Source organism: Gemmatimonadaceae bacterium (assembly GCA_036003045.1).
In the GTDB taxonomy this organism is placed as follows: Bacteria; Gemmatimonadota; Gemmatimonadetes; order Gemmatimonadales; family Gemmatimonadaceae; genus JAQBQB01.
This window is the reverse complement of sequence record DASYSS010000032.1, coordinates 1-57,671: the sequence shown is the minus strand read 5'-3', so window position 1 is coordinate 57,671 and position 57,671 is coordinate 1. Positions and strand designations below refer to the sequence as shown.

At 65.2% G+C, this 57,671-nt stretch carries 41 protein-coding genes (1 of these 41 running past the window's edge); 24 read left to right on the top strand and 17 right to left on the bottom strand.

Annotated features, from left to right (window positions below; genetic code table 11):
• Both VGQ44_07350 and VGQ44_07345 read left to right on the top strand, forming a co-directional pair.
• A protein-coding gene (locus tag VGQ44_07350) for a CHAT domain-containing tetratricopeptide repeat protein (GenBank protein HEV8446618.1) crosses the window boundary here: on the top strand, window positions 1-473 show its 3' end. It extends 2,578 nt beyond the left edge of the window; only the last 473 of its 3,051 coding nucleotides appear in the window; its start codon lies beyond the left edge, outside the window; its stop codon occupies window positions 471-473.
• Window positions 470-5,878: a CHAT domain-containing protein gene (locus tag VGQ44_07345; protein HEV8446617.1), complete on the top strand. Its 5,409-nt coding sequence runs from the start codon at window positions 470-472 to the stop codon at window positions 5,876-5,878. Before VGQ44_07350 ends, VGQ44_07345 begins: the two co-directional genes overlap by 4 nt.
• A 287-nt stretch (window positions 5,879-6,165) precedes the next feature.
• Here VGQ44_07345 and VGQ44_07340 read toward each other — a convergent pair whose 3' ends face one another.
• On the bottom strand, window positions 6,166-6,585 hold the full coding sequence (locus tag VGQ44_07340; GenBank protein HEV8446616.1) for a hypothetical protein: 420 nt from the start codon (window positions 6,583-6,585) through the stop codon (window positions 6,166-6,168).
• Window positions 6,586-6,869: 284 nt separating this feature from the next.
• On the opposite strand from VGQ44_07340, the gene VGQ44_07335 reads away from it, so the two are divergent.
• The 3 genes from VGQ44_07335 (at window position 6,870) to VGQ44_07325 (ending at window position 11,398) form a co-directional block, all read left to right on the top strand.
• A complete protein-coding gene (locus tag VGQ44_07335; protein ID HEV8446615.1) occupies window positions 6,870-8,048 on the top strand; it encodes a succinylglutamate desuccinylase/aspartoacylase family protein in 1,179 nt (392 codons plus the stop codon).
• Window positions 8,049-8,514: 466 nt separating this feature from the next.
• Window positions 8,515-8,763 carry a helix-turn-helix transcriptional regulator gene (locus VGQ44_07330; GenBank protein HEV8446614.1) on the top strand — a complete coding sequence of 83 codons (249 nt, stop codon included), beginning with the start codon at window positions 8,515-8,517 and terminating at the stop codon, window positions 8,761-8,763.
• Window positions 8,756-11,398: an ADOP family duplicated permease gene (locus VGQ44_07325; protein ID HEV8446613.1), complete on the top strand. Its 2,643-nt coding sequence runs from the start codon at window positions 8,756-8,758 to the stop codon at window positions 11,396-11,398. Before VGQ44_07330 ends, VGQ44_07325 begins: the two co-directional genes overlap by 8 nt.
• Before the next feature lie 117 nt (window positions 11,399-11,515).
• Here VGQ44_07325 and VGQ44_07320 read toward each other — a convergent pair whose 3' ends face one another.
• The 4 genes from VGQ44_07320 to VGQ44_07305 form a co-directional block, all read right to left on the bottom strand.
• Window positions 11,516-14,299, bottom strand: coding sequence for a UPF0182 family protein (locus VGQ44_07320; GenBank protein HEV8446612.1), 2,784 nt, complete (start codon window positions 14,297-14,299; stop codon window positions 11,516-11,518).
• 331 nt (window positions 14,300-14,630) lie between these two features.
• Complete coding sequence (locus tag VGQ44_07315; GenBank protein ID HEV8446611.1) at window positions 14,631-15,647, bottom strand: LLM class flavin-dependent oxidoreductase; 1,017 nt, start codon at window positions 15,645-15,647, stop codon at window positions 14,631-14,633.
• 474 nt (window positions 15,648-16,121) lie between these two features.
• Window positions 16,122-17,813: a Na+/H+ antiporter gene (locus VGQ44_07310; GenBank protein ID HEV8446610.1), complete on the bottom strand. Its 1,692-nt coding sequence runs from the start codon at window positions 17,811-17,813 to the stop codon at window positions 16,122-16,124.
• Between the two features lie 76 nt (window positions 17,814-17,889).
• Window positions 17,890-20,295 (bottom strand): protein kinase, encoded by a 2,406-nt coding sequence (locus tag VGQ44_07305; GenBank protein HEV8446609.1) that lies wholly within the window; start codon window positions 20,293-20,295, stop codon window positions 17,890-17,892.
• Between the two features lie 211 nt (window positions 20,296-20,506).
• Here VGQ44_07305 and VGQ44_07300 point away from each other — a divergent pair, with 211 nt between their 5' ends.
• Complete coding sequence (locus VGQ44_07300) at window positions 20,507-21,193, top strand: lipid-binding SYLF domain-containing protein (protein ID HEV8446608.1); 687 nt, start codon at window positions 20,507-20,509, stop codon at window positions 21,191-21,193.
• A 258-nt stretch (window positions 21,194-21,451) separates the two neighbouring features.
• Here the strand turns inward: VGQ44_07300 and VGQ44_07295 are convergent, their stop codons facing one another.
• Entirely contained in the window at window positions 21,452-22,333 is an 882-nt protein-coding gene (locus VGQ44_07295; GenBank protein ID HEV8446607.1) for a transposase, read from the bottom strand.
• A gap of 251 nt (window positions 22,334-22,584) precedes the next feature.
• On the opposite strand from VGQ44_07295, the gene VGQ44_07290 reads away from it, so the two are divergent.
• Window positions 22,585-22,878: a hypothetical protein gene (locus VGQ44_07290; protein HEV8446606.1), complete on the top strand. Its 294-nt coding sequence runs from the start codon at window positions 22,585-22,587 to the stop codon at window positions 22,876-22,878.
• Here the strand turns inward: VGQ44_07290 and VGQ44_07285 are convergent.
• Window positions 22,875-24,137: an SGNH/GDSL hydrolase family protein gene (locus VGQ44_07285; GenBank protein ID HEV8446605.1), complete on the bottom strand. Its 1,263-nt coding sequence runs from the start codon at window positions 24,135-24,137 to the stop codon at window positions 22,875-22,877. The two genes, VGQ44_07290 and VGQ44_07285, sit on opposite strands and share 4 nt — an antisense overlap.
• Before the next feature lie 80 nt (window positions 24,138-24,217).
• Here VGQ44_07285 and VGQ44_07280 point away from each other — a divergent pair, with 80 nt between their 5' ends.
• Complete coding sequence (locus VGQ44_07280; protein ID HEV8446604.1) at window positions 24,218-24,400, top strand: hypothetical protein; 183 nt, start codon at window positions 24,218-24,220, stop codon at window positions 24,398-24,400.
• A 353-nt stretch (window positions 24,401-24,753) separates the two neighbouring features.
• A complete protein-coding gene (locus tag VGQ44_07275; protein ID HEV8446603.1) occupies window positions 24,754-27,219 on the top strand; it encodes an ABC transporter permease in 2,466 nt (821 codons plus the stop codon).
• Here VGQ44_07275 and VGQ44_07270 read toward each other — a convergent pair.
• On the bottom strand, window positions 27,216-28,487 hold the full coding sequence (locus VGQ44_07270) for a DUF4105 domain-containing protein (protein ID HEV8446602.1): 1,272 nt from the start codon (window positions 28,485-28,487) through the stop codon (window positions 27,216-27,218). The genes VGQ44_07275 and VGQ44_07270 overlap by 4 nt on opposite strands.
• A 148-nt stretch (window positions 28,488-28,635) precedes the next feature.
• Between VGQ44_07270 and VGQ44_07265 the strand changes: the two genes are divergently transcribed.
• Entirely contained in the window at window positions 28,636-29,490 is an 855-nt protein-coding gene (locus tag VGQ44_07265) for a GNAT family N-acetyltransferase (protein HEV8446601.1), read from the top strand.
• A gap of 148 nt (window positions 29,491-29,638) precedes the next feature.
• On the opposite strand, the gene VGQ44_07260 is transcribed toward VGQ44_07265, so the two are convergent.
• Together VGQ44_07260 and VGQ44_07255 are read right to left on the bottom strand one after the other, a co-directional pair.
• Window positions 29,639-30,673, bottom strand: a complete 1,035-nt coding sequence (locus VGQ44_07260) for a sigma factor-like helix-turn-helix DNA-binding protein (GenBank protein ID HEV8446600.1) — start codon at window positions 30,671-30,673, stop codon at window positions 29,639-29,641.
• A gap of 46 nt (window positions 30,674-30,719) precedes the next feature.
• Window positions 30,720-31,178 carry an Hsp20/alpha crystallin family protein gene (locus tag VGQ44_07255; protein ID HEV8446599.1) on the bottom strand — a complete coding sequence of 153 codons (459 nt, stop codon included), beginning with the start codon at window positions 31,176-31,178 and terminating at the stop codon, window positions 30,720-30,722.
• Between the two features lie 29 nt (window positions 31,179-31,207).
• Between VGQ44_07255 and VGQ44_07250 the strand changes: the two genes are divergently transcribed.
• A complete protein-coding gene (locus VGQ44_07250) occupies window positions 31,208-32,581 on the top strand; it encodes a sensor histidine kinase (protein ID HEV8446598.1) in 1,374 nt (457 codons plus the stop codon).
• Between the two features lie 62 nt (window positions 32,582-32,643).
• Here the strand turns inward: VGQ44_07250 and VGQ44_07245 are convergent, their stop codons facing one another.
• A complete protein-coding gene (locus VGQ44_07245) occupies window positions 32,644-35,367 on the bottom strand; it encodes a protein kinase (GenBank protein ID HEV8446597.1) in 2,724 nt (907 codons plus the stop codon).
• Between the two features lie 129 nt (window positions 35,368-35,496).
• Between VGQ44_07245 and VGQ44_07240 the strand changes: the two genes are divergently transcribed.
• Window positions 35,497-38,157 (top strand): hypothetical protein, encoded by a 2,661-nt coding sequence (locus tag VGQ44_07240; GenBank protein ID HEV8446596.1) that lies wholly within the window; start codon window positions 35,497-35,499, stop codon window positions 38,155-38,157.
• 272 nt (window positions 38,158-38,429) lie between these two features.
• Here the strand turns inward: VGQ44_07240 and VGQ44_07235 are convergent, their stop codons facing one another.
• Window positions 38,430-40,967, bottom strand: coding sequence for a zinc-dependent metalloprotease (locus tag VGQ44_07235; protein ID HEV8446595.1), 2,538 nt, complete (start codon window positions 40,965-40,967; stop codon window positions 38,430-38,432).
• Between the two features lie 145 nt (window positions 40,968-41,112).
• Between VGQ44_07235 and VGQ44_07230 the strand changes: the two genes are divergently transcribed.
• From VGQ44_07230 to VGQ44_07205, 6 genes are all read left to right on the top strand, one after another.
• Window positions 41,113-41,670, top strand: coding sequence for a hypothetical protein (locus VGQ44_07230; protein HEV8446594.1), 558 nt, complete (start codon window positions 41,113-41,115; stop codon window positions 41,668-41,670).
• Between the two features lie 96 nt (window positions 41,671-41,766).
• Window positions 41,767-42,978, top strand: a complete 1,212-nt coding sequence (locus VGQ44_07225; GenBank protein HEV8446593.1) for a DUF2911 domain-containing protein — start codon at window positions 41,767-41,769, stop codon at window positions 42,976-42,978.
• A 63-nt stretch (window positions 42,979-43,041) separates the two neighbouring features.
• The gene (gene thrA, locus VGQ44_07220) at window positions 43,042-45,513 is read left to right on the top strand and encodes a bifunctional aspartate kinase/homoserine dehydrogenase I (protein HEV8446592.1); all 2,472 of its coding nucleotides are present in this window, start codon (window positions 43,042-43,044) and stop codon (window positions 45,511-45,513) included.
• 146 nt (window positions 45,514-45,659) lie between these two features.
• A complete protein-coding gene (locus VGQ44_07215; GenBank protein ID HEV8446591.1) occupies window positions 45,660-46,058 on the top strand; it encodes a hypothetical protein in 399 nt (132 codons plus the stop codon).
• 49 nt (window positions 46,059-46,107) lie between these two features.
• Window positions 46,108-47,787, top strand: a complete 1,680-nt coding sequence (locus VGQ44_07210) for an acyl-CoA dehydrogenase family protein (protein HEV8446590.1) — start codon at window positions 46,108-46,110, stop codon at window positions 47,785-47,787.
• A gap of 177 nt (window positions 47,788-47,964) precedes the next feature.
• Window positions 47,965-49,269, top strand: a complete 1,305-nt coding sequence (locus tag VGQ44_07205; GenBank protein HEV8446589.1) for an ATP-binding protein — start codon at window positions 47,965-47,967, stop codon at window positions 49,267-49,269.
• Here VGQ44_07205 and VGQ44_07200 read toward each other — a convergent pair whose 3' ends face one another.
• Window positions 49,270-50,826, bottom strand: a complete 1,557-nt coding sequence (locus VGQ44_07200; protein ID HEV8446588.1) for an FAD-dependent monooxygenase — start codon at window positions 50,824-50,826, stop codon at window positions 49,270-49,272. It abuts the gene before it with no gap.
• Window positions 50,827-50,981: 155 nt separating this feature from the next.
• Window positions 50,982-51,401: a hypothetical protein gene (locus VGQ44_07195; GenBank protein ID HEV8446587.1), complete on the bottom strand. Its 420-nt coding sequence runs from the start codon at window positions 51,399-51,401 to the stop codon at window positions 50,982-50,984.
• Window positions 51,402-51,531: 130 nt separating this feature from the next.
• Between VGQ44_07195 and VGQ44_07190 the strand changes: the two genes are divergently transcribed.
• From VGQ44_07190 to VGQ44_07170, 5 genes are all read left to right on the top strand, one after another.
• Entirely contained in the window at window positions 51,532-51,858 is a 327-nt protein-coding gene (locus tag VGQ44_07190) for a metalloregulator ArsR/SmtB family transcription factor (protein ID HEV8446586.1), read from the top strand.
• Window positions 51,855-52,325: an SRPBCC domain-containing protein gene (locus VGQ44_07185; GenBank protein ID HEV8446585.1), complete on the top strand. Its 471-nt coding sequence runs from the start codon at window positions 51,855-51,857 to the stop codon at window positions 52,323-52,325. Before VGQ44_07190 ends, VGQ44_07185 begins: the two co-directional genes overlap by 4 nt.
• A gap of 124 nt (window positions 52,326-52,449) precedes the next feature.
• On the top strand, window positions 52,450-53,154 hold the full coding sequence (locus tag VGQ44_07180) for a hypothetical protein (protein ID HEV8446584.1): 705 nt from the start codon (window positions 52,450-52,452) through the stop codon (window positions 53,152-53,154).
• 230 nt (window positions 53,155-53,384) lie between these two features.
• Complete coding sequence (locus VGQ44_07175; GenBank protein HEV8446583.1) at window positions 53,385-53,825, top strand: hypothetical protein; 441 nt, start codon at window positions 53,385-53,387, stop codon at window positions 53,823-53,825.
• A gap of 90 nt (window positions 53,826-53,915) precedes the next feature.
• Window positions 53,916-54,275 carry a hypothetical protein gene (locus VGQ44_07170; GenBank protein HEV8446582.1) on the top strand — a complete coding sequence of 120 codons (360 nt, stop codon included), beginning with the start codon at window positions 53,916-53,918 and terminating at the stop codon, window positions 54,273-54,275.
• A 42-nt stretch (window positions 54,276-54,317) separates the two neighbouring features.
• Here VGQ44_07170 and VGQ44_07165 read toward each other — a convergent pair whose 3' ends face one another.
• Window positions 54,318-55,040: a hypothetical protein gene (locus tag VGQ44_07165; protein ID HEV8446581.1), complete on the bottom strand. Its 723-nt coding sequence runs from the start codon at window positions 55,038-55,040 to the stop codon at window positions 54,318-54,320.
• Between the two features lie 66 nt (window positions 55,041-55,106).
• Here VGQ44_07165 and VGQ44_07160 point away from each other — a divergent pair, with 66 nt between their 5' ends.
• On the top strand, window positions 55,107-55,277 hold the full coding sequence (locus tag VGQ44_07160) for a hypothetical protein (GenBank protein ID HEV8446580.1): 171 nt from the start codon (window positions 55,107-55,109) through the stop codon (window positions 55,275-55,277).
• 22 nt (window positions 55,278-55,299) lie between these two features.
• Here the strand turns inward: VGQ44_07160 and VGQ44_07155 are convergent, their stop codons facing one another.
• Together VGQ44_07155 and VGQ44_07150 are read right to left on the bottom strand one after the other, a co-directional pair.
• Window positions 55,300-55,887, bottom strand: coding sequence for a DNA-3-methyladenine glycosylase I (locus VGQ44_07155; GenBank protein ID HEV8446579.1), 588 nt, complete (start codon window positions 55,885-55,887; stop codon window positions 55,300-55,302).
• A partial coding sequence (locus VGQ44_07150) for an FtsX-like permease family protein (GenBank protein ID HEV8446578.1) occupies window positions 55,884-57,671 on the bottom strand: 1,788 nt, incomplete at its 5' end. The genes VGQ44_07150 and VGQ44_07155, both read right to left, overlap by 4 nt.

Here is a 57,671-nt window from a genome sequence, read left to right as displayed (position 1 = left end):
GCGGGGTGATCACCGACTCCGTGCCCATCATCCATTTCGCCACGCACGGCTACGCCTACAGCTCCGACGCGCACGAGCGCGACAGCTTCATTGCCTTGTCACCGCGGGCCGCGGATGATGGTTTGCTCACGATCACCAAGATCCTCGATTCGTTGCCCCGGCTCCACGCCGACCTCGTCGTGCTCAGCGCGTGCCAAACGGGCCTCGGGAATTTGGCGCAGGCTGAGGGGACGATCGGACTTCAACGCGCATTCATCGCGCGAGGCGCGCAAAGCGTGCTGGTCAGCCTTTGGAATGTCTCGGACGACGCGACCGCGCTGCTCATGCGACAGTTCTATTCACATTGGCTCGACGATCGTGACTCTCCCTCTAAATCGGAGGCGCTCCGCCGGGCGCAGAGCGATGTGCGGCAAAAGAAACAGTTCGAGCAACCACGCTACTGGGCGGCGTTTCAGCTCGTAGGAGCACGATGAGAACGCCGTCGATGGTTCGGGCTCGTTTCGCGGGCGCAGCTCTCTCGCTCGTTTGCATCTGCGTGCTCGCCGTTTCCAGCGGCGCCGCGGCGCAGCGGCCGAGTGGCGCTCGTTCGCCCACGCTCGCGCAAGTACTGCGGCTCGACACGCTTCGTCGGGCATCGGTCGACGCGATGATGGCCGGCAAGTTGGACACGGCCGTTTCTCTCGCCGACGCCGCCGTCAACTTCGCGCTTTCCATCGGCGACCGATCCGTAGCGCAGCTCCGCGCCTACACCGGCCGTGTTGAGTTTCAATTGGCGCGGCGGCTCGGCGCTGCAGGTGACCTTGGGAATGCCGGTGCGCATGCCTTGCGCGCTGCGGAGCTGGGCCTCGCTGGTGGCGACTCGGTACTGGGAACCTGGCCGGCCGCAGATACAGGATTCGTCTATTTTCGAAAGTTCGCCGCTCAGCTGGCGAGCCGCGGACGGCGTGACTCCGCGGTCGCCGCGCTCGACGAGGCGCTGAAGATGGCCCACGCGGCCGAACGTGCCCGCTCGCGCGTCGCATTCTGGAGTATGACCGCGCCTGCCACATTCGCGCGAGCAAAGCTGCGCGCCGTGGACGGCGATTGGAGCCTAGCGCTGGCCGACTACCGGTCGATGTGGGCGTCGCGCGATTCGCTCGATCCCCGCTTGCGCGCCTATGCAGCCATAGGCATCGGCGCGGGGCACTTCGCCTTGGGACGAGCCGACTCTGCGCTTTTTTATTGGTCGCATCCGGGCCGATCAGACGTCTACTACAGTGGCCTTTCCTGCGCGGCCGATGCACAGCGCGCGCGCGACGCGGTGTATCTGGCCGCTCTCGAGGTGCGAACACCTGACACCACGGTGATGCGGCTGATCGACGGCGCGGCGAGTGAGGTTGCCGACTCGGGCCGGGGTCCGCCCGCCGACCAAGTCGACCAGATCCCCCCTTTCCCGGCTCTGCTCACAGTTCGCGAACTCGGTGACGAAACCACGCGCGCGTATCTGCGAGCCATGCCGGTCCTCGGGCGTGAACGGGCGGTCGGCGCGGCGATGATCGCCAAAGAAGCGACGGTGAGGCACGCGACGCTCGACTCGCTGAACGCGGCCGGCGGCCGCCGGCTAGGCCACCCGTACGTTGATATTCGCGTATATCCTCGCCCCTGTAGCGACCGCATTATCGGCGCGGAAGAGTTGTCCGGGGCCTCGTCTGAGATCATCGATCGGATTCAGTCGCGAGGCCAAACGGCGCTCGCGTATCGGCGCGTCCGCGACAGCCTCGCCGTATTCTTGATTTCGCGCTCGGGCGACCTGCTCGAGGAAACCGTTGGCTTTTCAGCGCCGCCGTCCGCTCCGTCGTCTCAGCCTGACTCGCTCCGTCGCCGGTTCATTCCGGCGACGATCGCGCCGTTCGTTCCGGACACCGGCACCATCATCATCGTGCGCGACACGGCCCTCGTCGGCGTTCCGTTTGATCGGATGTTGCCGAACGTCCACATCGTCCTCGCGGACTTGCTCGCGGACTATGCCGTCGCGCTTGGACCATCGGTGGCGAAGCCCACGGCGGCGATTGCAGCGGCCACGTCCCGTGCCCAGCCTTCGCGAGCAACTCCCCAAGCGGCGCCGGTTGCCGCATGCCGCCTGCCGGCGACACCCGTCGTTGACGACGTAACGCCGCTCCGGCGCGCTATCACGCCATCGGATTCGCTTCGCGCATATAGCACGACAGCCTATCGGTTGTTTTCTGATCTCTTGCGAATGACCGACAGTTTGTCGCAACACGTTCGCGATAGCGTACTGCGGCGACTGATTGCGCCGACACGAGATTCGGCGTTTGCCGCCCAGGAGTTCGCCGCGGCCGCCGCGCTGAAGGCGAGTGATACCCTCGCGGCCGCGCGGCTGCTCCTCGGATTGGGCCTTGCGCGGGCCGAGCGCGCCAACGATTGGCGTGAGAAGCAGGCGGACACGTGGCGTGCCGGTGCAGCCCGGGCCTTGGCCACATCTGCCGATCTTAGCGCGCGCAGCAGCGCGCGCAGTACCGAATACAGGGCGCTCGAGGCGTTGGCAGAGGTCACATCGGATGACGACTCGGTGCTCGCCAACGCACGCCAGCGTTCGCGGCTTGCGAAGCAGCTGGGCGATCGAGCGGCCGAAGCGCGTGCTCTCGTGGCGCTCGGCAAGCTGCTACCAAGCAATGCCGCTGAGCGGCACAGCGCCTACACACGGGCCTCGCGCCTGGCGTTCGATGAGCCGGACTACGCGGAGGCCTTGGCATCGCTGCCTCCGAACCTGGCTTCGCAACTCGAAACGCTGATTCCTTGGGACGACGCACTCGACGCCAGCTTCTCTAGCCTGTTCGGCGTCCCATCCAGCGTCCCAAATCTTCATCGCATGGCCCTCCGTCTGGCCGCGAGCGGGGACACGTCGAACGCTGCGCGGCTGCTCGACGCCGTCGCCGCCATCTTCCAGGCGCGCATCACGAAGTTCACCGTCGACTCCGCGATGCTCGACTCCGCGCGGCAGACGTTGCGCGCCGCGCATACTCTCCGCCTGCACGCGAACGACGGCGCGGGCCTGGCGCGAACATTGATGCGAATGGCCGCCGTCGAAGGAGCGGTGGCGACGGACTCTGTCAAGCTCGCAAGTGTAGTTCGACTCGTCGATTCGGCTGCCGCGGTCGCGGCGCGCGGAAATGCGATTGGCGTCGCCGCGCGCGCGAGACGGACGCGCGCACTCCTAGCGCCCCCTCGAGATAAGAACGGGGCGCCGCTGATCGGCGCGTTGCTGCCGCTTTCAACCCAGGCGATTCGTGGCGGCGATACAGCTCTGGCCGCCGAGATCCTGACGCAGATCGCCTCGCTCCACGCTTCCAACGACCGCCTGGACTCGGCCGTCGTCGTGCTCCGAAGCGCCACCGCGCTGGCGCGGCAGAAGGGCGACGCACGCTTGGCCGGCAATCTCGAGGAACAGCTGTCGTTCCTGTGGCGCGCAGTCGGGCGGCCCGACTCCGCGGTGACGTCGCTACAGGCGAGCGTCGGCCACGCCGCCGCAGTGGGGGAGGAGTCCACGGCGATGGCCCGCGAACTCGAGCTGGCCGATGCCCTGTCGGCGGCCGGTCAGCCCTCTGTCGCGCGCACGCTACTTCGATCCGTCCTCGACCGAAGCATGCAGATCCCGCCGCACGACAAGTCCGAGGCAGACACCCGCATGTCTCTCGTCGGGCGGTTGTATGCTCAGCTGGGTCGCGACGACTCGGCGGCGGCAATGTTTTCTCGCGCAGTGTCCACGTCGGCGCCGCGAGAGCATCTCACGTCGTGGGCCACGATATTGCTCCGCTCGGGCTGCCTCGATTCGGCGAACACCGTGGTGCAGGCCGCCTTCTCGGCCGCTCAGGGACCGATCCCTGATCGCATTGCGGTCGCCCGCATGCTCGAGGTGGTTGCTGATCTCGAGTTGCGAGCCCGCTCGCGCATCGACAGCGCGATTCAATACCGCGGATGGGCGAGCGCGATTTGGCAGCGCGCGCACGTCGACACCGCCGCCGCACGTGACTACACGCAGATCAGCCGATTGTACGATCAGATTCAACGCTCGGATTCCGCGGCGTTTTTCGCGGACCTTGCCCGCAGAAGCGGCGGCCAGATCATCGCGGGCGCATCGTCGAGCGTGACAGTCCAACGCTCACGCGCCGATTCGATTCAAGCAGCGCACGACCGCGGCGATCCCATGGAGGAGGCTCGGCTACTGGTCGCCGATGCCGACCGCCAGCGTGCTACGAGTGTGGATCAGGCCTCGGACGAGTATCAGCGCGCAACGCACGTTCTGGCGGCGCTCATGCGGGGTAGCCCCTCCGAATCCAATCGCATTGCTCTGGCTTCACGTCTCGAGCAGGTGTACGAGCACTGGTCGCTTGCGCTCCTCACCGAGGCGCCGCGCCTCGGGATGCGGCCGAGCATGCTGATCGCGCTGGCGCTCGCGGATCGCGGTCGCGGACAGGTGCTCCAGGATATCCGTCAGACCACTCAGGCCGACAATGATTCCCTCATTCAGCGATTCGCCTCGTTGAATGGAGTGCGCCGTGACTCGATGATACAGATCTCATCGGTGATGCCGGATACGAACGTCGACGACGCGGGGCTTGCCGTCGAGGGTGAGAGGCTGCTCGGGGCCGGCGGATTGGAAGCGCAGGTGCTGTCGTACTTGCTCGCCGACGATACCTTGGTCGTCTGGCTGAAGTCCTATCGCAACGGGGCGTATGAGATTGCCGCGGCGCCGCCGCGCAGAGTCCGTCGTGACTCGATAGCCGGTCTCGTACGCGCGGTGCGCGACCAGCTCGGTGTCGATGGGATTCTCACGCGAGCTGGGACGCGCCCCGAGACGAAAGAAAGAGCCCGAGGACTCGTCGCTGGTTTGGTCGGCGATTCCGTGAAGCTTCGCGCGGCGCTTGGCGCGTTGAGCAATGTGCTCCTGCCAGCGGAGATCGCGCGCGTGTTGTCGCCGACAGGCGAGCTCGTGGTCATCCCCCACGGAATCCTTGGGGTAGTTCCCTTCGCGGCGCTGACCGTGCCGCGCGACACGCAGCCGCTCGGCGCTCGTTTTGCGATTCGGTACGGGCCATCTCTTGCGGCGGTAGCGGAGATCGAATTTGCGAATACAGGAGCCATGATTTCGCCGCGCCGGTGGCGACAGCCGGCTCTTAGCCTGCTCGACGGGCGCGGCACGCCGTATCGCGACAGCCTCGCCTGGCGCCGTTCGGCGTTGGTCCTCGGCGCACCAACACTTCCGAAAGCGCTCGACGGCTTCTCGCTAGGCCCACTGGATAGCGCGGAGTCCGAGGCACGCACGATTGCCGGGTTGTTCGGCGTCCAGCCCCTCGTGGGACGGCAGGCTTCCGAACAAGAGCTCCGCGCGCGCATGAGTACCGCGACCGTCATACATCTCGCGACTCACGGCGTCGCATTCGCGAATCCATCGGACTCACGGAAATCGTTTGTCGCGCTCGCGGCGTCACGGAACGCGGGATCCGCGGGAGACGGCGTGTTGACCGTGTCCGAGCTGGTCGACGAACGCGCGATCCATACCGAGGCGGATCTGGTCGTGCTGAGCGCGTGTCAAACGGGTTTTGGCGACTTCAACGCCGCGGAGGGCGTCCTCGGATTGCAACGTGCATTTCTCGCCAAAGGTGCTCTCAGCGTGATCGGCAGCCTGTGGAGCGTCGATGACGAGGCGACAAATGCGCTCATGACTGCGTTTTATCGCCACTGGCTCTCCGACACGGACAAGCCCTCAAAGGCCCTGGCCCTACAACGCGCGCAGCAGGCCGTCCGAACGGATAAGCTGCACAAAGCCTGGTCGAATCCGCGGTATTGGGCGGCGTTCCAGCTCGTTGGTGCCGATTGAAGAGCCTTAACGGTGCGGCATGTCGACGAGCAATCGGTTTCCGTCGTGCTTCAACCAGCGAATTGACCACAAAGAGAGCGAATGGGGGCCGTCCCGCCACGATTGGAGAACCTGAGTCAAGGTCTCCATACGGCGAGGTAGTCGAACGTCCTAGAACCGGGGAGCATCCGCGAATCGGTTCTGTCTGGCGTCACCACATGAAGCTCGGAACTGAAGTCGCGCGTCAACGAGTAGGAGAGCAACCGCCCGTCGGGCGGTGGCCGAACCTCCGGCCTCGCGTTGAGAGGCTATCGGGAATATTCGCCGTAGTACCCGAACAACACGGGCTTCACGATCGTGTCGTTGACCACTGAAGCCTGATAAACGTCGCCAACGATATTGTCGTTGAACGTGATCGAGCCGCCGCTGAAAACCCAGGTGCCCGAGTACGTCAGCGACGTATCGATGGTCCTCATGGGAGTGACTACGCGAGCGGCGATGACGTCCAGGTACGAACCAGAGTCGCTTCCGGAGATGGTGAGGATGGCGCCGAGGATCGTCGTGGGATAGCCGTTGGGCGATTGAGGAAGCGCGTACGGCAGCGCCGCGTGGTTGATGGCGCGGAGCGTCCAAGTCCCGCCGAGCGATGCGCCGGATGGAACTACGTTGCCTCCATCGCAGGCAACGGCCGCGATGAGCAGCGCACAAGCAAGCGGCGGGACCCTCAACGGCCCTCCGAGTCTGGAGTCGGCCGGACGGCGTCGCCCGCTCATGAAAACATCGTAATGTAAAATTACATCCGATGTCCACCCCAGTGAGGGGCGGGGGCTTCAGGGTCGCTTACTCTTTGGTGAGCCGTTGGAGCGTGGACCCGTGCCACACGCCGCCTGAATTCCAGCCGGATGTCGGACAGTTCCGTCCGCACGACGGCGGTCAACCTACGGCCAATAGCTGCCCGTCAATGCAGCGCCTACGCTTTCCTGACTCATGCAAAGCGTAAGGAGCTTTCACCATGCGGTCCGAGCACAAAGAAGGCATCGATCGACGCGACTTCATGATGGCAGCCATCGGCCTGGTTGGCACGTCGGCTGTTCTTGCGGGCACGGCCGGCGCTGCGAGAGCTCAGGGCACCAAAAAGTCACAAACGACGGTCTACACCGGCGATGTGATCCACGGGAAGAAAGTCATCAGTGCTCTTGACGTGAATGATCTGGAACGTGGCAAGACGCACGCGTTCTATTTCGAAGGTGTGCAAATGCCCACGGGGCACCACTGGTACGTGTCGGTGATGGTCGCCGTGGGGACGAAGCCGGGCAAACGCATCGCTCTGACCGGCGGTGTGCACGGCGATGAGATCAGTCCGGTGCACACCATACAAACCGTCATGGGCCGGCTCGATCCGGCTCAGATGTCGGGCACGGTGCTGGCGGTCCCTGACGTATCCCGTCCGGCCCTGGAAGGCATGGCGCGCAGGTGGCCGAATTCAGGACGAGGAATCGACCTCGTCGACATCAATCGCGAATGGCCCGGAAACGAGAATGGCGCCAGTGCCGCCAGCCGGCATGCTGGGATCCTGTTCAACCGACTCTTCAAACCGAACGCCGATTACGCCCTCGATTTTCATACGGGGACGACAGGTATGGATGTGACGGCGTTCAATCTTGCCCGAATGGAGTTGCCCGAGGTGCGGGCGATGGCGGAACTCTTTCCGATCGACCAGATCTTCGACAATGCCGCCTATCCCACTTTGCTCGCAAACGCATTCATCGATGCGGGCATTCCCGCACTCACGCCCGAGATTGGCGCTTCACGCATCCTGGACCTCAACATGATTCCCTTGTTCGTGGAAGGCACGATGAATGTGCTCAAGCACCACGGGATCATCTCCGGTCAGATGGGTCGCACCGGGCGGAATACGGACATCTTCATTGGCAACAGCGGGCACACGATCCTGACGACTCATGGCGGATTCGTCGAGCTTCTGGTCAAGCTGAATGACAAGGTCAAAGTCGGGCAGAAGGTCGCCATCCAGCGCAATGCGTTTGGCGAAATAGTGGCGGAATACACGAGCGGGGTGGCCGGCGAGGTCATGGCTCGTCGCTCGGACGCAGTCGCCGAGCCCGGCATTCCGTTGGTCGCCATCTTGTACAACGACCCGGCTCACGAGCTCCCGGTGGACTACTCCGAGTGAGTCCTCCAAACGACGCCAAGACACACAGGGCGGACAGAGACACCGCCGGCTGTTTGGAGTGCGTGGATCACGGCCACTCTGGGGTCTGTCTTGGCGAGTTGCGTACGGCTGTGCGCTCGAAGTCGGAAAACTGAACGCCTGATGTCAGACAACAGGTTCGGCGTGACGCGGTAGAGTGTCGAGTTGAAATGGAGAGTCGCCGCTCAACGCCGAAACCGATGTCAGTCGTCTGATGTCCGTTCCTGTCGTCGCGCGCTAAGCCGTACTCGATCCGGCAATCGAACTCAGGGTGGCCGGCACTCCGCCACTGTCGCGGGCTCGAACCGCCGGTCAATGTACCGAGGCGCCTTCTCGAAGCCAAACGGCGTGTGGTCTTCGGTCATCGAAGTCGGGCTCAGCGTCACCGCCCTATTGACATTCTAGAGGTCAACGCCGAGCTTCGACCTATTGAGTGTCTAGAGGAAAAATGGCCGAACAAAGGGCGGAGCTGCTTCAGGGAACGCTGGACCTGATCGTGTTGAAGCTGTTGCTCGCCAGCCCGGCGAACGGCTGGGATCTCACGCAATCCATTCAGGTTGTGTCGAAGGGGGCGCTCGACGTGAACTACGGGTCGCTCTACCCGGCGCTCCGTCGATTGGAAGCAAAGGGCCGGATCAGAGGTCGCTGGGGCGCGTCGGAGAACAACCGTCGAGCGCGGAGTGACGCCGATGTTTGACTCGATCCGCATCCGCATTCGTGCGTTTCTCAATCGCCGCGTTGCGGACGCCGAGCTGGACGAAGAGCTGCGCTACCATCTCGAGCGCGAGGCCGAGCGGAACGTCGCCAAGGGAATGTCACCCGATGCCGCTCGCTTCGCCGCTCGGCGCGCATTCGGCAACCCGACCGTCGCCGCCGAGCGTGCACGCGACACAATGCGCTTTCGGCCGATCGAGGAGCTCAGACAGGACGTCGGCTACGCGATGCGCGCGTTCCGACGCGCGCCGACGTTCGTCGCCACCGTGGTCGTGACGATCGGGCTTGGGCTCGGCTTGACGACCGCTGCCTTTACCCTGTTCGACGCCTACGTACTCCGTCCCGTCGCGGTACGCGACCCGTCGGCGCTCTATACCGTGGCCGCGCACGGCGGGAACGCGGTGGACTACTTCTTCACCTGGGCGCAAGCCAACGCGATCCGTGACCACCGCGAGGCCGTCGAAGACGCACTCGCATATGACATCTACATTACGCGTTTCCGCGGTACGCCTGTCTTCGGGCAACTCGTTACCGGCAACTATTTCTCGATGCTCGGCGTACCACCGGCCATCGGTCGGACGCTGATCCCGAACGACTCCCGAGCGCCGGGGACGGAAGCGGTCGTCGTGCTCTCGCACGAAATGTGGACGTCGCGGTTCGGGGGCGACTCGTCGATCGTCGGTTCGACGATCGCGCTGAACGGTGTGCGACTCCGCGTGGTCGGAGTCATGACCAAGGGATTCGGCGGCATCGAGAGCGTCCCGTTCGACTTCTGGGCGCCGATCACGATGGGCAGCGTGCTCGATCCGGCGCGCAACTACTTCGATCCGGCGGCGAAACCCAACAACCGGCGCGGAGTGCGGCTGATCGTCCGGCTGCGTCAACGCGTGAGCGTCGAGCAAGCGGCGGCGGCGCTTGCGCCTGCCATCCGGGATTTCACGAAGAGTCGTGGGCCGGATTGGGTGAACGCGACCGCGAACCTCGAGTCGCATAACGGTTCGATTCCGCTCAACGCCGAGACGCTGGCAGTCGTCATTCCGATGGCCATCGCGTTCGGGCTGGTACTGCTCATTGCGTGCGCGAACGTGGCGAACCTCATGCTCGCGCGCGGGATGGCGCGCCAACGCGAGGTCGGAGTCCGGCTGGCGCTTGGCGCGTCACGCGCGAGGCTGATCCGGCAATTGTTGACCGAGAGTCTGCTCCTCTCGGTTCCCGCCGGCGCACTGAGCTTCGTCGTCTCCCGTGCGACGATCGCGCTCGGCATCACGGCGATGTACGCTTCGACGCCGAGTGGCTATGCGGCGTACCTGCGGCCGGTCGCCCTGACACCCGACGGGAGGCTGCTCGCGTTCGTCGCCCTGGCCGCGGTCGCCGCGGCGATTGCCTTCGGCCTGGCACCTGCGCTGCAATCGACGCGGCCGGGAATCGTTCACGCGACCCGGGGAGACTTTGATTCCAACCTTCGCCCTTCGAAGCTGCGCAACGGACTTGTCGTGGCGCAAATTGGAATGAGCGCCCTACTGCTCGTCACGGCAGGTGTGCTGCTGCGCGCCGCGCGCAACACGGACGCGATCTCGCCCGGCATGCGAACGTCAGGCGTCGTCCAGGTGCTTCCGACCGAGGCTTCCCGAGCCCGGGCGCTCGACGTACTCCGTCGCGAACCCGGTATCGGGCCAATCGCGTCGTCGTCCCGCAACCCGCTCGACGGCATTCTGCGGAATGTGGTTCTCCAAACCTCGAGCGATTCGCTGCGCCGCGCGAAATACAACGTCGTCTCGGCGGAGTATTTCAACGTTCTCGGGATCCGAGTACTGGCTGGCCGAGCCTTCACCTCGGACGAAGCGGCCGGCCGGCAGGACGTCGTGATGGTGAGTCAAGCAGCCGCCGGCCAGTTCTGGCCGAACGCCGACCCCATTGGCCAACGGCTGCGGTGGGCTCTCCCCGTCTCCCGGGGTGATTCAGCCGGCCCGGTGTTTCATGAAGGGACGGTCGTCGGCGTCGTGTCGAACGTGAGTCCCGGTTGGATCGGCATGTCGCGTGAATGGCCGCTTCTCTATTTGCCGCAGCCGCTCGACGCAGTAGAAGGGGTCATCCTGGCGCGCGTTCCGGACGCCGGCCAGGCGGCGCTCGCGAAGCTGGAAAGCGATTTGACGCGCGGCGACTCGGCGGCGATTCAGGACATGCACTCGATGACGGCATCGCTCGAAGTGCAGCGGTATCCGTTTCACGCTGCGTACTGGCTGGCGTCGGCCCTCGGACTGATCGCGCTGTTGTTGACGATCACAGGCGTGTACGGCGTCGTGGCGTACGTCGTCGCACAGCGCACGCGAGAGTTCGGCATCCGACTCGCTCTCGGCGCTACGGCCGGCGACGTCGTGGGGCTCGCCCTTCGGCAGTTGATGCGACTCGCGTTCGTCGCGATTGCGGCCGGGGCGCTGAGCGCCCTCGCGATGTCGCGCTACATGGCGTCGCAGTTCACGTTCGTCGACGCGTACAGTGTGACGGGATACGCGACCGGAATCGGCACGGTGCTGCTGGCGTGCGCAATGGCGGCGTACATCCCGTCTCGGCGAGCGGCGACCGTCAACCCCGTCGAGGCGCTTCGAGCGGACTCGTGACCGCCGAACGGCGAGAACTGACGAACGCCGAAACTGCCGAACGACGAAACTGACGAACTCCGAAAATGAAGGCGCTCGCCGTCCGCAGTACCGCGGCGGCATCACCTCGCGGGACTCTTAGGGTTTCTTGACGCCCGCCTGCTTGAGCACCGCTCCCAACTGATCGATCTCCCGCCCGTACGTCGCCCAATCGCCGGCGCGCTGTGCCGCGATGGCGCGATCGTAGTGCTGCTGCGCTTGCCGCAGCATGTCGGCGGTGAGGGCGGTCGAACCCGCCGCGGCCGTGGCCGCGGCGCTTGAATCGCCGGCGAGCGTCGCCGAGGGACGCGCCGGGGCCCCCGCGCCGAACAACAGCGCGAGCCCCTCCTCCAGCGTTTCGCCCATCGCCACACGATTCTCATGGGCGACCACCACCCGCTTGAGCTCCGGAATCGAGCCGCCCTCGGCGCGGAGATACAGCGGCTGCACGTAGATGAGCGAACCTCGAATGGGAATCACCAGCAGCTCGCCGCGAATGACCTGCGAGCCCTTCTGGTCCCACAGCGTGAGCTGCTGCGAGATGCTGGTCTCCTGATTGATTCGGTTGACGATCTGCGTCGGGCCGTACACGAGATTCTGTTTCGGAAACTGGTAGACGACGAGTTTGCCGTAATTCGCGCCGTCCATGCGCGCCGCCATCCATGCCGCGAGGTTGTCCTTTCCCTGCGGCGTGAACGGCGTCATGTAGATGAATTCCGGATTCGTTTCGCCGGGCAGTCGCAGAATGATGTGCCGCAGGAACGGGGTCGTGTTCGCCGCGCTTCCCCCCCTGTCGCCGCCGGGATATTGCCACTGATCTTCGCGATGGTAGAACGCGTCCGGTTCCACCATGTGATACCTCGCGTACAGCGTGGTCTGCAGGCGGAAGAGATCGCCCGGATAGCGAAGGTGGGCGCGAAGGTCGGCCGGCATCGCGTCGATCGGCTTGAAGATCGCGCCGAAGATCGAGGCATAGGTTCGAACGACGGGGTCGCCGGCATCCGCGAGGTAGGCGTCGACCGTTCCATCGTACGCGTCGATCACGACCTTCACGCTGTTGCGCAGGTAATTGACGCCGTTCTCAGCCGGCTGCGAGTACGGCCAGCTGTCGCTCGAGGTGTACGCGTCGAGAATCCACTTCAGGGTTCCCGAATCGCTGACCACGAGATACGGCTCGGCGTCGAAGTCGAGGAACGGCAAGGCGGTCTTGGCGCGCTGGACGATGTTGCGGCGGTACAGGACGCGCGCGTCGGCCGAGAGGTACGACGAAAGCAACACGTCCATCGACCCGAACTGCCACGCGAACAGCGCTCGTCGCAGGAGCGAGCCGACGCGAACGCCGCCGCGACCCGTGTAGTTCGTGTAGACGTTCTTGTCGCCGGCGGGGTAGTCGAATTCCTTTTGCCCCGTCCCGACGAAGACGTAGCTGTTGGTGAGCTGGCCGTAATAGATCTGCGGACGCGTGACCTTGACGGAGACGGTCGACACGGGCGGCAGATCCTTGATGAACAGCACCGGCAGGCCCTCGGCGGTGACCTGGTTCACCGGCGCCATGGCGATGCCCATGCCATGCGTGAAGGTCAGACGGTCGTTGATGAAATTGCGCGTCGGCAGCGACGCCGTGTTGAGCTCGCGCGCCGAGATGTGGACTTGGCGATAGCGGCCGTCGATCATGTACCGATCGTCGCTCACGGACGCGAAGTCATAGTACGTTCGAATCTCTTGGAGCTGGCCGAATGTCTGCTTCAGGAGGTCGCGCTCCCACAGGCGCACGTTGTCGATCGTTGCCGCGTTGGCGCGCACGTCGGCCATGGTGAGTTGGATGTCGCCCTCGAGATCACGCGTGACCACACTGTCGAGCCGCCAGGCGCGGCGTGTCGCCGCGATGTGCCGCTGGAGATATGGGCGCTCGCGCGACAACTCGTTCGGTGCGACGGCGAAGCGTTGAGTCGCCGCGGGAATGAGGCCGCGTGAAACGACGCCCACGACGGCGTACCCGACGATGCCGAGGAAGCCGAACCAGAGAAGCTTGTCGCGAACCACCCCGTACACCACGAGGCCCGCGGCAAGAAGGGCGGCAACGGCCGAGACGCGAATGCCCGGGAGCAGCACGTGGGTGTCGGCGTAGCTCGCGCCGGCGAACGGGCCGGTGGTCGAGGCGAGGATGCCTGCCGAATCGACGACCCAGAGCTGGGCCGCAAAAACGACGAACAGCAGGGCAATCAGCGCACCCACGTGACGCGACGCGACCTGATCGATCGAGGGGCGCCCCGTCGCACCGCGAAAGGACAGCGCGCCCTCGGACAAATACATCAATGAGACTCCGACGATGGCGAGCACGGTGAGCGCCGCGACCGCCGCGAGCACGCCGGCAAGCGCGGGCAGCTGAAACAGGTAGAAGCCGATGTCGCGCCCGAACACCGGGTCGGCCTCGCCGACGGTCGCGGCGTGCATTGCCGTGAGGACCGTCATCCACTGTCCCGCCGCGACGAGTCCAACGACGAACGCGACGACGCCGGCAATGCCGGTGAGCAATTTGGGGAGGAGCCTCGAGAGTTCGACTTGGAGTCCGGCCGGCCTCACGAGTTCCGCCATGCCAACCCATCCGCGTCGCGCCCATGAAAGGTTCGCGTAGAGGAACGCGAATGCGGCGAGCGATCCGACGACGAATAACACCGCGTGCGCCACGAACGACGTCAGGAACACCGACTCGAAATGCACCTCGCGAAACCACAGCCAGTCAGTTGCGACGCCGGCCAGCCATGGGGCGATCAGGACGTCGAACAGGACCGCGGCAACGAGGCCAAGCAGAGCCCAGCGCAGTCTTCTCGAGGGCGGTCGTGCGCGAAAGCCTAGCGCGAGTGGTGGCTCGGGGTGTGTCATGAGCGTTCAACATGGCATGGTCGGGCGTTGCCCACCATCGGCGACCCGCGGTCGGCTTGCGATCGTGGCGGCGGGGATGGCGGCTGGATCACGGCCACTCTGAGGTCTGTTTTCGCGGGCGGGGTACGGCTGTGCGCTCGAATTCGGAAGACAGAACGCCTGATGTCAGACCACAGGTTAGGCGCGACGAGGTGGAGTCTCGATCAAGACCGAGCGTCGCCGCTCAACGCCGAAACTGACGTCAGTTCTCTGATGTCCGTTCCCGTCGTCGAGCGCAAAGCCGTACTCGACTTGCCGATCGAACTCAGAGTGGCCGAGAAACCGCCGTCAGTTATCGCCAGCCCAGCGCCGGTGCGACGTGCGTGAGGATCGACTCGATCACGTGCGCGTTGTATTCGACGCCGAGTGTGTTGGGCACCGTCAGCAGCAGCGTGTCCGCTTCGGCGATCGCTTCGTCGCCTCTCAACTCGTCGATCAACACATCCGGCTCAGCGGCATACGTCCGACCGAACACGGCCCGGAAGTTGTCGATGACTCCGATCTGATCGCTGCCCCGATCGCCGCCGAAGTAGGCGCGGTCGCGATCGTCCATCAACGCGAAGATGGATCGAGACACCGAGACGCGCGGCTCTCGTGTATGCCCGGCCTCGGTCCACGCTTGCCGGAAGAGACGAATCTGGCGGGCCTGCTGGACATGAAAGGGCTCGCCCGATTCGTCCGCCTTGAGCGTCGAGCTCTGCATGTTCATGCCTTTCTGCGCGGCCCAGATCGCGGTCGCGTTGGACGCGGAGCCCCACCAAATGCGATCGCGCAGGCCCGCGGAATGCGGCTCCAGTCGTAGCAGGCCGGGCGGGTTCGGAAACATCGGCCTTGGATTCGGTTTGGCGAACCCTTCTCCTGTCAGCAGCCCGAGAAAAACCTCGGCGTTATGACGGCCCAGGTCTGCGTCGGTTCCGCCCTCCGGCGGCGCGTAGCCGAAGTGACGCCAACCTTCAATGACCTGCTCAGGAGAGCCGCGGCTGATCCCGAGCTGGAGCCGGCCGTTGCTGATCAAGTCGGCCGCGCCGGCATCCTCGATCATATAGAAGGGATTCTCGTACCGCATGTCGATGACGGCCGTTCCGATCTCGATACGGCTTGTCCTGGCGCCGACGGCCGCGAGGAGGGGGAAGGGGGACGCAAGCTGCTGCGCGAAGTGGTGGACGCGAAAGTATGCGCCGTTCGCACCAAGCTCCTCTGCCGCCACGGCGAGCTCGATCGACTGCTGGAGAACGTCGCGCGCGGATCGCGTGGCCGAATGCCGCGATGAGTTCCAGTGGCCGAAGGATAGGAAGCCGATCTTCTTCATGGATGGAAATGTGCTCGCCCCGCAAAGCGCCATGTACTCTCGCGGTATGCATCTGCAACGAAAGAGAACGGTGATCGCGAGTTAGAGCCGCTGCCGCCGATCATTAGGTCTGAGACTTAGGACGACGTTCACAACCAGTACGCTCGGCAAACATCTACGGCGGGTAACGCGGTGCTGCGTCTCTTCCCCCCTCGGATCAGTCAAACCCAGACCCAATCAGCCTCTACGGCGGACGAGCGCGCGGAGCGAGTCATTGGATTGGCGACCCGCGTGTTCGGCGATGGTTCGCGTGCGACCGCGTGGCTCGCGAAGCCGAACCGGTTCCTCGACGGAGAATCACCGCTAGCGGTTGCGCGCGCGAGTGCCGATGGATGCGCGCAAGTCTGCGGAGCGCTCGATAAGATCGCGTCCCACTCAGCCAACTAGCACATCGTCGCCGCACGAGAACAGGAACACCTCGGGCCCAGAACCGATTCACTCCGCAAAGGTGTCGCCGGTCTCTCCCACCGGCTCCGCCGCGTCGAGCAGCATCGACTCGAAATCCAGGTCGCGCTGAATGCGGCGCATCACCTCGTCGTCGATCGATCCGTCGTCGCGCAGGTCGAGCACCGCCCGAAGCTCCGCCTCAATCATCACTCGCCGCAGCCGGCGATACTCGCGCGCCCGCTCGTCGTCGACGAGTCGGTCCACGCCGGAGGTCGCTCCTACGACGTGTTCGTGCCGAAGCCAGGGCGCTTCGCTCTGACTTTCACTGTTCTCCCGCGAAGCCCAGCGTCGCGCGCGCTGGAGGTGGCGGCGGCGAAGATATCGTGACACCTCTGGACGAACCGCCGCATCGTCGCCGGCTGACACGGACTGGAGCGCGTTCAACCCCGCCTCGGCGGCCGCGAGCCGTGCGTGCGCCTCCTCGGCAACCTCGCTACGTCCGCGACGCAGGCGCAGCAGTCGCGCGATCCACGGAAGCGTGGGTCCCTGCAGCACGAGCGACGCGAAGATGACCACGAAGGTGATGAAGATGATTCGCTCGCGGCCCGGAAATGCGGCGCCGGCGGCTGTCCGGAGCGGCAGCGCCAGCGCGATGACGAGCGAGTCGCCGCCTCGCAGGCCTGCCCAAGCGACGAAGGCGACACTGCGCGCTGCCGGGGCGGCTACTCGTTTCTTCACGAACGCCCGCCCGATCGCTCGTAGCCAGTACGCGCTGATCGGCATCCAAACCAAGCGCGTGACGACGACGACCAACGTCACGACAATCGCCTCACCCAGTATCGTCAGGAAGGGCGCGCCGCGCAGCGATCGGCTCACGTCCTTCAGCTCCAGCCCGACGAGGATGAACAACAGGCCTTCCAGCAGAAACGTCACCACGTTCCACATCGCGACCGATTGAACCCGCGTCTGCGGTCGTACGACGCGCGGAAAGACGCGTGCCACGTACAAACCGGTCGCCACGACCGCCAACACACCCGACGCGCCGACGCGTTCCGCGGCGAGATACGACGCGAATGGCGTGAGCAGCGAGATGGTCAACTCTACCGCCGTCGCCTCGCTCGCCACGCGATGGACTTGCAGCACCACGAACCCGACGCCGAGACCGATCGCGACGCCGGCTGTCGACGTAAACAGGAACGTCATCGTCGCCGGGGCAAAGGCGAAGGCGCCGCTCACTGCCGCCGCGACGGCGATGCGGTACGCCACCAACGCCGTGACGTCGTTGAACAACCCTTCGCCCTCGAGCAGGTTCTGAACGGCGGTCGGCAGGCGTAGCGAGCGCAACATCGCGAGCACCGCCACGGGGTCCGGCGGAGCGACGATTGCGCCGAGGGCGAATGCGCTCGCCCACGTGAATGCCGCATCCATGGCGTGAATCGCCGCCGCGACCGCGGCAGCCGAAACCAGCACGAGAAGTACGGCGAGTCTCGCGATCGGTCCAGCCTGATTTCGGACGTCGCGTAGCGGATAGGTCAACGCGCCCCAGTAGAGCAGCGGAGGCACGAACACGAGGAAAAGCGTTTCGGGCGCGAGCTCGACCGTCGGGAGCCCGGGTGTGAGCGCCAGCAGCGCACCGCCGACGACAAGCGCCGACGGATACGGAACTCGCCACCGGTCCGCGAAGAATCGAAGGGCGGTCGCGGCAGCTAGCAGCGCGAGTACCAGCTCGAGAGCGGCCATGCCGGCAAAAATGCGCCCGTAGGCCGTGGCTGACGACCCCTATCCCAGCGGAGACCAGCCGATAGGTGCCTAGCGGTCAGCGCGGCGCAGCGACGGGCCTCGCGAATTTCGCCGGGTCGAGATTGTAGCGCTTCCACACGGCGAGCGCGCGCGGCCCGGTCGGGAACGAGTACGCGCAGTTCCACGTGTACGTCGGCAAGAGCTCGCCGTCTCCCGCGGCGGCCCGCTCCATCGCCGCGACTGCGTTCGCGCTGTCGCCCAGTCCGGCGTACGCCATCACGAGGCCCGTGTTGCGCAACCAGGTATTGGTCGGCGTCGCCTCGAGTCGCTGGGTGATCGCTTTCGCTTCTGCCGTGTGACCGGCGAGTGCGAGGGCGCGCGCGGCGACGCCGAGCCGCCCCGCGCTATTGGAGAGTGACAACATGCGGTGCGCGTAGAACGTCGCGGAGTCCTTCTCTTCGACGGCCACAAACGTACTCGTGAGGACGGACAGCGTCGTGATGTTCGACGGATCGAGCCGCAACGCGCGACGTTGCTCTTCGAGTCCGCCGTCGATGTCGCCGTTCCATGCCTGCGCCCATCCGAGGTAAACTCTGGCGATCGCGTAGAGAGGATCCCGCGCGACCGCGGCCTGCAGCGCGGGCAACGCTTCGCGCGTGCGTCCCTGATTCACCAGCATGTACCCCAACCGGTAGCGCGAGTCGGCGTTGCCCGGGTCGAGCTGGATCGCGCGATTCAGCTCCGCCTCGCCTCCCTTCCAATCGAAGGTCTCGGCGAGAGCGTACCCCAATGCGCGGTGGCCATCCGCGAGATTCGGAGCCAGACGCACGGCGCGCTCCGCGGCGGCGCGCGCTCGGGGGAGGGCGTCGCCAGCGCGCACGGCGATGTAGGAAGATGAGACGGCGAGTGCCTCCGACAACGTGGCCCACGCTCGGGCGAAATTGCTGTCTCTCGTCGTCGCCTGTTCGAGCGCGCTGATCGCGTCGGCGAGCCCCGGACCGCGCTGCCGGTAGAGATACATCCCTTTGAGATAGAGGTCGTACGCCGCGGCGTCGTCGGTCCCGCGTGCCGCGTTGCTCCCCGCGTTCCGGAGGGTGACGTCGAGTTGGCCGGCAATGGCGTGCGCTATCTCGTCTTGCACCGCGAATACGTCCTTTGCGGCGCGCTCGTAACTCTGGTGCCAGATCACCAGCCCGTCGCTCGCGTTCGACAACTCGGCGACGACCTGTATCTGGTCGCCGACGCGGCGCACCGTTCCGTCGAGCACCGCTTCGACGCTCAGCGATTGTCCGATCTCCTGCGCGCTCGAGCGGCCACCGGCGAATCGTGCCGCGGAGCTGCGCCCGGCGAGCCGTAGATTAGGAATTTCTGATAGCGTATTCGTCACCTCGGTCGCGATCCCTTCGCCGAGGTAGTTGGTCGACGTGTCACCCGCGACCGACGAGAACGGAATCACGGCGAGCGTTCTCACGGTGACGGCGGCTGCTCCGTGTCTCGCTCGGGCGAAGGCGTATGCGCCCGCGGCGACGAGGACGATGCCGGTGGACGCGATCGTCAGCGCGCGGCGCATCGAGCGTCGAGAGTTGGAAGCACGTTGAATCGCGACGACGGGCGGGTTGCTCGTCGCCTGATCCAGCGACGCAAGCAGCTCGGCCGCCGTCGCGGGGCGTCGGGCGGGCTCTTTTTCGAGACAGCGCGCGACGACCTCGCTCAAGACCGGGGAGATGTCGGCGCGAACCGACCCGAGCGGTTCCGGAATCTCGGCCATTTGCGCCGCGACGAGCGAATGCACCGATGTCTTTCCCGCGAACGGATGCCGGCCGGCGAGCAGCTCCCATGCGAGCAATCCCCACGCATAGATATCGGCCCGCTGGTCGACGTTCGGATCACCCGCGGCTTGTTCGGGGGACATGTAGGCCGGCGTCCCGAGTGAGCTGCCGACCAGAGTGATCGACGGCGAGCTCGAGGTCTCCTGCGTTCGCGATGCGGCGACTGCTTTGGCGATTCCGAAGTCGGTGACGACGGCGGTGCCGCCGGAGAGAAGGATGTTCTCTGGCTTGATGTCGCGATGGACGACCCCTTCGGTGTGCGCGAAGGCGAGCGCGCGCGCGATGTCTCGCAAGATGTGCATCGTCTCGCCCAAGGAGAGCGGCGTGCCGGTCGCCAGACGCGCGCGGAGCGATTCGCCCCGCACGAAGGGCATCGTATAGTAGGGCACCCCGTTCGCGTCGCCGGCGCTCAAGACAGGAACGATGTTCGCTTGTTGGAGCCGCGCCGCTACCTGGACCTCGCGCGCAAAGCGACCGGCGCTGATTCCCTCGACGAGTTCCGTGGCGAGCGTCTTGATGACGACTTGTCTACCGAGCGACGTCTCGGTGGCCAGGAAAACGTGCGACATCCCGCCGCCGCCAAGCTCCCGCTCGATCGCGTACGCCGTGCCGAGCGCGCGTTGGAGGTCGTCGCGCAGGCGGGGTGGGGTCATGTCAACGCGGCGACGTCGCCGGGGTGAGGATCGACTAAGGTACGGCGCGTGGTGCCTCACCGTAATGGGTTCGACTGCTCCGCAGGGACGACCATCGGCCCAACCGCTGCCTGCGGAACACGTCGCGAACCGCGGGAGTACGACACTGTATCACCCCCCTTCGGCGGAGGAACGGTTGTTGCGCCAGGGGGAGCACCCAAGGAGGGCTCAGATGAGGAAATACTCAAACGCGTTGGCGCTGTGCGCGGCGGTGGCCATGGTTGGAACCGCGCGGGCGGAAACTCCGCGCGGTAAGGCGAAAGGGCCGGGCGCCAAGCTGGCGGACGCGACTGCGGTATATCGTGAGCTGACCACGACGGCCGACAAGGCGGTTCCCAAGGAGTTGCTGGCTCGCGCAAAGTGCATCGCGGTTCTGCCCGGTGTGATCAAGGCGGCCGTGGGCTTCGGGGCGCGCCACGGGAGCGGCGTGATTTCCTGTCGAACGGAAAGCGGGTGGAGCACCCCAGCGTTCATCAGCATCAGCGGCGGAAGTTGGGGCCTGCAACTCGGCGCCGAGTCGTCGGACATCGCGTTGTTCTTCATGAACGACCGTGGGGCGCATTCGCTCGTCGATGGGTCGCGCGTGACCCTGGGCGGTCAGGCCAGCGTCGCAGCGGGCCCCTTCGGGCGCAGCGCCGAAGCCGCCACCAACCTCGACCTGAAAGCCGAGATCTACTCCTACGCCAAGTCGAAAGGCCTGTTCGCTGGAGTCTCGCTCGAGGGCGCGGAGCTGAAGCCGGACGAGGACGACAACCGGGACTATTACGGCAGCGGCGCGACCACTACGCAATTGCTGTTCGGCGGACCCCCGGCGAACGTGCCCGCGGAAGCGCGGACCTTTCAGCAGGCGCTCCCTTGAGTCACGACGTACTGCGAAACTACTTCAACGCAGCTATAAAGCGTTGGCTGTCAAGTGGGCGTAGCCCAGCTCCCGCGTTCACAGACAGCACATGAGCGCGGCGGCGGAGCACGGAGGTTCGTCCAAGATCCTTCATGGTGCCGTGATGAAACCGATTCGCGACCGATCGTGGGGCGAGGCAGCGGCGCTACCTCACGCAGCTATGCGAGTTGCTTCGGTGGATTGAAGACTCATGATCTCCTATGCGAGTTGGGGGGCTCAATCAGATGATGGCCGTCTGGGCGGCATGCGTTGAGCGGAGCTCTCCCCGAGTCGGTGTCTCAATCCAGGTACGCTGCGTGCGCAACAGTGCATGGATGACGCGCGCGAGCTTCCGCGCCGTGGCGACGCGCGCGACGGGCCAGCCCACGCGCGCCTTCTGCATCGTGTAATATTGCGAGAGTGCGCTGGCGGGCGCGGTCTGGACGTGCGAGACGACCGCCCGCACGAGTGCGCCGCGGAGCCACCGATTCGCGCCGGCGGGAATCGGTCCGTGCCGGATGCCGCGCCCCCACTTTGCGACGAGCGCGGCGCAAGGCCGGCGTAGCTGCGCACCAGCGCGCGCTCTTCCAGACTGAGCTGCGGCCCGGCCTCGTGGCGCACCCACGCGCGGCCCTGGCGCGTGAGCAGTCGGCCGCGCTCGAGCCAGAGGCCCCGGCGATGAAGCTGGGCATGAATGCGATTCACCGGGGCCGTGCGCTGCGCCACGAGCGCGGTCCGATGGCGGATGAGGGTCGCCCACTCGCGCTGGGTGGGCGGCGTGGCGTACACGGCCGGAATGAGGCCGGCGAGGCGCATGCGGCCGAGCAGTTCGGCGTCGATCTCGTCGCGCTTGTAATTCGCCTCGGCGATGGCGCGCAGCCGCCGCGCATGCGCGAGCGCGAACCGCACCCCGAGCGGCTGCAGCACGTCCTCCAGCCAGGGCCAGGTCGAGGACGTCTCGACGACGGCCTCCAGCGGCTGAAACGGGGCGAGCACCTCGCGCACGCGCGCCGGCTCGCTCACGCGCACGCGCGTCGGGCCAAGCACGCGCTGACCGCTGCTGTTGAGGACCACGAGGACGACATACCTTGTGTGAGCATCAATTCCGACGACAAACACGTTGGCCTCCTTGTTGGGAAGGCACTCTGGGGATCTTGGACAATCCACCTTAGTGTCCGACCGGCTCGGAGGCCAACGCTTTATAAGATCAGATGACGCAGATGACGCAGACTGGAACGACGATGACGCAGATATAGAGCGAAACAATCTGCGGGATTGTAGTTCAAATCTGCGTCATCTGTGTTGAATTGCCGTTCCTGCGATGGGGAGAAAGCTTTACAGCGCGTGCGGCCGGTAGATCGCTACTGATCGTGCGACCCGCCCGCGCGCAGGGTGGCGAGCAAAAGGGCGGCGCATCGCCGCCGAAAGCCGGCTGCCCTTTCAAAGGGCTGACGGCGAGAGTACCGAATATCTTCGGCGGATACGACCGGGCGCTCTTCAACGGCGGCGACGTCGAGGGCGGCGAGATCCCCGATCTCGTCAAGCTGCGAGAGCTTTCGATGTACACGTGCGTCTTTCAGCGCAGCAAGGCGGGGGAGACACTTCAGTTCATCGCGAATTTCTATCCCGACGCCGCGCAAGCGTTGGACGCGTTAGGCCATTAGCGCGGCGTCTTCCGGAACAGTGCGAGGTCTATTCCTCCGGCCATCGTCACGTATCCCGCACCGCTCGGATGCAGGTGGTCGCCGGAATCGTACGCGGGCAGGAATCGCGTCGTGTCGGACGGATCGCGCGTCAGCTTGTCGAAGTCGATCACACCGTCGTACGCTCCGCTCGTCCGGATCCAATTGTTCAACGCAATGCGCTTGGCATCACGCGCCGCGCTCGCGCCACGCATCCCGCCCTCGGGCGTGAGCGTCGCGCCGAAGATCACGATCCCTCGCTCGTGCGCGCGATCGATGAGTTGTTGGTGGCCCGCGATGAGCTCGTCGGCGCTCACTTCGTTGCGCGGATTCGGCGCACCGGTGCCGCCCCCGTAGGTACCGCCATTGATGTCGTTGATTCCCTCGAGCACGATCACGTGCGTCACGCCCGGCTGCATCAACACGTCGCGGTCGAACCGCTCGAGCGCGCTCGGCCCGGCGCCAGGCGACAGCACGCGATTCCCTGAGATGCCGGCGTTGACGATCGCCTTGAGCGGTTCCTTCGAGGCGAGGAGGCGCCGCTCGAGAACGTCCGGCCAGCGCGAGTTCGAGTCGGCCTTCGAGCCGACGCCGTCGGTGATCGAGTTCCCGAATGCGACGATCACTCCCGTCACTGCCGGATTGACGACGTCGATCCCGGCGAGGAAGGGCCAGATCTGAAGCGTCGTGTCGGGGGCGAAGCTCGCCGATCCGGTGAAGTCGCCGGACGCTGATACGTAATTCGTCTGCAGCCCCAACGCGTGTCGCGTGCTGAGGCGCGCCGAGTCGGCGACGAACAAGGAGATCGCGACGTCGGCGAGATTGGGAAGCGCCAGAGCCACGCCGTCGCTGACGAGGCTCGCGCCCGCGCGGATGACGACCGACGATCGTCCGTTGAACGTGACCGGCCGATCGGTGCCGGGATCGATCTCGGCGCCGGACTTTCGGAGCGCCACGTGGACGCTTCCGATGACCAACGGACGGTCGCCGTACTGGTTCGACAACTTGAGCCGCACGCGACTCCCGCCGGTGCTCACGCGGACGATTTCCCTGAGCGTGCGGTTCACGAGTGTCGGCGTGCGATCGATCGAGTCGGCGGGCGGGCGCGGCGGCGAGGCGGACATGCTGGGCGCCCACGTCGCCATCCAGCGGTCGTGCGTGGCGGCTTGAGCGTTGGCGTGCGCCGCAACCAGCGTCGCCGCGCCGGCCACGAAGACAGGAGAAATGCGGCGATTGAACATTGCGCGAGGGGTAGAGGGGAAAGCTCGAAGCTATGCCGGGCGTCGCTCCCGGCAACTCCAGCGCGTCAATTTCTCGCCTGGTGAGCCGCACCGTCGACGTGCGCCTCTCCGCGAAATCGCTCCGCGGACCAAGCGAATGGCTTCGCGACTACGAGCGATTCTGGACAGGGGCCGTCGACCGCCTCGTCGTGTATTCCGAGCGAAAGGGAAGCGGCCCGTGCGCGCAAGCACAGGAGAAGATCCCCGTGAACAGCAGCGATTGATCGCGGCCACTGTGAGGTCTGTCTCGGCGGGCGGGGTGCGGCTGCGCGCTCGAAGTCGGAAGACTGATTCCTGATGTCAGACAACGGGTTAGGCGTGACTATGGACGGTACGCGGAAGGGGAGCGTCGCCGTCCAGCGCCGAAAGTGATCAGTGGTCTGATGTCCGTCCCTGTTGACGAGCGAAAAGCCGGACCCAACCAGGCAATCGAACTCAGAGTGGCCGGCACTCCCCGTATGGGGGGCCATCGTCGACCATGTCGATTTTTCCCCACTCCAAACGACGTAGGGATAGGAAGCATTGACGCCGCCGTCTCTCTCCCTCAAGCTGTCTGAACCCGCATCCCGACAAACCAATGTTTCTCTCAGAGCTTCGCTACGCCGTCCGCAGCCTCGCCCGAGCGCGCGGGTTCGCCATCGCGGTCATCCTGACCCTCGGCCTGGGGATCGGCGCGAACACGGCGATCTTCAGCGTCGTGCGCGGCGTGCTGCTCAAGTCGCTGCCTTATCGTGACGGCGACCGGCTGGTGTACCTTCGCCAGTCGATCAACGGGCCGGGAGGCGAGAACATCGACTTCTCGGTGCCGGAGATCCTGGACTTCCGCAACGGCGCCAAGACCCTGGGCGGGATCGCCGAGTACTCGGGGATGACGTACACGATCCAGGGCGACAGAGACGGGCAGGCGTCGCGGATCAACGTGGGGCTCGTGACCGGCAACTACTTCAAGGTCATGGGCCTCCCGGCCGTGATGGGCCGGTTGCTCGACGACAACGATGACGGCACGGCGGTCTCGCCGGTCATGGTGCTGACCTACGAGTACTGGATGAAGCATTTCGGCGGCGACCGCGGCGTAATCGGCCGCAAGGTGACGGTCGACAACAAGCCGGTGACGATTGTCGGCGTCGCGCAGGCCGCGCCGACGTTCCCGCAGCGCATCGACGCTCTCTTGAACATGGTGATCAGCGAGCACCACACGAGCGCGCTGATGGTGCAGGGGCGCACGCACCGCATGACCGAGATGATCGCGCGACTCGCGCCCGGCGCGACGGTGCAGCAGGCGCGCACCGAGATCAAGACGATTCGCGATCGCGTGCAGGCCGCGTATCCGGAAGCGTACGACAAGAACTCGGGCTACAAGGTCACCGTGACGCCGCTCCAGGACGTGCTTGGCGAGAAAGCGCGGCTCACGCTGTGGCTGCTCATGGGTGCGGCGGCGTTCGTGATGATCATCTCGTGCGCCAACGTGGCGAACCTGACGCTGATGCGCGGCGTGCGGCGTGAACAGGAGCTCGTGGTTCGCGCGGCGCTCGGGGCGGGCGCGGCACGGCTGCGGCGTCTGCTGCTCGCCGAGAACCTCGTCCTGGCCATCGGCGGCGCCGTGCTCGGACTCATCATCGCGATCGGCGGGGTGAAGCTGCTCGTGGCGCTGGCCCAGCGGGACTCGCCGCGCGCGAACGAGATCCAGCTCGACGGCGTTGTGCTCGGGTTCACGCTTCTTTTGAGCCTCGCCGTCGCGATGCTGCTGTCGTTCGCGCCGAGCCTGGCCAAGGAAGGCTCGCTGGCGGCGTGGATCACCGCGGGAGCGAATCGCTCGAGCGGCGGCGTGCGACGACAGCGGTTGCAGCGAGGGCTGGTCGTCGCGCAGATCGCCGTGTCGGTGATCTTGTTGACGGGAGCCGGTCTCCTCACGCGAACGATGATGCGGCTCAGCGACGTGCGCGACGGCTTGTCGTCGGAGCAGGTGCTGACCATGGAAGTGCCGATCGCGATCGGGCAGCGGAGCGACGTCGACGCGCGCGCGATGTACGACCGCATGCGTCTCGAGATCGGCGCCATCCCCGGCGTGAAAGACGTCGGCATCGGATCGACGATGCCGCTTCGTGCGACGCCGTTCCAGCTCGACATCAAGGCCGACGGGCGACAGCTCGGCGTCGGCGAGGCAATGCCGCACGCCGAATTTCGGTCGGCCGATCCCGGCTACTTCAGAGCGTCGGGAATCACGCTGCTCAAGGGTCGTGAGTTCGCGACGACGGATGTCGAGAAGGCGGCGCCGGTGATCATCATCAACAAGACGCTCGCCGACAAGTTCTTCCCCGATCGCGACCCGATCGGCCAGCGCATCACGTATACGGGTGAGGTCCTCAAGTTCATCGGGTTTCACGAGGAGTGGAGAACGGTGGTCGGCGTCGTCGGCGACACGAAGGACGGCGGTTTGGACGCCGAGGCGCGGAACGTCATCTTCGCGCCGTTCTCGCAGTGGCCTGTTTTCCAGGGCGCGGGCCTCGTGATTCGCGCCGGCGCCGATCGTGAGAACGCGGCGTCGTCGTTGGTGCCTGCGGCGACGCGCCTCGTACGCAACATCGCGCCGCGCGAGCCGATCGAGAACGTGCTGACGGTCGGTCAGATTCGCGACGAGAGCGTGGCACCGCGGCGCCTCAACGCGATGCTGGTTTCGTCGTTCGGCATTCTCGCCGTCGTCATCGCCGCGGTTGGAATCGCCGGGGTGCTCGCGTTCTCCGTGAGCGCGCGCACGAACGAGATCGGCATCCGCATGAGCCTCGGCGCCGACAGCGCCCGTGTGCAGCGGATGATCCTGTGGGAAGGCAGCGTGCTGTTGATCGGCGGACTACTGATCGGCGTGATCGGCGCCGTGTCGGGCACGCATTTCATTCGGGGGCTCTTGTTCGGAATCGAGCCGAACGATCCGATCACGCTGTTGGGTGTGGCGGGGGCCATGGCCGTCGTGGGCCTCGCGTCCTGCTGGTTGCCTGCATTGCGCGCAGCGAAGATCGATCCGGCGACGGCGATACGGCGGAACTAGTACGTCGTGTGCGGTGCGCGATCAATTCGAAATCGGTTCGTCGCGACATATGCAATGGCGAGCGTCGGCGGTAGAACGAGCCCGATCACGCCCACGTTCACCTGCCTCGACACCATCACCGCATGTGCCAACAGGGCAAGCACCGCGAGACCGGCGAGCACGACGAGGATGCCGCGCGTCGCGCGGGGCGCGCGGCCGCTGCGCATGTACATCGGCAGCAGAATGACGAGGGCCAGCCAGAGGGGGTTGAAGACGAGCAGGTTCTCGTTGTAGTACGCGAAACGGTGGTTGGTCATCGTCCAAAGCGCGAAGACCACGCACCCGAGCAGCCCGCATGCGAGCGCCCACAGGGCGTAGACCACCGACGCAGCCGTTGGGCCACCCCTTACGCCGAGCCACGCGAAGATCGAGGCGAGCACGAATCCGATGAGCGTCAGCCACAGCGCCAGGTTCGGCGGCGCCGCCTGCTCGGGCGGCCGCGTCGCCTGATAGAGCACCTGTTCGCGCCGCACGAGCGAGTGCGGCGTGCCGGCGCTGTCGCGGACCTGCTTCGTCGCCACCCAATCGTGCAGCTTCTGCGGGAGAAACATCTCCTGCCACTTGGTGATCGGCCGGTCCGACGGCTCGCCGAGTCCGATGTCGACGCCCGTGACGAGGAGCTTGTCGCCCTGCATCAGGCGCAGCGTGTGGAAGCGGTACGACGTCGGTGTGAGCGAGTCCGCGCCGGCGTGGAGCTGACCACCGAGCACATGGTCGAGGATGTCGCGCGGCCGAGTGGCGCAGTTGTCGACGAAATAGTCGTACCAGTACTCCAAGTTCTGCGGCTCCGCGTTGACGCGGATGATGTCGATGACCGAGTCCTTCTGCGCGTCGGTGAGGGCGAGCTCCTGCTCGGTCACGCTCCGATTCATTGCTCGGTAGCCGAGCATCACGCTCTGCATCGGGTCGCCGACCATCTGATAGCGGTTCAATCCCTGTAGAAAGTGCAGGATGAAGTGGGGTTTGCTCATGTCGAACGCGCCCCAGTTGAACACGGTGTCGCGGCCATCGACGGTGTCGCGGACGCGAATCGCGGTGTGGCCGAACATCTCCCACACCGCGTCTCCGTCGCCCATGGTGAGCAGGGAGATGGTGACCTCATGTCCCGGCACGTGAAGCATGTCAGGCCGGGGAGACGGACTCCTCGGCGGTGCGACCTGCGCCGCAGTGTGAGCCGCGACGATTGCGACGAGCGCGAACGTGTTGCGTGCGAGGGCAGTAAGAGGCATTCAATAGAAGGTAGCGGCGGGTCCGGTGTCGCGGCGTGATGAACATTTCTTTCAATCGCTCGTCGTCTGTATCAATCCGCCCAAGCGGTAACCCGGCGGCGACTCGGCGGCTGGACGACTGGACGTTGAAGCCGATATGCTTGGACGCATGGAACTCATGCGCCCAGCAAGCGTGACTGAATTCCTCCAGTACGGCACCTCGTTTCTCTCGGAGCATGAGGCTCAGCATGGCCTCATGCTCGGTGTTGCCATCGCGACCAGACCCTCGGCTCCGGTCTATTGCGCACTTGTGCTGGCAAATGGAAATGTCGTTGCCGCCGGCTTACGCACCAACACGAGACTGATCGTTTCCCGCGAGGGCAGGGGTGGGGCGATGGCTCTCATCGCGGCTGACGCCCACCCCCCCGGGTGCGATGCCGTTTTGGGGCCGATTGCGGCGGTCGATGCATTCGTTGCCGGGTCGCAACTGCCATGGAGCCGCGGCATGACTCAGGGGATCTATGAGAGCCGCCGTGTCGTCGGGGCACCGAGGGCCCACGGTCGGTTTCGCCAAGCCCAGTCGAACGACCGCGACCTACTCGCGCACTGGTCACGGCGTCTCCACGCGGAGGCGCTGTCTGAAGAGATTTCCCTCGAGAGCGCGATCGCCCGCGTTGACGGGCACATAGATCGTGGCGACATGCATGTGTGGGAAGTCGAAGGGCGTCTGGTGTCGGTGGCGGCGGCTGTCGCCCCGACGCCCCATGGCATTCGAATCAACAACGTCTACACGCCACCAGAAGAGCGGGGCCGCGGATACGCGAGCGCCTTGGTAGCCGCACTTACACAAGCCGTCCTGGATGGCGGCCGTGAGTTCGCTTTCCTGCACACGGACCTGGCTAATCCGACATCAAACGCTATCTACAAACGTTTGGGTTACGAGCTTGTCGGAGACTTTCAGGTGTATTCGCTCACAGCGACGGCTTTGATTCAGGGGCGCCAGGCGAGTCCGAGGCGCACATAGTGGGACCCTGATACCGCCGGCGAATGGGCTGTGACCGTGCAGCACCTGCTGGTGAAAGATCGACAGAATCGCGCCGACTCCCCCTTCAAGCTCGAGCCCGATCGGCACACTGTCGGCGCCACATCGCCATGCAGCCTGGCCGGCTGTCCTAACCGTAGTCGGTGACGCGCCCGCGGAGGCGGTCGCGCACCCGGCGGATATCCGCGTGCACAGCGTCCGGCGAGCGGGACTGAATACGCGCGATTTCGTCGACGCTGTATCCCTCCAAGGTGGACAGCGTAAATGCGCGCCGGGGCGCAGGTGGTACATCTGCAAGCAGGTTCATCAATATCCGGTCCTCAGCATCAGGACCGAGGCCTGTGAACAACTCACTCGGCTCCGCGTCAGGCAACACCGCTTCGCAGCTGAGCAACGACCGGCGTCCCCAGTGCGGCTCACTGTCGGCGAGGCGCTCGTGCCTCGCCGCAAGACGCCCGATGCGCTGCGCGTCGTCGCCCTCCGACGTAGACAGCGGCACGGCTTCGCCGACATACTCATCGAGAAGTTCTTCAAGAAGAATGATGAGCCATTCGTCGACGGCGCGATCGCGGGGCCGGTCTCCGAAGCGATCCCACGCGCGCGCCAAGGCTTGGTCGAGGACGTCTGATACCGTGACAGCCCTCAATTCAGCCGCCCCCACGCATTCCGCCGCCGCGAGCTCGCGATAGGCGTGATCTCGCACGTGGCGCAACAGCGGGCGAAAAACATCGATGAAAGACGCGTCGTCGCCGCGAGCGTAATCGAGCACAAGAAAACCGGTTGCGCCGGCAATGTCTCGCTGGCGCAATCGGCGTCGCAGTTCGACGGCTTCGGCGCGTGCAATTTCAGTGCGTCGTCGAAGTTCGCCAGCCAGCCAGCCGATGGCGTCCGAAAACGCCAGGTCGGCCGTTGCGCCTTCGCCAAGTCCAACGAGTGTATCGGCCGGGAGGACCAGAACCACACGCGCCTCGTGGTGGGAGCCGCGGGGCCGAAGCCGCACCCGCAACGCGCGTTGGTCAAAGGACGCATGGCGAACCAGCTTTTCGATGCGCCGAAGCGCGGAGGCCCACGCCTCCGCGCTCAGCGGCCCCCCCTGCCCGTCAGCCGTTTCCGAGAGAGGGGTCAAACGTAGGTCGGTCTCGGCATTTGCAGACGTCTTGTTCATAGCACGCGCCGATGAAAGGCCCTTTGTCGAGAAGGAATGAGTTTCGTTAGTTCACTGAACGCTCCCGCTCGCCGGCAATCGGAATCTTTCGTGGTTGCGCGGCCGAACTCTTCGGAATGCGAACTTCGAGAACGCCATTGGTGAACGACGCCTCGATCTGTTGGCTTTCGATGTGTTCGGGCAGGCGCACGGCGCGACCGAAGGGCCCAGTGTTCCGTTCCAGTGCGTACACTCGCGTGTCACGATTTGATTCAACCGAGAAGCTCGGATGCTTCACACCGCGAACCGTGAGGACGTTCTTTTCAACGCTGAGATCGATCGCATTCGGATCGACCCCGGGCAACTCCACGATCAGCACATACTCACCCGCTCGCTCGGCTAGATCGAACGTGGGCATCCAATATGACTCGGCGGCAGCGGAACGGTCGCCGAATGCTTCATCGAGGACCTGACCGGCCGGCATCATTCGGCCGGCGGTGTATGCGAGACTGCGGTCGGTGAACATAGCCAAACCTCCTGTGCGTTGAATTGTGAATGCCGTCTATCGGTGGACGGCGTGCGATCGGCCACGCACCGCGCGTGCCGCGCAGGCTTGCCATTTTGACAAATTGTCACGTTGACTCGCCCAGTCGCTTGGCAGAGATCCGCTGTCGATTTTGCAGGGCCATGGCGGAAAAACCGGGCGGCCGAGATGGCCAAGAACAAGGTTCAGGCCGCCGCGAACGGTCACCAAGAGGCGGAACTTCTTCGAGCGATGTGGGTCAGTCCGGTGGTGACGCCATGAAACTGTCTTCCTTCCTTGCTACCCATCGCGAGCAGGTGCTCACCGCGTGGGAACAACAAGCGGCGAAGCGAGTGCCTCGACTGGCAAGCGTGGACCGTCTACGTGATCACTTGGGCGAGCTATTGGACGTCATCGCGAGCGATCTTGAATCCGCCGACCGCGCGGACCACATCGCCGAAGAACTGAACGACCGCGCATCGAAGAACGTGGAAGTCATCGCCGAAAAACATGCCGCCGGCCGCGCGCACCAGGGCCTGTCGCTCAAGGAAATGGTTCGCGAGTTCCCCGTCTTGCGGTCATGTGTGCTCCGGCATTGGCTTGGGTCGCAGTCGTGCTCGAGCCCGGAGGACCTCGACGACCTCCTTCGGTTCGACGAGTCCCTCGACATTGCCCTCACACAAGCGGTATCCGCATTCATGGATCGTCTGAATCGTTCGCGGGAAATATTCTTGAGCATTCTCGCGCACGATCTACGCAACCCGCTTTCCACGATCATCACGGGGTCGACGCTGCTGCGTGACGAACGGCTCGATGCCGCCAGTTCGCGCGAGATGTTAGCCCTTATCGCCAGTACCAGCGAGCGGATGCATGGACTCGTCGACGATCTTCTCGACTTCACGCGCACACGCCTCGGCGGGCAACTGCCGATCGAACGTCACGAGTCCGATCTCACGCGAACCGTCAGAAATGTCGTCGGGGAGTTCGCGACATCTCATCCCGATCGCGCCGTCAATGTGAGGATATCCGGCGACCTGAAAGGAAGCTGGGACGAGGGCCGGATAGGCCAAGCGGTGGGGAATCTGCTTGGCAATGCCGTCGACCATGGAGCGAAAGACTCACCAATCGACCTGTTGGCCCGAGCCGATGATCGGGAGGTGAAGATCACCGTCCACAACGAAGGGCCTCCGATCCCGGCTGAGGAGCGCGCACATCTCTTCCAGCCGCTCCGCCGCTTCAGTGTGCGGGACGTGAAGCGGCGTCATCCGAAACATCTGGGACTCGGCCTCTACATCGCGCGAGCGATCGCGGTCGGGCATGGCGGTCGCATCGAGGTCGATTCGTCGGCAGAACGCGGGACCACGTTTACGATGCGCCTGCCTCGTCGCCACGAGAATTCGGCTTAGCGTTCGAGAACGAGTCGGACCGCTCCGGAGCGGAAACGTGAACGCAGTCGCGCTCACGGTGCTTAGCGTCTGGGAACCCGCTGCTTCAACTCGGCGAACCAATTGAGCACGACCGTGATGTAACGCGCGTTCGCGAGGTCGATGGCGGTCTTCTGCTCGCCCCCCTGGGGCAACACCGCCGTGACGCTGACGATCTTGCCATCCGGCGTGATGTCGAATGTTCGCGGAGTCGCCGGCGCCGCCACCGGAAACGATCGCGGCACGATAACCGGGTTGCCGAACGAGACTCCCGACCCCGTAGAAATGCTCCGCGCCACGAATCGTCCGACCTGCGGGATGTAGAACAATTCCTTTCCGTCGTGCGACCACTGCGGATGATGCCCGTTCTCACCAGCCTGAGAGACTTGGTATCTGGCTCCGGTGGGAGGCACGGGCTGCACGTACACCGCGTTCTCGCTGGTGGCGCCCGACGTGTAGGCGACCCATCGGCCGTCCGGCGAAAAGGTGGCGGCGGGCATCGACCCTTTGCCGTTGCGCACGTCGCCGAAGGGAACCGACTTCTTGTCGGTGAGGGAATACCACCACAAGCCGACGTCGAGTCCTTTCGAGATGCTGTATAGAAAGCCGTCGTTGTGCGGAGACCAGGCGTCGGGCGTGTGCAACGTGCCCGCGTCGGCCGTGGTGAGCCGTTCGACGGTGCCGCTGCCGTCGGCGCGTTGCCGGTAGATCGACGGCGATCCATCGCGCTCCGACTGATACGCGATCCACACTCCATCGGAGGACCAAATCGGATAGCGGTCTTTGCCGCTCAATGTAAGCCGCCGGGGCGCGGTCTTCCCGTCGAGATCGTACATCCAGATCGCCGCGTCCCTGCCGTCGAGACTTCCGATGGCGATTCGCTTGCCGTCCGGCGACACGCGCGGATAGTCGTAGAATCCGGTCGGCAGGTTCAGTCGCTGAACGTTTCCCCGTCGGTCGGTGAGCGCGATGTCGCGCTTCGTCGTCAAAGGCCCGTCGGCGGGTCCCGGCAGATACGCCAACGAGCCGCTCCGCGAAGTCGCGAAGTGGACGACGCCGGTGGCGCCGGCTGCGTCGCGCCACACACCCTCGATGACTGGCACGGGGCTGCCCTTCGCCTCGAGTGCGCTCACGTCGAACGAGACGGCGAACAGCGAGCCGCCGATTCCGTACACGATGTATCCCGCCGGGATGTAGCGCACGTCGGTCGCCGGTTCGGCGACGACCTTTCGTTTGCCGGACGGAATCTGCTGTACGATCGCCTGTGCTCTCTCCCATCGATCGGGCTCGGCGGAGGCGGCGAGCGTGTACAGCACCGTCTTGCCGCCGGGGAGTATCTCCGGACGCTCGGCGTTTTCGGTCGCGGCGAGGGTGGCGATCGTATCGGGACGGCCGCCGTTCGGCGAAATGCGTTCGATCACGCCCGGCGCGGCCCACACGATGCCGTCCTCCGTCCAGCTCATTCCCCCGAAGAACCCGGCGATGTCGGTCGTCGCCAGGGGAATCGGCACGCCACCCGTTATCGCGATGCGCTTCAGGATTCCGCCGGAGGAGAGAAACGCGACCGATTGTCCGTCTGGGGAAAACACGGGATCGCGGACGCCCATATCGTCCGTGCCCGATATCGGTTGAGCGTCGAGCTGTGACAGAGGGCGGTGATACAGCCGGTTACGGGCTACATAGACGATCTGTGTTCCGTCGGGCGAAAGCGCCAGCAAGTGGTAAAGCGAGCTTGCCGGCATTTGATCGTCCGGCAAGGGGAGCGCAAACCGAGCGACGGCGGGCGGCGGAGCGCTCGGGGCCGCAAGCCGCCACCAGATTCCGCTCGTCACCATCGCCGTGACAGCGACTGCGGCGGCGGCCGGAGTCCATCGTCTCCAGCCGGCAGTTGATCGGCCGCCCGCGCTCATCGGTGCCGCGGTCGCGGAAACAAAGCTCGGCGTTGCAAGCGCCTCGGCGAACTGCGCCGCGGAGGCGAACCGATCGGCCGGAAGCTTTTGCAGCGCGCGCAGCGTTGCCGCTTCGACGTTCGGCGGAATAGTGCTCCGTTGGGCGTGGAGTGCACGCGGCGGCTCGGTCAGCAATCGCGCGATGATCGCCTGCGCTGAGGGGCCGACGAACGGCGCTTCGCCGGCGAGCGACTCGTACAACACGCAGCCGAGCGCGTAGATGTCTGCCCGGCCCGTGATCTCGCGTTCGCCCATGGCTTGTTCCGGCGCCATGTACTGCGGCGTGCCGAGCGAGAGCCCCGTCTCCGTGAGGCGAGTGCTGCCGTCGGAGCGCGACGCGGCGAGCGCAATGCCGAAATCGGCAACGAGCGCCTGGCCGTCGTGCAGGAGAATGTTTTCCGGCTTGATGTCGCGATGAATCACGCCGTGGCGGTGCGCGTAGTCGAGCGCGCCCGCGACCTCCCGCGCAATGCGCACTGCGTCATCGACCGGCAATTGCTTTTCTCGGCGAAGGCGGTCGCGCAGCGACTCTCCTTCCACGAACGGCATCACATAGTAGACAAGACCGTCCGCTTCGCCCGAGTCGTGCAGCGGCAGAATGTGCGGATGCTGGAGGTTCGCCGTCGTCCGGATCTCGGTGAGAAAGCGCTCGCCGCCGAGGATGGCCGAGAGCTCCGGGCGAAGCACCTTGAGCGCGACCTTGCGGTCGTGCCGCAGGTCGTGGGCGAGGTACACGATCGCCATGCCCCCGGCGCCGATCTCGCGCTCGAGTCGGTATCGGGCCGACAACGCTGCGTGGGCCTGTGCGAGCGTATCCATATGAGTTGTCGTGGTCGAGGCCGACGTGCACCAGCGTGGTAAAACATATTCTCGGGGAGGTGCCTCGCCAGATTCCGCCTCCGACCCCATCGCTTGACTCACCCCTTCCGCCACCCGTATGCTCGCGAGATGAACGAGGAGCGTGACCGCCTCGACGACGCGAACGCCGGCATCGCCCCCTGGCGGCGATGGGGGCCGTACCTCGCTGAACGCGCCTGGGGCACCGTGCGCGAAGACTACAGCGCCAACGGCGACGTCTGGGGATACTTTCCGCACGACCAGGCCCGCAGCCGAGCGTATCGCTGGAACGAGGACGGCCTGCTCGGCATCTGCGACGACGAGCAGCATCTCTGCTTTGCGATCGCGCTCTGGAACGGCAAGGACGACATCCTCAAGGAACGGCCGTTCGGGCTTTCCGGACGCGAAGGCAACCATGGCGAGGACGCCAAGGACTACTGGTTCTTTCTCGACAACGTTCCGTCTCACGCGTACATGCGCGCGCTGTACAAGTATCCGCAGGCGCGATTTCCGTACGAGCGGCTGCGCGACGAGAATCGCGCGCGGACGCGCGACGATCCGGAATTCGAGCTCCTCGATACGGGAATTTTCGACGACGGCCGCTACTTCGACGTCTCGGTCGAGTACGCGAAGGCGTCGCCGACCGACGTACTGATCCGGATCACAGTGTCCAATCGCGGGCCGGACTCCGCGACGCTCGACCTCCTGCCGACGCTCTGGTTTCGCAACACGTGGTCATGGGGGTTGGCGGGATACCGTCCGTCGTTGACGGTGTTGCCGGGCGCCGCAGGTCTGATGCAGATCCTGGCGGACCATGAGAGCTTCGGACGATATCATCTCGCGTGCGACGGCGATCCGGAGCTCCTGTTCACCGAGAACGACACGAACGCCGAACGGCTCTTCGGCGCTCGCAATGCGACGCCGTTCGTGAAGGATGCGTTTCACGAGTACGTCGTCGGACGACAAACGCACGCCGTCAATTCCGCCCTCTCCGGGACCAAGGCGGCCGCGCGTTACCGCATGACGCTCGGCGCGGGGGCCGAGCGGGTGGTGCGACTGCGCCTGTCCGAAGAGTTGCCGACCGCGGCCTCGTTCGGACCGGCGTTCGACGCGACGTTCGCCACGCGCATCGCCGAGTCGGACGAGTTCTACCAGTCGCTCTCGGCACCCGAAACGTCGGTTGAAGAACAACAGATCCAGCGGCAGGCGATCGCCGGACTCCTCTGGAACAAGCAGTTCTACCACTACGACGTCGAGCGTTGGCTCGACGGCGACCCGTCGTCGCCGCCTCCGCCGACGGAGCGCAAGCTTGGACGAAATCACCAGTGGCGGCATCTCAACAATCACAATGTGATTTCGATGCCGGACACGTGGGAGTATCCTTGGTACGCGAGCTGGGACCTGGCTTTTCATACGATCCCGATCGCGATGGTCGACCCGGTATTCGCCAAGGAACAGCTGCTGCTCTTTCTGCGCGAATGGTTCATGCACCCGAACGGCCAACTCCCCGCCTACGAGTGGCAGCTCGGCGATGTCAACCCGCCTGTGCACGCGTGGGCGGCGATGCGGGTGTACCAGATCGAGCGGCGCATCACCGGCGCCGGCGACGTCACGTTCCTCGAGCGCGTGTTCCACAAATTGCTCATCAACTTCACATGGTGGGTGAACCGGAAGGACGCCGATGACCGCAACGTGTTCCAGGGCGGCTTTCTCGGTCTCGACAACATCGGCGTCTTCAACCGCAGTGAAGGACTTCCCGGCGGCGCTCGGCTAGACCAGAGCGACGGGACGAGCTGGATGGCGATGTACTGCCTCAACATGCTCGCGATCGCGCTCGAACTGGCGCGACAGGACAAGGCGTACGAGGACGTCGCCACGAAGTTCCTCGAGCACTTCTTCTACATCGCGCACGCGGCAAATTCCCGCACGGGGTTGACCGGCGAGTCACAAGACCTGTGGGACGAGCAGGACGAGTTCTACTACGATCTCCTGCGCCTGCCCGACGGAACGTGCGAGTTCATGCGCGTGCGCTCCGCGGTCGGCCTGATTCCCTTGCTGGCTGTCGAGACGCTCGACGCCGCGTTGCTGCAGCTCCTGCCCGATTTCCGCGCGCGGTTCGAATGGTTTCTCAAGTACCGCAGCGATTTGGTCGGCGACGCGGCGTCGGTCACGCGGGTCGGCACCGCCGACCGACGTCTCTTCGCGATCGTGAGCGAGCCGCGGCTGCGTGCGATTCTGCGGCGCATGCTCGACGAGAGCGAGTTTCTCTCACCAAACGGGCTGCGCTCCGTGTCGCGCTGGCACGCGGACCATCCGTTTCGTTTGCGGGTGGACGGGCATCAGTTCGAGGTGCGGTATGAACCGGCCGAATCGAGGAGCGGTCTTTTCGGAGGCAACTCGAATTGGCGCGGACCGGTGTGGTTTCCGCTCAACTACCTGATCATCGAGTCGCTGCAGAAGTTCGATTGGTACTACGGCTCGTCGTTTCGCATCGAGCACCCGACGGGTTCGGGGCGCATGCTGACGTTGTGGGAGGTGTCGGTCGAGCTATCGCGCCGGCTCATTGGCCTCTTCGTCGCGCATCAAGCCCGACGGCCCGCGCTCGGCTTTATGTCGAGAGTGAAGGACGATCCGCACTGGTGCGACCTGCTCCAGTTCCACGAGTACTTCGACGGAGACACCGGCGCCGGACTCGGGGCGTCGCACCAGACTGGGTGGACGGGGCTCGTCGCGAAGCTCATTCAACAGAGTGGTGTTCCGACTGTGACCTGACTTCGCCCGGCACCGCGAAGCGCGTGACGCAGGTCGACAGTCAAATTCGACATGACAAATCTCCGATCGTCCGATCGCGAGGAGGCCCGATGCAACGTGCGGCATCCCTCGTCGGCATTACTCGTGCACGGGCGCGCCTTCCTCGCTCATCGCAAATTGTTGCGGCGTCTCGGGCCAAGTCAGTAGGTGATTCGCCGACTCAGCGGTTAGGCTGTTCGGTACTGGGACCGGCGCTTCGGAATCGGTCGCTTCCGCTACTCGTGACGAATGAACTACGGGCCCTTGCGCGGCTCCAGGATCTCCGACACGCGGTCGGCGACGTCGTTCCAATGCGCGCGCTCGACGGGCGTCTTCGCTGTGGTCGCCGACGCGCGCGCATCGCGCTGGATCTCGCGAAGCTGTGCTCGCGCCAAAGCCGGCAGGTCACTGAGCGGGACGTTTGGCGCGGTGACGAACGGAAGCACTCGCGGCGGCGCCGCCGGAGGGCCGCCAGCACCTGGAGCCGACGTCGGCGGGGGCGGCGGATTCACGAGCACCGCCAAGCGCGCGAGATAGACGCGCTGAAGCTGGCGGCGACCCGCGTCGGGCGACGGCGCGCTCCACACGACGCGTTTGAGATCACTCAAGTATTCCGCGAGCGGATAGGAACGCGCCGCGTCGTACTCCTCCGCTTCGGCCATGCGCGCAAGTCGCTGGGCGCTCAGGAGCGACGTGATGAATGCCGCTTGACGCGTCGCCAATGTGGTGTTGGGACCGATCCGCGAGAGAATGTCCTTCGGCGCCAGCCAGTCTTGCGTGGCGATCGCGTTCTCGGCGAGAAACGCCAGCGCAGCTTTCTGTTTCTCCTTCGGCACGACCGTGAAGACGGCGCCCGCGATGTCGGCCGTCTTGAGATCGACGTTCACGCCGCCGATCACGGTCGCGACGTGACCCATCATCCCGGCCCAGCGATTCACCGTCTCCGTGTACAACTCCTCGAGGTCGTCGTAGTCGTTGCCGGGCGTGGTCGTCCAGGCGACGAGTTGCGGAAGCACCTTCTTGTAGTTCTTCACTCCATATGCCGTGGCTTTTACCGGATCGTCGCCGAGGTCTTCGGTCTGGTTGCGCGGGTCGGCGCTGCCGAAGCCTTGCGACACGTAGCGGTACGGGTACGGGCCGCTCTGCTTCGTGATCCAATCGTTGAGGATCGGCTTCTCGTCGTTCGAGGTCTTCACCGGGATCACGCGATAGCCCCAATTGATCGCGAAGTCGTCGAAGGGGCCGAGCCGTCGGATGAAGTCTTTCGGTGTGAGCCCGTCTCCGGGTTGCGCTACGTAGTTCTGTCGCGCGTAATCCATGATCGTCGCGCTCACGCCGTATTTGCTCGTGAAGCTCGGGCTGCGAAGCGAATCGACCGGGAAGCTCGCCGACGCCATCATGTTGTGCTGGAGTCCGAGGGCGTGGCCGATCTCGTGCGTGATCACCTGTCGCATCGTCTCGCCCATCAGCTCTTCCGGAATCTCGAGCGACCGCGCCATCGGGTTGGCGGCACCCGTCTCCATGATCAGCCAGTTGCGATACGACCGCATGTGGTTGTGGTACCAGGTGATCTCCGAGTTGAGAATTTCACCCGAACGAGGGTCGTGCGTGTGCGGGCCCACGGCGTTCCGGACGAGCGACGCGGCCCAGCGGACCATCGAGTACCGCGCGTCGTCGGGATCGAAATCGGGATCCTCTTCCTTATTTGGCGCGTCCCGGGCGATGATCGCGTTCTTGAAGCCGGCCTTCTCGAAGACCTTCTGCCAGTTCTCGACGCCTTCCTTCACGTACCGCTTCCATTTGGTCGGAGTAGCCGGGTCGATGTAGTAGACGATCGGCTTGACGGGCTCCACGAGCTCACCGCGGGCGTAGGCCGCCGGATCCTTCGGCTCGAGCCGCCACCGCGTGATGAACTCCTCCGACGCCGCCTTCTGTTCGTCGAGGCCGTAGTTGACGCGGTCGACCGTGAAGAAGCCGACGCGCGGATCGAATTTGCGCGGACGCATCGGCACCTTCGGCAGGAGCACGAACGATTCGCGCGTCTCCATCGTCACGGTGCTGCCATTGACGTCGGCCGGCGGAGTCGCGGCGTCGAACGTTTGCACCTGGCGCACTTCGATGTTGATCGGAAAGCCGCGCACGCTCGAGATGTAGCTCCGCGCCGCATCGTAGCGGCGCACTCCGAACTGGCGCCGGGCGGCAGCGCCCATGCCCGAGGTCGCCGGATTGTCGGCGGCGAAGAAGTCGGTGACGTCCACGACGTACGCGTTGCTGTCGCGGGCGAACGCCGCGATCGGGAAGGCGCCGATGATCGGCCCGTAATTGTTCTCGGCGACGCTCCTGGCGATCGGCAGCGACTCGTCGGCGACGGCCGTCGGCGTGACCACCTGCAGGATCACGCGGTCGTTGGCGCGGTGCCAGCGAACCATGCGTTCGTTCACGGAGCTTCCGGCGCTCTGGAATCCGCCCGAGCCGGCCGGCACGCCCGACACACGAGTCACCATCAAGTAGTCGCGCCCCATCAACGAGTCGGGAACCTCGAAGTAGTAGCGGTCGTCGACGCGATGCACCGTGATGGCGCCGCGTTCCGAATGCGCTCGGGCGGTGATCACCTGGGCGTACGGCCGCGGACCGCGACGCGCGCCCGCCGGCGGCGCGTTCGAGTCGGGTCGCGCTGCAGCGGGGGGGTTCTGTTGTTGCGGCGGCTGCGTGGGCGGATTGCCCTGCGCCCTCGCGATGGCGGGAGTCAGGGTGCAGGCAAGAATGATCAGCGAGGCGCGGGTGGCGGACATGGGACTCTCGCAGGTGGTGGGGGCCCGGCTAATGTGCGAGTCATTCGCACCGTACGCGAGTCGAGGCGCCGTCGAGAGTCTATTCCCGGTCTCCCGCGTCGCCAGGTTGTCGCCGCCAGGGCCGGTCCATGTTTTATGATGTGATATGGTGTTCCCCAGGCCGACGTGGGTCGGCGCAATTGTCCTCACATTCGTGCTCGCCGCCGGCGCGTCGTCGTGCAGCATCCTGACGTTCGACTGCGGCGGACCGACGTCGCGCGAAACGCTCTCCGAAGCCACCGTGCGTGACCTCGGCGACACCGTCTCTCTCGATCCGATCGCCGCAGTGTATGAGGAGCGCGATCACGACGGATCGTACGTGCATCAACTGCAGATCGGCATCGAGGCGACGGATGCCGCGCACTTCGACACGATTCCGTCGGCGCTGCGCCCGCACGTCACGGGAGCGCGAATCGAGTCGGCATCAGGCGCCGTGATGTACCGCGTCACGATGACCGACAATACGTCGCAACGCTACGGGCCGCCCGTGCTGGCGATGATCGCCGTGAACGACGTCGATCAACGGGTCTTCGACGGCATCCGTCTTTCGTTGCTGGGGAACGAGGTGTTCGCGGCGATCGAGACCGACGGCACCGTGCGGTTCCCACGGGCCCCGCTTCACATGCAGTACTCGCACGACTGGGTAAAACAGCACTGCCAGTAGACCCGTAGGACTGCGGCGAGTGATTTAACCCATTCATTACATTCGTCCGGCCAAGAATGTCTTGCGCGGCTCGGACCGTCGCCGGATCGTGAGGCCATGAGGCGACTCCTTTTGGCGTGCTGCGCGGCCGCCGCGTGCACCTCGCGCGGTCCCGTCGAACGCTACGGATTCATCACCCGGCTCGGCAACGACACGATCTCCGTCGAAAACGTGGCGCGCCGCGGCGACGAACTAACCATCGACGACGTGGACCGATTCCCACGCGTGCGCCGGCGGCACGCCGTCGTCACGCTCTCTCCCGACGGCGGCATCCGCCGGCTCGTCATGGAGATCACCACGCCAAGCGAGCCGTCGACGCAGCGTGCGCGCCACGTCATCGTCGACGTGACGGGCGACTCGGTGATCATGACGAAGCGCGATTCAGCGGCGTACACGCGGTGGGCATTCGCGCATGGAGGGGAGCCGGTCGTCGCACACGTGCCGCAGATGTACAGCATGTACGAGCGCTACTTCGACGCGGCGCTGGCGCGGCCCTCGGCATCGGCGACGCCGGCGGCCGATACGGTACGGTTGCGGCAAGTCTACCTCGACCGTGAGTTCGACCGCTTCCCGCTGGGGCACGCCACCGTGCGGCGCTTGCCGGGGAACAAGGGCGAGGTGTGGCACGACTGGCTCTCGGGCGTCGGCCAGGCGACGCTCGATTCGAGTCGTCGGCTGCTCGCGTACTCGGGCGCGCGGACCACGTACAAGGTTGATGTAACGAGGGTCAGCGAATCGCCGGACGTCGCTCAGATCGAAGCGCGATTCGCGGCGCTCGAATCGAAGAACGGCGGCGCAAAACAACTGAGCGTTCGCGATACAGCGCACGCGACCATCGGCGGCACGACGTTCGCCGTCGACTATGGACGTCCGTTGGCGCGCGGAAGAAAACTGCTCGGTGACGTCATCCCGTTCGACTACGTGTGGCGCACCGGCGCCAACGCGGCGACGCAGTTCACAACGTCGGCGCCGATCACGCTTGCCGGACTCGTCGTTCCAGCGGGAACGTACACGCTGTGGACTGTTCCGCGCGCGAACGGCGCGGCGGAGCTGATCGTCAACAAACAGAACGGCCAATGGGGCACGGAGTACGATGGGAAGCGCGACCTCGGCGTGGCGCACTTGCAGACGGAGGCGACAACGGCACCGGTCGAGCAGTTCACCATCGGCATACTCGGGCTCGACGCAAAACGCGGCACCCTTTCTATAGAATGGGGGCCGTTCCGGTGGACCGCGCCCATCGTCGTCGTGCGCAAAGCCCCGACGTAGTCGCGAGCTCGTCGCCTTCCCGCTCGGTCTCCTCATAGATTCGGGCATGACCGAGAGCGGCGAGTGAGCGTGCGGGTCGTCCACAAATTCGGCGGAACCAGCCTCGCCGACGCGGCGTGCTTCCGACGCGTGGCGGATATCGTCGCCGAGCGACCGGAGAGCCACCGCGCCGTCGTCGTCTCGGCGATGAGTGGCGTCACCAACGCGCTGATTCGCGCCGTGGAACTGGCCGGGGTGGGAGATACCGCCGGCTACACACGCGCTCTCGCCGAACTGCGCGACAAGCACCGCCGTGCTCTCCTGGAGCTCGTGCCCGCGCATTCTGCCGCTGACATCGATTTCGCCATTGAGCGCGACCTCGCCGATATCGCCGACCTGCTGCGGGCCACGACGCTCCTCCGCCGGTCGTCGCGAGAGACGTTGGACCTCGTCGCTGGGTATGGCGAGATCTGGTCCGCGCAGGTGCTTCACGCGTTGCTTGCTGCGAAAGGAGCGCCGAGCGCGTGGATCAACGCACGCGACGTGCTCGTCGCCGAGTGGCGCGACGCGAACGTCGAGATCGACTGGTCTGCGTCGCGCGGGCGGCTCGACGAGCGGCTCGCCGGCGACCTGCCGCCGACGCTCATCATCACGGGGTTCGTCGCTTCCACTCACGACGGCGTCGCCACGACCCTCGGCCGCAACGGCAGCGATTTCAGCGCCTCCGTCTTCGCGGCGCTGCTGGATGCGAGTGAGATCCACATCTGGACCGACGTCGACGGCGTGATGAGCGCGAACCCGCGGCTCGTACCCGAGGCGCTGACGCTCGACGACATGTCGTACGACGAGGCGATGGAGCTCGCCTACTTCGGCGCGAAGGTCATCCATCCGAGCACGATGGCGCCTGCCGTTCAGCGCGGCCTGCCGATCTACATCCGCAACACCTTCAATCCGGCGCTGCGCGGCACGCGAATCCACGCGGGCCCGTCGTCCGGATTCCCCGTGAAGGGATTGGCGACCGTCGAGTCGGTTTCGCTGCTCAACCTCGAGGGCACCGGCATGATCGGCGTACCGGGAACCGCCCAGCGATTGTTCGGCGCGCTGCGGGAGGCGGGCATCTCGGTCATCATGATCTCGCAGGGGAGCTCGGAGCACTCGATCTGCTTCGCCGTTCCGTCGGCGGTCGCCGGCGACGCGCGGTCGGCGGTCGAGCGCGCGTTCTTCGCCGAGCGGCATCACGGGCAGATACAACGAGTGGACGTCGCGTCGGAGTGCAGCATTCTCGCAGCGGTCGGCGACGGAATGGCGGGCACTCCCGGCATCGCGGCCAAATTCCTGAGCGCGCTCGGCAAAGCGCGGGTCAATATTCGGGCGATCGCGCAGGGATCATCCGAGCGAAACATCTCGGTCGTGGTCGACGCGCCGGACACCACGCGCGCGCTGCGAGCCGCGCACTCCGGACTGTACCTCTCTGATCAGACACTGTCGGTCGGGATTGTCGGCATAGGAAACGTCGGCTCGGAGCTCATGCGGCAGCTTGCCGCGGAGTCGGCGCGGCTCAAGCAAACGTTCGACATCGATCTGCGAGTGCGCGCGGTGTCGACGTCGACGCGCATGTTGCTCAGCGACCGGCCGATCGATCTGACGGCGACCGATCGCGGCGCGATCGCGGACCGCGGTGAACCGCTCGACCTCGACCGTCTCATCGCTCACGTACATGCCGACTACCTGCCGCACGCCGCGATCATCGATTGCACGGCGAGCGACGCGGTGGCGCGTCAATACGAGTCCTGGTTGGCGCGTGGAATTCACGTCGTGACGCCGAACAAGCGCGCCAACAGCGCCGGCATGGACTATTACCGCAGGCTGCGCGAGGCGAACCGGGTCGTCGGAGCGCACTATCTCTACGAAACGACCGTCGGCGCCGCGCTTCCGATCATTCAGACGTTGCGGGATCTCATTCAGACCGGCGACGAGATCATCGAGATCGAAGGGATTCTGTCGGGGACGCTGTCGTATCTCTTCAACAGCCTCGACGGACGGCGCTCTTTCTCCGAGCTCGTCACACACGCGCGCGAGTTGGGATACACCGAGCCTGATCCGCGTGACGACCTCGCCGGGACGGACGTCGCGCGAAAGGTCGTCATCCTGGCGCGAGAGATGGGCCTGTCGATCGAACTCGGCGACGTCGCCGTGAAGAGTCTCGTGCCCGAAGCGTTGAAGGGTGGGACCGTCGCTCAGTTCCTGGACGCGCTCCCGACGCACGACGAAGAAATGGAGGCGGCACGCCAGTCGGCGGCGGCAGCCGGCAAGGTTCTGCGATTCGTCGGCCGCGTCACGCGCGACGGCGAGGCGAGCGTCGAGCTCTGCCCGTACCCCGCGTCGCATCCGTTCGCCCGTGTCCAGCTCACCGACAACATCGTGCTCTTCCGAACCGGCCGGTACCGTGAGAATCCGCTCGTCGTACAGGGACCGGGCGCCGGTCGTGAAGTGACGGCGGCCGGTGTGTTCGCCGATCTCCTCCGTTTGGCGTCGTATCTGGGTGCGGTTCTGTAAGGCCAGGGTGGACAGGTGGGCGGGTAGACGGGTGGACGGCTAAAGGCAGACGCCGGGCGGGTCGCTGTCCACCGGTCCACCTGTCCACCCGAGGGTCCTTGCCCCAACCTTGCCATTGTCACCTCTGGACCTGCGGGAGCTGCGAAATGAACCGAGTCCTACTACTGCGAGTTGTCACCGGCCTCGTCGCCACGAGCGCGCTCGGCGGATGCTACTACTATAGATCGAGCTCGTCCTACTCGAGCTCGGCCTACTCCGACACGATGCTCACGTGGGACGAGTGGCCGCGCTGGGGTCAGATGTGGCGCGAATGGCGAGACGATTATGCCGGCCGCGAGCCGCCACCGACGCCCATCGAAGTAATCCCGGACTCGCCGGGCGATCGCTACGTGTGGGTCGGCGGTCGCTGGCGTTGGCACGACGACGATTTCGAGTGGGTCAAAGGCAGCTGGGAGAAGCTGCCTCGTGCGAGCAGCGGGTGGGTTGCCGGCCGTTGGGACCACGACCTCCATGGTTGGTACTACATCAGGGGGCATTGGCAATAACACGTCGCGCTCCTGAGGCAGTACACTCAGGCATGACTGTGCCGGTTCGATGAGCGAGTTCTATCAGGAAGCACCGCGCCTCGCGAACCGGTACGATGCGGACGGATTCCTGCGCTCGTATCTGCGGTGGCGCCTCCCCGACGACATACGCGCCGAAATCGAACCGGGCCTCCACCGACTCGGCGAACGCGCCGCGACTGAGATCGCCGCGCTCGGCGACGCCGCGGAAGCACAGCCTCCGCGGCACGTGCCGTACGATCCGTGGGGCCGGCGAGTCGACGACATCGTCGTCTCCGACGCGTGGCGCGCGCTCGATCGGATCTCGGCCGAGGAGGGCATCGTCGCGGCGGCGTATGAGCGACGACACGGCGCACTGTCGCGCGTGCATCAGATGGCGTTGCTCTATCTCTTTCACGCGCCCTCGGCGACGTACAGCTGTCCGCTCGCGATGGGCGACGGCGCGGCGCGGTTTCTCGAGGTGCACGGCGCCGGCGACCGGTACGCGCGCGAACTCCTCGAGCATCTGACGACGCGCGATCCCGCGCGCTTCTGGACGTCGGGACAATGGATGACCGAGCGGACCGGCGGGTCGGACGTGTCGCTCACGTCGACCATCGCTCGCTGGGACGACGCGGAGCGCACGCATCGGCTGTGGGGAACGAAGTGGTTCACATCGGCGACGACGTCGCAACTCGCGTTGGCGCTCGCTCGCATCGAAGGCGCCGACGGCAAGCTGGCGCCGGGCGGGCGCGGCTTGAGCGTTTTCGCAATCGAGCTGCGCGACTCGTCGGGCGCGCTCCGCAGCATTCGCGTCAACCGGCTCAAGGACAAACTCGGCACGCGCGCGCTTCCGACCGCGGAGCTTACGCTCGACGGAACGCCGGCGGTGCTCGTGGGTGGCGAATCGGACGGCGTGCGGAAGATTGCGACGCTGTTCAACGTGACGCGCGTGTACAACGCCGTCGCCGCGGTGTCCGGCATGCGGCACATTCTTTCGCTCGCTCAGAGTTATGCCACCGTTCGTTCGGCGTTCGGCAAGCGGCTGCTCGAGCATCCGCTGCACTTCGAAACCCTCGTCGAGCTCGAGACACGCGTGCGCGCGTCGTTCATGCTCGCCTTCGCCGCGGTCGAGCTCATGGGAAAGGACGAATGTGGTGAAGCGACCGGCGACGAGAAGGCGCGGCTTCGCTTACTGACGCCGATCGCGAAGGCGTATGCCTGCAAGCAAGCGGTGGCCGTCGCCAGCGAAGCGATCGAGGCCTTCGGCGGAGCAGGGTACATCGAGGACACCGGACTACCGCGCCTGCTGCGAGACGCGCAGGTGCTTCCTATTTGGGAGGGGACGACGAACGTGCTCGCTCTCGACGTGTGGCGCGCGATCGAGCGTACCGGCGCGTTCGAGCCGTGGCTCGACGATGTTCGCCGGCGACTCGGCGCGGTGGCGTCAGACGAGTTGCGGTCGGCGGTGGGCCGAGCGAGAGAAGCAACCGACCGGATCGCGCGCTATGTCGCGGACGCGCGAGGTACCGCTCGACGTGAAGCGGGTGCGCGGCGATTGGCGTTCGCCATCGCACGAGTGACCGCGGCCGTTGGTCTGATCGAGTACGCCGCCTGGTGGCGGACGCAGAACGTCCGCGACACCGAAGCGGCACAGGCCATTCAGTTCGCCGAGCGGTGGACGGCGCGCGACCTCACGTCTGGTCTCGATCTAAACGGCGAGTCGCGTTGACCGGCTGACTCGATGGCCGTCGCGCGCCAACGTTCGCGTTGTGACGTGGCGCACCTCGAGTTGGGAACGCACATTGGATGAGAATGCCAAACTCCGGGAGCGGCCCCGGCGAGTGGCAGGCGGATTGCCAATCTGTACCGGCAACCTTCAGCTCTCGTGCGACTATCAACGACCGACATGCCGAAACGGCCTTCAAACAGGACACTTGAACATTACCACCAGCCGACGGTCTTCAGCGCCGGTCCTTTCGAAGCCACCGACGCCTGGCTCGCCGCGATCATCGAGTCGTCGGACGATGCGATCATCGGAAAGACGCTCGACAGCGTCGTGAGGAGCTGGAACGGCGGCGCGGCGCGCATCTTTGGATATACCGCCGCCGAGATGCTTGGCGAGTCGATCCTTCGACTCTTTCCGCCGGAGCTGGAGCACGAGGAGAACGAGATCGTCGGCCGCCTCTCCCGCGGGGAGCGAGTCGATCATTACGAGACCGTTCGCCTTCGCAAAGACCAATCGATCGTGGAGGTTTCGCTCAGCGTCTCGCCGATCCGGGACAAGAGCGGGTTGATCGTCGGCGCGGCCAAGATCGCGCGTGACATCACGGAGGCGAAGAGGCTGCAACGCGCTGAGCGGCTGCTCAACGACCAGCTGCAAGAGCTCGCGGGAGAGCTCGAGCAGCAAGTCGAGGAGGGCCAGGCGCTCGCCGAGGAGCTCGAGCTGACCAACGACCAGTTGATGACGGCGCTTCATGCAGCGGAAGCGGCCCATCGGCTCGCTCACGACGCGAACGCGGCCAAGGGCGCCTTTCTCGCCACGATGAGCCACGAGCTGCGTACACCGCTCAACGCCATTACGGGCTACGTGGACTTGCTCGACCTCGGACTCCACGGCTCGCTCGAGCCGGGGCAGCGCGAGGCGTTGAGTCGAATCAAGCGCAGCGCGAACACGCTCCTTCGGCTCATCGACGACGTGCTGAACTTCGCGAAGCTCGAAGCTGGACACGTCGACCTCCGATATGAAGCGGTGCGACTCGACGATTTCGCGGCGACGTTGGGCTCGTTCATCGCGCCGCGCGTCGCGCTGAAACAGCTGAACTACCGATTGACCACGCCCGGTCCGGACGTCGTCGTGAACATGGATCGGGCCAAGACCGAGCAGATCATGCTCAACTTGTTGTCAAACGCAGTGAAGTTCACCGACAAGGGAGGCATCGAGCTCGTCTGCACCGTCGACGATCATTTCATTCAGCTCAAGGTTCAAGACACCGGGCAGGGGATTCGAACGGAGCTGTTGTCGGCCATCTTCGAACCGTTCACACAAGGCGATGCCTCGCTGAGTCGCGCGGTCGAAGGCACCGGGCTCGGTCTCTCCATCAGCCGTCAGCTAGCGCGGGCGATGGGCGGCGAAATCCACGTGGAAAGCTGCATCGGCGAAGGCTCGACGTTCACGGTCCTTCTGCCTCGACTCGGGCCGCTCGACGCCTGATCAAGTAATCCGGATGCCTCGGCTCTCGAAGTATTCGGCCAGCTTCGTTCCAGCACCCGACTCGGCGGCCATCGCCACGTATCCGTCTGGGCGCACGAGGTACGTTGCGTCGCGCGCCAACCCAACGCGTTCAGCAGCCGGTGACCAGGAAAACGTGCTCAACGTGAGACCGAGTCGCCGGCAGGCATCGGTCACTTGGCCGTCGGCGTCGCCGTAGACGTGAACTTGCCAGTCAAGCGACTGGAGCGAAGCAAAGTTGTCGGCGCCATGCGCATCGAGCTCCACCCATGGCAAACGATCGCCACCGTGGACCGCGCCCGCTCGGCCGACGCTGATCGCGCTCGTCCGATAATCGATCGCGATCTGTGATATGGTCCGAAACAGCCATCGCCGAAACGGCGCAACTCTGAATAGGGAGCCGACGACACCAGGAAACACGCGCGTCCTGACCACTGCCGCCACACGGCCGGGTTTCGTGGCGATCGTGAACGCGCGGTCCGTGGTCGCGACGAGCCGTCGAGCAAACGCCATCCGTTCGACGCCATATGTATCGAGCAAATCGGGGCGTGATCCGCGCAAGACGGACGCCAGCTTCCACGACAGGTTGACCGCGTCGCCGATGCCGGTGTTCATCCCTTGCGCACCGACCGGACTATGGATGTGCGCCGCGTCGCCGAGCAGGAACGCTCGGCCTTTGCGAAACGCGCTCGCGACGCGATGGTGCACGTGATACGTCGAGAACCAGTGCACTTGTCGGACGTCGAGACCGAGCTGGTCGATCGGACGACGGCTCACGTCGTCGAACGAGAGCGTTCGATCTTTGGGAATCGCGTCGCCTTCGACCGTTCCCACGAGGCGAACGTGGCTCTCGCCTTTCATCGCGAATACCGCCAACAAGTCGGATTCGCCAAGGTCGACGTGCAGTTCGCCGTTCACCGCGGGCCCACTCGCGTCGACGTCCGCCACGTAGAAGACGCGCTCGTAGCTCCCGCCGGCGAAGCCAATGCCCGTTGCGGACCGCACGGTGGAATGTGCCCCGTCGCAGCCGGCGACGTACGACGCGAGGCACGAATCCATCGTGCCGTCGGAACACTCGAGCGTCGCGAGCAATCCGTCGTCGCGGTCATCGAGCGCCACGAGTCGCGTCCCCCGTTCGACCGTTGTCCCGCGTGATTCGAGCTGCTCGATCAACAGGCGCTCATGTTGGTCTTGCGCGAAATCGAGCACGAATGGATACGGCGTGAGATCCGATCCGAGATCACTCAGCGTCAGATGCGCCGTCTTTCTGCGATTGACCCACAGGTTGATCGCGCTCATGACGACGCCGCCGCTCACGACGTCGTCGGCGAATCCCAGCTGCCGGTCGAACTCGAGGGTGCGCGCGTGTACACCGAGCGCGCGCGAGAAGGGCGCCGCTGAAGGCAGCGAGTCGACGATGCGGAACGGCGTGCCGAGTTTCTGAAGCCAGAGGGCCAGCGTGAGGCCCGTTGCCCCGGCACCGACGATCAGAACCTCCGTCTCGCTGGTAAAACGGACCTTCGCGCTCTCCTTTGCCATGGCCGCCTCCAGCGTCGCGCTTGGAGGGTGCAAGCAACGGACCGGTTGGCCACCGTGACTCGGACAGTCAAGCGCCGCGTCGCGGGGGCAAACGGCTGACAGCCTGGTGCATGCCAGGCGCCGCTCACGCGAGTCGACTCACCCGCCGTTCACGGTCAGGCCGATCGAGCGAGCCACGCGCCGCCGACCAGGCCCAAGGTCACCAGGAGCGAGAACACCACCGGCGCAGTGAAGAAAAACTTCCACGTGATGAAGCTCGTCGCCGCGAACGCGATCGCAAACGCCCACAGCAACGGCTGCATCCGGCGGACCACGTCTCCAGGCAGCCTTCCGACTTGCCAGGCAAGCGCCGCGGCGAGCAACAAGAGCACGGAGCAGAAGTATCCGAAGCCGAGATAGAATCCCCAGTAGGTGCGTCCCGGAGTACCCTGGGCCGTAAACCTGATGCGCTGCAGTTCGGCGATCGGCGCGGTAACGCCCCAGGCAGAGTCCACTCGACTAAAGCCGAGCGTGTGCCCGATGGCGTACAGCACCAGGAGCACGGCAGCGATCCGGTAGATCAATGAGATAGGCATGAAGGTCGGATCCGATCTTTGAGGTTATAGGTAACCAATTGGTTACGACACTCTATTCATGCCGTATTGCCTAGTCAATAGCGGACTTTCATGGTGGCGGAAGAAAAGCGTGAGCAATATGTTACCTATCATGGGCCGCATAGCCGCAAGCACGGACGTGTTCAGAGCCGTCGCCGATCCGACGCGACGCGCGATCCTCGACCGGCTCCGAGGAGGACGGGTTCCCGTGAACGCGCTCGCCGCCGAGTTCGAGCAAAGTCGCCCCGCCATCTCGAAGCATCTCAAGGTCCTCCGCGACGCCCGATTGGTCACCGAATCGCGAATCGGGCGTGAACGCCTGTATCAACTCGACCCGTTGCCGCTCCAGCGCGTCGCTGGATGGATCGAGGGATATCGAGCGTTTTGGCTGACCAGTCTCGATAACCTCAAGCAGCGGCTGGAGGGCGAGCGGCGATGACGGCACCGACGTTGTCCTCCGCACGTGCGGTCGCTGATCTGACACGCGGCATCATTTTGGCGGCGGTCGAAATCGCGGCCTCTCCCGAGCGTGTCTTTCAAGCCGTCGCGTCCGAGGAAATCGCCAGTTGGTGGGGATCGCCGGAGACCTATCGCGTGACGCGCTGGACCGGCGACGTGCGCCCCGGCGGTTGGTGGCGGAGCGAGGGTGTCGGTGCAGATGGAACGACGTTCGCTGTCGGCGGAGAGATCCTCGACGTCGTGCCGCCGTCGTTGTTCGTGCACACGTGGCGATACGAGCACCGGCCGAGCGACGTGACGACCGTGCGATTTCAGATCGAGCCGATCCCGGGCGGCTCGCGCGTCACGGTTCGACAGGAGGGATTCACCAATCGCACCGACTGCGACAGTCATAGCCGCGGTTGGGAGCGTGTTCTCGGTTGGCTGCGTACGCATTTGAGTGCCTAGCTTGTTGAACGGTCTCGACGATGCGCTTGAACGCACGAAGGGGATCGCGAACGACCCTCCTCGCCCGCATGCGCCCAAGGTGCCATAGCTAGAGACACCGCGTTGGCGCGTCGATTCGGGCGTCATGTCCGACGACCGAACCTCCGCCCACCCCGAGATCCTCGACCGATGGCTCGCGCGCGCCGCCATCGCGGTCGTCGTCGCGCTGCAGTTCTCGCTGATCAACGATTTTGGCTACGGGTCGCGAAGGCTCGCGCCGATCGCCGAGCTCATCCTTTTGATTCCGATCACCGCGATCGGGCTTCGGGCAGAACGGGTCGCGCGGTACGCACATGACCAAGATCAGTGGGCCTCGGCCAGCGCGTATCGCGGTGTCGCCTTCGCACTTGGCGTGACCCTGTTCATCGTCGTCAGTCTCGCCAACTCACGCTCGCTCCTTCTGCTCATCGAAGCGTTGCTCGCGGGAAAGACGCACAACGGACGCACGCTGTTGTTGGACGCGCTGAACATCTGGGCGACCAACGTCGTCGTGTTTTCTCTATGGTATTGGGGACTCGATCGAGGCGGCCCGTGGATCGACACCCGCGACCACCGGGGGCCATCGGAGTTCATCTTTCCGTACATGACGCTGCCGGCGGAAATCGTCGCCGAGGTACGGCCCGGGTACGTCGACTATCTGTTCCTTTCCTTCAACACGTCGACGGCGTTCTCACCGACCGACACGCTGCCGCTGACGGCGCGGATGAAGCTGTTGATGATGCTCGAGGCGGTCGTTTCGCTTCTGACGCTGGCCCTGGTGGCCGCGCGGGCGGTGAATATCCTCGCGTGAGCAACGCCGCCATTGCAATTAAAGGGTCGGCATTGTGATAGCGCGCATGACGGCGGCCGTCACGCCGTACTTTTCCCGTCCTGTGGGGTCGGTCGGTGGCACCGCGCTTTCGCGCGACCGACTCCAATCATGCGTTGCCGCCGAGTTTTTCCCGCGCCGCGCGCGTTAGAGCATCCTCCTGCTGGGTGACCCGCGCCGCGCTTTCGCGGTTAGGTGGTCAGGAGGCCTTGATGAAGGAATTCCGCGCTTCGTTCGTCGTCTTGTGCCTTTCGCTCTGCGCCTGCGCGGGCGAAATGTCTGTCACGGTTCCGCCGGCGGATGATCTTCGAATCGCCGTGACGCTCGCGGGGCGACGTCCGCAGGGTGACAGCCTCGTCATGACCGTGACCAATGTCTCCACGCATCCGGTCTTCTTCACCCGCTGCGGACCCGGACCGACGACGTTCGTCGAGCAGTTCGTCAATGGAACGTGGACGGGCGCCGTTCAAAACTTCCTGTGTGTACAGACGCCAGGCGAAAACGGTCCGGTCGAATTGGCCGCGGGGCAGTCCCTGTCAGTCAGTCGCGTCTTGTCGGAGGCGGGACACTACCGATTCGCCGTCGTTGGGGGCGATGAAGCCGACCTGAGTGACGGTCACGTGCTGACATCCAACGAATTCGACGTCCCCTGACTTGGATCCTGTCCGATGCTGAAACGTCCTTATTCTCTCGTCGCAGTCGTTGTCGCGCTCAGCGCGTGCTCAGCCGGAACGGATCCAGCGGTGACAGCACTCGACGGAGAGTGGTCCACCGGACACACGGTGATCGGCCTCGAGTTCGGGATCTCGCTGTCGTGGACCCGGAAGCTCGTCGTGGGCGGCGGATCCTACATTGTGTTTCCACCGTCCGCGCAATGCGGCTCGATTCAAGTGAGCGGTCAAGGGACCGTCGCTCTCGCCGCCACTCGGTCGTCGTCGAGCGACGTTCATGGGCACATGACGCTCGGCAACGCGGCGCCGCTGGAGTACGAGGGAACGCTCAGCAACACGGCGCAGCCCGGCTTCGAGCGAGTTGATGGATTCCTCATCGGCGCCGACGGCACCCAGTGCCCCTTGACGTTGTTCCACGCCGCCATTCCGTAACTCGTCGCGCCGATCGCCTTGGACTCCGCGTTCGTGCCGCGGCTATGAGCGAAGCGCCGAGTCCGAACGCGTCGCGCGCTCGAGCAGCGTGATCTTCTGCCAGATCTTTCCTGAGAGTCCAGTCGCCAGGGTTTCGATCTCGTTGACCGTGCTGAGCACGACCGGATCGCTGAGCGATTGAACGAACGACGCGGCGACTTTGCTCGTGAGCGACAGCATCTCACTGCAGTAGTCGAGGTATCGTCCCAGCTCTGGCGCGGTCATTAACCGCTCGGGCGACGACGTCGTGTCGGGCTGCGGCGACATGAGCCGCTCCGGATCCTTCGTGAGCTGGTGCATGTCGACGATGTGGACCACGCTGCGCAGTTGATGCAGTGACCGGAGCGCTTTTCTCCGTTTGAGTCGGGACTCGAGCGTGACGAGAAAAAAGATCGCCACGCCAAGGAAAACGATGTCGTTGATCGATGCGTCGAGCATCTGCACGAGCTCGGAGATGCTGTTCACTCTGCCGGACACACGAATGCTCACGGCGCCGAGCACGACGACGGCTACCATCCCCGCGATGACCGCGCCGACGGCGATGCGAATCGGCCAGTTCGGCTTTCGCACGTAGTCGACGCAATCGAAGGCCTCCTCCGACAGCGCGACCAGCTCGCCGCCGACCTTACCGAGGCCCGATTCCGGAAATCGCTCAGAAATCCGGTCGCGCAGCCGGCGGAGGGTCTGCGTGATCTGAGTCTGGTCGAGCTCTCGGTATCGCGACATCTCACGCATTGGCGGGAATGTAACGCTCTTCACATCTGAACGGCGCAGCTGACAACGGCGCGACTGGTGACGGCGATTCCCGAGTATTGGATCGTCGATCCCGAGCGGAAGACGGTCACGGCGGTCGCTCGGCACGAGTTGGATCGCACGGCTCGAGACCTCTTGTCATGGCGTTGGACCGGTGCGGACGAACCGCCGGAGATTCGGCTGGCCGACGTCTTCATCGATGCGGACTGACGGACGCCGCGCGAAGACCGACTCATTCACCGAGGCGGCGGATCTCGCGATATCGGAAGCAGTCCGTGAGATGATCGTTGACCATGCCGACCGCCTGCATGTGCGCGTAGATGATGGTCGTGCCGACGAAGCTGAACCCTCGCCGCTTGAGGTCGCCGCTGAATGCATCCGACTCGGCGGTCTTCGCCGGAACTCCGCGCATCGATGTTCGGCGGTTGTCCAGCGGGCGGCCGTCGACGAAGCGCCAGCAGTAGGCGTCGAAGGTGCCGAATTCCTTCTGAATGGCGAGAAATGCCTTGGCGTTCTTCACGGCCGACGCGATCTTCGACCGGTTTCGGACGATGCCGGGATCAGCGAGCAGCTTTGCGATCCGCGCCGCCGTGTAGCGCGCGACGCGTTCCGGATCGAAGTCGCTGAACGCGCGGCGGTAGCCAGACCGCTTCTTGAGGATGGTCGACCAACTGAGCCCCGCCTGCGCACCCTCGAGAACGAGAAACTCGAAGTGTGTCCGGTCGTCGTGCACCGGCACGCCCCATTCCCGGTCGTGGTACTCGCGCATCAACTCGTCGTCGGGATTGACCCACGAACATCGTTTCGGTTCAGTCGTCATTCTTGCCGGAGTACCATCGCCGGATCGACCCTCGTCGCGCGCCTTGCCGGCAACAGCATAGCGATCGAGACCGCGACTGCCAACGCCAACGCGGCCAGCACGAAGGCGATCGGGTCCACGATCTTCACCGGAAACTCCTGCGCCAAAACTCGGTCCGACGCGACCGCCATCGCCGCGGTGAACAGCGCACCGGTTACCAATCCACGCGTCACCGGGCGGGCGTTCGGCGAAACCATCGCTCGGTAGACATCCATCCGGCGCGCACCGAGTGCGAGACGAATGCCCATCTCCTTCGAGCGCCGCCGCGCCGCGAGGGCGACGACGCCGTAGACGCCGACGATCGCCAGAACCGCCGTGATCGCCGCCACCACGCCGACCGCTTGCCCGATGCGCTGAAACGTGTCGGTGAGGAGCCTGAGCTTTTCGTCCACGGTGATCGGCGCCACGACCGCGCCGGCAAAGCGCTCGCTCACGAGCGACGTGAGGCTCTTGATGACTCCGCTCCGGCTGTCTTCGACTCGCACGAACGGTTGATACAACCGTGCGTTTGGGCGCCACGGCGTGTAGAGCATCAGCGCCTGTGCCGCCTCGGCGATTTCGCTCGACGCGTCAGAGGCGATGCCGACGACCTCAAGCGAATGGCTCGCATCCACCGTGAGGCGCTTGCCGAGTGGATCGACGCCGCGCCACAGCTCTCGTGCAGCTTCGCGAGAGAGCACGACAGGGCACACCGGCGCCGCGCAGGCGGCATCCGTGACGCTGAAGGCGTGCCCGCGTTCGACGCGGACACCAAAGACGTCGAAGTAGTCGGGCGACACTTCGGCCCACGGCATTCGGCGGCGATTCTTCTCGGCCGTCGTCACCTCGAGCACACCGGTCCCTTCGTCGCCCGCCGGTGAGGCGGTGGCGAACGCGACACCGCGAACGCCCGGCACACTCGCCAACGCCCGGCCAAGGCCGTCATGAAAGCTTTGCCAGCCTCCCACCGGTTGCGGCGCGCGCAGAGTCGTCGCCAACACGTGTCGCGCGTCGAACCGCGGCGGTGAGTCGTTGATCCGCGCGGGCAACCGAGTGAGCGCGATCGTCGCGACGAGGAGCGCCGTCGCTCCGCCGATCTCCGCCGCCATGAGCGCGTTCCCGCGCTTCACTCGGCCGTGCGTCCGATCCGGAACGCGACGCAGTGTCGAGTTCAGGTCGAGCGAGAGCACGGCGCGGATTGGGGCGTTGGCCGCAACGAGCGCGGCCAACAGCGTCGTGATCATCAGGAACGCGAAGACGTGCCAGTCGGGCGACAGGGAAAAATTCACAGGCCGCTGGACGAGCCACTCCATCAGCACGCGCGGCAGCCTGAAAGTGAGCGCGGATGCGAACACGCCCGCGAGACTGGCGAGCAGCAGCGACTCGGTGCCGAGCATCGCCGCCAGCCGCGGAGCGCCGGCGCCGAGCGCCATGCGGAGCGCCATCTCGGTTCGGCGGGTGTGGGCGATGGCGAGGAGAATCGAGACGACGCTGGCGCACGCGACGAGCGCGAGACAGGCGAGCGCGACGAAGACCACCGCGACGGTGCCGCCAACGGCCATGCCGTTCCCGGGCTGCGAGATGATCGCGCCGTCCGTCGCGACTACGGCGGTGCGCCGGCCCGGCGTAAGCCGGTCCTGTTGTGCGGCGATCACGCGCGCTTCGACCGCGACGTCGCCGAGCGTCGCGCCGGCGGCGAGTCGGCCATCGAGAAACAGCGATATCGCGCTCGGAGAGGCCGGGTCGTCGGTCCCAAGATGGAGCCG

Bases quoted from the DNA above. Each gene is read 5' to 3' on its own strand.
- VGQ44_07345 (HEV8446617.1), top strand. From the start codon at position 470: ATGAGAACGCCGTCGATGGTTCGGGCTCGTTTCGCGGGCGCAGCTCTC.
- VGQ44_07335 (HEV8446615.1), top strand. From the start codon at position 6,870: ATGCGGTCCGAGCACAAAGAAGGCATCGATCGACGCGACTTCATGATG.
- VGQ44_07330 (HEV8446614.1), top strand. From the start codon at position 8,515: ATGGCCGAACAAAGGGCGGAGCTGCTTCAGGGAACGCTGGACCTGATC.
- VGQ44_07325 (HEV8446613.1), top strand. From the start codon at position 8,756: ATGTTTGACTCGATCCGCATCCGCATTCGTGCGTTTCTCAATCGCCGC.
- VGQ44_07320 (HEV8446612.1), bottom strand. From the start codon at position 14,299: ATGACACACCCCGAGCCACCACTCGCGCTAGGCTTTCGCGCACGACCG.
- VGQ44_07315 (HEV8446611.1), bottom strand. From the start codon at position 15,647: ATGAAGAAGATCGGCTTCCTATCCTTCGGCCACTGGAACTCATCGCGG.
- VGQ44_07310 (HEV8446610.1), bottom strand. From the start codon at position 17,813: ATGGCCGCTCTCGAGCTGGTACTCGCGCTGCTAGCTGCCGCGACCGCC.
- VGQ44_07305 (HEV8446609.1), bottom strand. From the start codon at position 20,295: ATGACCCCACCCCGCCTGCGCGACGACCTCCAACGCGCGCTCGGCACG.
- VGQ44_07300 (HEV8446608.1), top strand. From the start codon at position 20,507: ATGAGGAAATACTCAAACGCGTTGGCGCTGTGCGCGGCGGTGGCCATG.
- VGQ44_07285 (HEV8446605.1), bottom strand. From the start codon at position 24,137: ATGTTCAATCGCCGCATTTCTCCTGTCTTCGTGGCCGGCGCGGCGACG.
- VGQ44_07275 (HEV8446603.1), top strand. From the start codon at position 24,754: ATGTTTCTCTCAGAGCTTCGCTACGCCGTCCGCAGCCTCGCCCGAGCG.
- VGQ44_07270 (HEV8446602.1), bottom strand. From the start codon at position 28,487: ATGCCTCTTACTGCCCTCGCACGCAACACGTTCGCGCTCGTCGCAATC.
- VGQ44_07265 (HEV8446601.1), top strand. From the start codon at position 28,636: ATGGAACTCATGCGCCCAGCAAGCGTGACTGAATTCCTCCAGTACGGC.
- VGQ44_07260 (HEV8446600.1), bottom strand. From the start codon at position 30,673: ATGAACAAGACGTCTGCAAATGCCGAGACCGACCTACGTTTGACCCCT.
- VGQ44_07255 (HEV8446599.1), bottom strand. From the start codon at position 31,178: ATGTTCACCGACCGCAGTCTCGCATACACCGCCGGCCGAATGATGCCG.
- VGQ44_07250 (HEV8446598.1), top strand. From the start codon at position 31,208: ATGCCGTCTATCGGTGGACGGCGTGCGATCGGCCACGCACCGCGCGTG.
- VGQ44_07245 (HEV8446597.1), bottom strand. From the start codon at position 35,367: ATGGATACGCTCGCACAGGCCCACGCAGCGTTGTCGGCCCGATACCGA.
- VGQ44_07240 (HEV8446596.1), top strand. From the start codon at position 35,497: ATGAACGAGGAGCGTGACCGCCTCGACGACGCGAACGCCGGCATCGCC.
- VGQ44_07235 (HEV8446595.1), bottom strand. From the start codon at position 40,967: ATGTCCGCCACCCGCGCCTCGCTGATCATTCTTGCCTGCACCCTGACT.
- VGQ44_07230 (HEV8446594.1), top strand. From the start codon at position 41,113: ATGGTGTTCCCCAGGCCGACGTGGGTCGGCGCAATTGTCCTCACATTC.
- VGQ44_07225 (HEV8446593.1), top strand. From the start codon at position 41,767: ATGAGGCGACTCCTTTTGGCGTGCTGCGCGGCCGCCGCGTGCACCTCG.
- VGQ44_07215 (HEV8446591.1), top strand. From the start codon at position 45,660: ATGAACCGAGTCCTACTACTGCGAGTTGTCACCGGCCTCGTCGCCACG.
- VGQ44_07210 (HEV8446590.1), top strand. From the start codon at position 46,108: ATGAGCGAGTTCTATCAGGAAGCACCGCGCCTCGCGAACCGGTACGAT.
- VGQ44_07205 (HEV8446589.1), top strand. From the start codon at position 47,965: ATGCCGAAACGGCCTTCAAACAGGACACTTGAACATTACCACCAGCCG.
- VGQ44_07200 (HEV8446588.1), bottom strand. From the start codon at position 50,826: ATGGCAAAGGAGAGCGCGAAGGTCCGTTTTACCAGCGAGACGGAGGTT.
- VGQ44_07195 (HEV8446587.1), bottom strand. From the start codon at position 51,401: ATGCCTATCTCATTGATCTACCGGATCGCTGCCGTGCTCCTGGTGCTG.
- VGQ44_07190 (HEV8446586.1), top strand. From the start codon at position 51,532: ATGGGCCGCATAGCCGCAAGCACGGACGTGTTCAGAGCCGTCGCCGAT.
- VGQ44_07185 (HEV8446585.1), top strand. From the start codon at position 51,855: ATGACGGCACCGACGTTGTCCTCCGCACGTGCGGTCGCTGATCTGACA.
- VGQ44_07180 (HEV8446584.1), top strand. From the start codon at position 52,450: ATGTCCGACGACCGAACCTCCGCCCACCCCGAGATCCTCGACCGATGG.
- VGQ44_07175 (HEV8446583.1), top strand. From the start codon at position 53,385: ATGAAGGAATTCCGCGCTTCGTTCGTCGTCTTGTGCCTTTCGCTCTGC.
- VGQ44_07165 (HEV8446581.1), bottom strand. From the start codon at position 55,040: ATGTCGCGATACCGAGAGCTCGACCAGACTCAGATCACGCAGACCCTC.
- VGQ44_07155 (HEV8446579.1), bottom strand. From the start codon at position 55,887: ATGACGACTGAACCGAAACGATGTTCGTGGGTCAATCCCGACGACGAG.